At 59.6% G+C, this 56,222-nt stretch carries 54 protein-coding genes and 1 pseudogene (1 of these 55 running past the window's edge); 20 read left to right on the top strand and 35 right to left on the bottom strand.

From position 1 onward, the window contains the following. Positions 1–81: the beginning of a class I SAM-dependent rRNA methyltransferase gene (locus PMI22_RS16315; RefSeq protein ID WP_007945535.1), read on the bottom strand. The gene continues 1,116 nt to the left of window position 1, outside the view; the window shows 81 of its 1,197 coding nt (coding positions 1–81); its start codon is at positions 79–81; its stop codon lies beyond the left edge, outside the window. A 230-nt stretch (positions 82–311) separates the two neighbouring features. On the opposite strand from PMI22_RS16315, the gene PMI22_RS16320 reads away from it, so the two are divergent. Both PMI22_RS16320 and mutM read left to right on the top strand, forming a co-directional pair. Further along, the gene (locus PMI22_RS16320; RefSeq protein WP_177323427.1) at positions 312–1,127 is read left to right on the top strand and encodes an HDOD domain-containing protein; all 816 of its coding nucleotides are present in this window, start codon (positions 312–314) and stop codon (positions 1,125–1,127) included. A gap of 28 nt (positions 1,128–1,155) precedes the next feature. After that, positions 1,156–1,968, top strand: a complete 813-nt coding sequence (gene mutM, locus PMI22_RS16325; RefSeq protein WP_007945533.1) for a bifunctional DNA-formamidopyrimidine glycosylase/DNA-(apurinic or apyrimidinic site) lyase — start codon at positions 1,156–1,158, stop codon at positions 1,966–1,968. A 122-nt stretch (positions 1,969–2,090) separates the two neighbouring features. Here the strand turns inward: mutM and PMI22_RS16330 are convergent, their stop codons facing one another. The 5 genes from PMI22_RS16330 to PMI22_RS16350 all read right to left on the bottom strand — a co-directional run bounded on the left by PMI22_RS16330 (position 2,091) and on the right by PMI22_RS16350 (position 6,801). Then, positions 2,091–2,342, bottom strand: a complete 252-nt coding sequence (locus PMI22_RS16330) for a YfhL family 4Fe-4S dicluster ferredoxin (protein ID WP_007945532.1) — start codon at positions 2,340–2,342, stop codon at positions 2,091–2,093. 139 nt (positions 2,343–2,481) lie between these two features. After that, complete coding sequence (gene coaD / locus PMI22_RS16335) at positions 2,482–2,961, bottom strand: pantetheine-phosphate adenylyltransferase (RefSeq protein WP_007945531.1); 480 nt, start codon at positions 2,959–2,961, stop codon at positions 2,482–2,484. Between the two features lie 115 nt (positions 2,962–3,076). After that, on the bottom strand, positions 3,077–4,672 hold the full coding sequence (locus PMI22_RS16340) for a GMC family oxidoreductase (RefSeq protein WP_007945529.1): 1,596 nt from the start codon (positions 4,670–4,672) through the stop codon (positions 3,077–3,079). A 124-nt stretch (positions 4,673–4,796) separates the two neighbouring features. Then, the gene (locus tag PMI22_RS16345) at positions 4,797–5,342 is read right to left on the bottom strand and encodes a hypothetical protein (protein ID WP_007945528.1); all 546 of its coding nucleotides are present in this window, start codon (positions 5,340–5,342) and stop codon (positions 4,797–4,799) included. Positions 5,343–5,370: 28 nt separating this feature from the next. Continuing rightward, on the bottom strand, positions 5,371–6,801 hold the full coding sequence (locus tag PMI22_RS16350) for a coniferyl aldehyde dehydrogenase (RefSeq protein WP_007945527.1): 1,431 nt from the start codon (positions 6,799–6,801) through the stop codon (positions 5,371–5,373). A gap of 146 nt (positions 6,802–6,947) precedes the next feature. Here PMI22_RS16350 and PMI22_RS16355 point away from each other — a divergent pair, with 146 nt between their 5' ends. Both PMI22_RS16355 and PMI22_RS16360 read left to right on the top strand, forming a co-directional pair. After that, positions 6,948–7,619: a TetR/AcrR family transcriptional regulator gene (locus PMI22_RS16355; protein ID WP_007945526.1), complete on the top strand. Its 672-nt coding sequence runs from the start codon at positions 6,948–6,950 to the stop codon at positions 7,617–7,619. A 33-nt stretch (positions 7,620–7,652) separates the two neighbouring features. After that, positions 7,653–8,507 carry a sulfurtransferase gene (locus PMI22_RS16360; RefSeq protein ID WP_007945525.1) on the top strand — a complete coding sequence of 285 codons (855 nt, stop codon included), beginning with the start codon at positions 7,653–7,655 and terminating at the stop codon, positions 8,505–8,507. Positions 8,508–8,569: 62 nt separating this feature from the next. Here the strand turns inward: PMI22_RS16360 and PMI22_RS16365 are convergent, their stop codons facing one another. The 6 genes from PMI22_RS16365 to PMI22_RS16390 all read right to left on the bottom strand — a co-directional run bounded on the left by PMI22_RS16365 (position 8,570) and on the right by PMI22_RS16390 (position 16,025). Beyond that, positions 8,570–9,568, bottom strand: a complete 999-nt coding sequence (locus tag PMI22_RS16365; RefSeq protein WP_007945524.1) for a hydrolase — start codon at positions 9,566–9,568, stop codon at positions 8,570–8,572. Positions 9,569–9,642: 74 nt separating this feature from the next. Continuing rightward, positions 9,643–11,121 carry a M16 family metallopeptidase gene (locus PMI22_RS16370; protein ID WP_007945523.1) on the bottom strand — a complete coding sequence of 493 codons (1,479 nt, stop codon included), beginning with the start codon at positions 11,119–11,121 and terminating at the stop codon, positions 9,643–9,645. Continuing rightward, a complete protein-coding gene (locus tag PMI22_RS16375) occupies positions 11,114–12,454 on the bottom strand; it encodes a M16 family metallopeptidase (RefSeq protein ID WP_007945522.1) in 1,341 nt (446 codons plus the stop codon). The genes PMI22_RS16370 and PMI22_RS16375 overlap by 8 nt, the downstream gene beginning before the upstream one ends. Before the next feature lie 124 nt (positions 12,455–12,578). Then, positions 12,579–13,187, bottom strand: a complete 609-nt coding sequence (gene rsmD / locus PMI22_RS16380; protein ID WP_007945521.1) for a 16S rRNA (guanine(966)-N(2))-methyltransferase RsmD — start codon at positions 13,185–13,187, stop codon at positions 12,579–12,581. Continuing rightward, entirely contained in the window at positions 13,187–14,677 is a 1,491-nt protein-coding gene (locus PMI22_RS16385) for a M16 family metallopeptidase (protein WP_007945519.1), read from the bottom strand. Before PMI22_RS16385 ends, rsmD begins: the two co-directional genes overlap by 1 nt. Further along, positions 14,670–16,025, bottom strand: a complete 1,356-nt coding sequence (locus tag PMI22_RS16390) for a M16 family metallopeptidase (RefSeq protein ID WP_007945518.1) — start codon at positions 16,023–16,025, stop codon at positions 14,670–14,672. The genes PMI22_RS16385 and PMI22_RS16390 overlap by 8 nt, the downstream gene beginning before the upstream one ends. 343 nt (positions 16,026–16,368) lie before the next feature. Here PMI22_RS16390 and ftsY point away from each other — a divergent pair, with 343 nt between their 5' ends. The 4 genes from ftsY (at position 16,369) to rpoH (ending at position 20,698) form a co-directional block, all read left to right on the top strand. After that, positions 16,369–18,042 carry a signal recognition particle-docking protein FtsY gene (gene ftsY, locus PMI22_RS16395; protein ID WP_007945517.1) on the top strand — a complete coding sequence of 558 codons (1,674 nt, stop codon included), beginning with the start codon at positions 16,369–16,371 and terminating at the stop codon, positions 18,040–18,042. Then, positions 18,039–18,710 (top strand): cell division ATP-binding protein FtsE, encoded by a 672-nt coding sequence (gene ftsE, locus PMI22_RS16400; protein WP_007945516.1) that lies wholly within the window; start codon positions 18,039–18,041, stop codon positions 18,708–18,710. Before ftsY ends, ftsE begins: the two co-directional genes overlap by 4 nt. After that, a complete protein-coding gene (gene ftsX, locus PMI22_RS16405) occupies positions 18,707–19,729 on the top strand; it encodes a permease-like cell division protein FtsX (RefSeq protein ID WP_007945515.1) in 1,023 nt (340 codons plus the stop codon). The genes ftsE and ftsX overlap by 4 nt, the downstream gene beginning before the upstream one ends. A gap of 114 nt (positions 19,730–19,843) precedes the next feature. Beyond that, on the top strand, positions 19,844–20,698 hold the full coding sequence (rpoH, locus tag PMI22_RS16410; RefSeq protein ID WP_007897890.1) for an RNA polymerase sigma factor RpoH: 855 nt from the start codon (positions 19,844–19,846) through the stop codon (positions 20,696–20,698). 189 nt (positions 20,699–20,887) lie between these two features. Here the strand turns inward: rpoH and mtgA are convergent, their stop codons facing one another. After that, entirely contained in the window at positions 20,888–21,610 is a 723-nt protein-coding gene (gene mtgA / locus PMI22_RS16415) for a monofunctional biosynthetic peptidoglycan transglycosylase (RefSeq protein ID WP_007945514.1), read from the bottom strand. Positions 21,611–21,684: 74 nt separating this feature from the next. Between mtgA and PMI22_RS16420 the strand changes: the two genes are divergently transcribed. From PMI22_RS16420 to trmB, 4 genes are all read left to right on the top strand, one after another. After that, positions 21,685–22,065 carry a DUF423 domain-containing protein gene (locus PMI22_RS16420; RefSeq protein WP_007945513.1) on the top strand — a complete coding sequence of 127 codons (381 nt, stop codon included), beginning with the start codon at positions 21,685–21,687 and terminating at the stop codon, positions 22,063–22,065. Between the two features lie 71 nt (positions 22,066–22,136). Then, a complete protein-coding gene (gene thiS / locus PMI22_RS16425; protein ID WP_162131643.1) occupies positions 22,137–22,337 on the top strand; it encodes a sulfur carrier protein ThiS in 201 nt (66 codons plus the stop codon). Positions 22,338–22,397: 60 nt separating this feature from the next. Then, complete coding sequence (locus PMI22_RS16430; RefSeq protein WP_007945511.1) at positions 22,398–23,192, top strand: thiazole synthase; 795 nt, start codon at positions 22,398–22,400, stop codon at positions 23,190–23,192. Between the two features lie 9 nt (positions 23,193–23,201). Beyond that, positions 23,202–23,927 (top strand): tRNA (guanosine(46)-N7)-methyltransferase TrmB, encoded by a 726-nt coding sequence (trmB, locus tag PMI22_RS16435; protein WP_007945510.1) that lies wholly within the window; start codon positions 23,202–23,204, stop codon positions 23,925–23,927. Positions 23,928–24,051: 124 nt separating this feature from the next. Here trmB and PMI22_RS16440 read toward each other — a convergent pair whose 3' ends face one another. The 10 genes from PMI22_RS16440 to PMI22_RS16485 form a co-directional block, all read right to left on the bottom strand. Further along, complete coding sequence (locus tag PMI22_RS16440; protein WP_007945509.1) at positions 24,052–24,375, bottom strand: DUF3392 domain-containing protein; 324 nt, start codon at positions 24,373–24,375, stop codon at positions 24,052–24,054. A gap of 22 nt (positions 24,376–24,397) precedes the next feature. Continuing rightward, on the bottom strand, positions 24,398–25,603 hold the full coding sequence (gene hemW / locus PMI22_RS16445; RefSeq protein ID WP_007945508.1) for a radical SAM family heme chaperone HemW: 1,206 nt from the start codon (positions 25,601–25,603) through the stop codon (positions 24,398–24,400). Continuing rightward, positions 25,600–26,196: an RdgB/HAM1 family non-canonical purine NTP pyrophosphatase gene (rdgB, locus tag PMI22_RS16450; protein WP_007945506.1), complete on the bottom strand. Its 597-nt coding sequence runs from the start codon at positions 26,194–26,196 to the stop codon at positions 25,600–25,602. The genes hemW and rdgB overlap by 4 nt, the downstream gene beginning before the upstream one ends. Then, on the bottom strand, positions 26,193–26,627 hold the full coding sequence (locus tag PMI22_RS16455) for a DUF4426 domain-containing protein (protein ID WP_007945505.1): 435 nt from the start codon (positions 26,625–26,627) through the stop codon (positions 26,193–26,195). Before PMI22_RS16455 ends, rdgB begins: the two co-directional genes overlap by 4 nt. Positions 26,628–26,653: 26 nt before the next feature. Continuing rightward, positions 26,654–27,274, bottom strand: coding sequence for a methionine biosynthesis protein MetW (metW, locus tag PMI22_RS16460; protein WP_007945504.1), 621 nt, complete (start codon positions 27,272–27,274; stop codon positions 26,654–26,656). Between the two features lie 7 nt (positions 27,275–27,281). Next, positions 27,282–28,424, bottom strand: coding sequence for a homoserine O-succinyltransferase MetX (metX, locus tag PMI22_RS16465; protein WP_007945503.1), 1,143 nt, complete (start codon positions 28,422–28,424; stop codon positions 27,282–27,284). A 178-nt stretch (positions 28,425–28,602) separates the two neighbouring features. Next, positions 28,603–28,893 (bottom strand): DUF167 domain-containing protein, encoded by a 291-nt coding sequence (locus PMI22_RS16470; RefSeq protein WP_007945502.1) that lies wholly within the window; start codon positions 28,891–28,893, stop codon positions 28,603–28,605. Further along, entirely contained in the window at positions 28,893–29,480 is a 588-nt protein-coding gene (locus PMI22_RS16475) for a YggT family protein (protein ID WP_007945501.1), read from the bottom strand. The genes PMI22_RS16470 and PMI22_RS16475 overlap by 1 nt, the downstream gene beginning before the upstream one ends. A gap of 24 nt (positions 29,481–29,504) precedes the next feature. Beyond that, a complete protein-coding gene (proC, locus tag PMI22_RS16480) occupies positions 29,505–30,323 on the bottom strand; it encodes a pyrroline-5-carboxylate reductase (RefSeq protein WP_007945500.1) in 819 nt (272 codons plus the stop codon). A 24-nt stretch (positions 30,324–30,347) separates the two neighbouring features. Beyond that, positions 30,348–31,034, bottom strand: a complete 687-nt coding sequence (locus PMI22_RS16485; protein ID WP_007945499.1) for a YggS family pyridoxal phosphate-dependent enzyme — start codon at positions 31,032–31,034, stop codon at positions 30,348–30,350. A 57-nt stretch (positions 31,035–31,091) separates the two neighbouring features. Here PMI22_RS16485 and PMI22_RS16490 point away from each other — a divergent pair, with 57 nt between their 5' ends. After that, the gene (locus PMI22_RS16490) at positions 31,092–32,126 is read left to right on the top strand and encodes a type IV pilus twitching motility protein PilT (RefSeq protein WP_033049200.1); all 1,035 of its coding nucleotides are present in this window, start codon (positions 31,092–31,094) and stop codon (positions 32,124–32,126) included. 116 nt (positions 32,127–32,242) lie between these two features. On the opposite strand, the gene PMI22_RS16495 is transcribed toward PMI22_RS16490, so the two are convergent. Further along, positions 32,243–32,860 (bottom strand): C40 family peptidase, encoded by a 618-nt coding sequence (locus tag PMI22_RS16495; protein ID WP_007945497.1) that lies wholly within the window; start codon positions 32,858–32,860, stop codon positions 32,243–32,245. Positions 32,861–33,110: 250 nt separating this feature from the next. Here PMI22_RS16495 and PMI22_RS16500 point away from each other — a divergent pair, with 250 nt between their 5' ends. Next, on the top strand, positions 33,111–33,530 hold the full coding sequence (locus tag PMI22_RS16500) for an NINE protein (protein ID WP_007945496.1): 420 nt from the start codon (positions 33,111–33,113) through the stop codon (positions 33,528–33,530). A 117-nt stretch (positions 33,531–33,647) separates the two neighbouring features. Here the strand turns inward: PMI22_RS16500 and PMI22_RS16505 are convergent, their stop codons facing one another. From PMI22_RS16505 to gshB, 7 genes are all read right to left on the bottom strand, one after another. Next, positions 33,648–34,919 carry a dihydroorotase gene (locus PMI22_RS16505; protein ID WP_007945495.1) on the bottom strand — a complete coding sequence of 424 codons (1,272 nt, stop codon included), beginning with the start codon at positions 34,917–34,919 and terminating at the stop codon, positions 33,648–33,650. Further along, complete coding sequence (locus PMI22_RS16510) at positions 34,916–35,935, bottom strand: aspartate carbamoyltransferase catalytic subunit (RefSeq protein WP_007945494.1); 1,020 nt, start codon at positions 35,933–35,935, stop codon at positions 34,916–34,918. The genes PMI22_RS16505 and PMI22_RS16510 overlap by 4 nt, the downstream gene beginning before the upstream one ends. A 26-nt stretch (positions 35,936–35,961) precedes the next feature. Continuing rightward, positions 35,962–36,465, bottom strand: a complete 504-nt coding sequence (pyrR, locus tag PMI22_RS16515) for a bifunctional pyr operon transcriptional regulator/uracil phosphoribosyltransferase PyrR (protein ID WP_007945493.1) — start codon at positions 36,463–36,465, stop codon at positions 35,962–35,964. Positions 36,466–36,563: 98 nt separating this feature from the next. Beyond that, positions 36,564–37,001, bottom strand: a complete 438-nt coding sequence (gene ruvX / locus PMI22_RS16520; RefSeq protein ID WP_007945492.1) for a Holliday junction resolvase RuvX — start codon at positions 36,999–37,001, stop codon at positions 36,564–36,566. Continuing rightward, positions 37,001–37,573, bottom strand: coding sequence for a YqgE/AlgH family protein (locus tag PMI22_RS16525; protein ID WP_007945491.1), 573 nt, complete (start codon positions 37,571–37,573; stop codon positions 37,001–37,003). The genes ruvX and PMI22_RS16525 overlap by 1 nt, the downstream gene beginning before the upstream one ends. Positions 37,574–37,766: 193 nt before the next feature. Beyond that, positions 37,767–38,666, bottom strand: a complete 900-nt coding sequence (locus PMI22_RS16530) for an energy transducer TonB (protein ID WP_007945490.1) — start codon at positions 38,664–38,666, stop codon at positions 37,767–37,769. Between the two features lie 106 nt (positions 38,667–38,772). Beyond that, a complete protein-coding gene (gene gshB / locus PMI22_RS16535) occupies positions 38,773–39,723 on the bottom strand; it encodes a glutathione synthase (protein WP_007945489.1) in 951 nt (316 codons plus the stop codon). Positions 39,724–39,958: 235 nt separating this feature from the next. Between gshB and pilG the strand changes: the two genes are divergently transcribed. From pilG to PMI22_RS16565, 6 genes are all read left to right on the top strand, one after another. Next, positions 39,959–40,363: a twitching motility response regulator PilG gene (pilG, locus tag PMI22_RS16540; RefSeq protein WP_007945488.1), complete on the top strand. Its 405-nt coding sequence runs from the start codon at positions 39,959–39,961 to the stop codon at positions 40,361–40,363. Positions 40,364–40,420: 57 nt separating this feature from the next. Further along, entirely contained in the window at positions 40,421–40,786 is a 366-nt protein-coding gene (gene pilH, locus PMI22_RS16545; RefSeq protein WP_007945487.1) for a twitching motility response regulator PilH, read from the top strand. Between the two features lie 10 nt (positions 40,787–40,796). Further along, the gene (locus PMI22_RS16550; RefSeq protein ID WP_007945486.1) at positions 40,797–41,330 is read left to right on the top strand and encodes a chemotaxis protein CheW; all 534 of its coding nucleotides are present in this window, start codon (positions 40,797–40,799) and stop codon (positions 41,328–41,330) included. 147 nt (positions 41,331–41,477) lie between these two features. Further along, positions 41,478–43,535, top strand: coding sequence for a methyl-accepting chemotaxis protein (locus PMI22_RS16555; RefSeq protein ID WP_007945485.1), 2,058 nt, complete (start codon positions 41,478–41,480; stop codon positions 43,533–43,535). Between the two features lie 49 nt (positions 43,536–43,584). Next, positions 43,585–49,485 (top strand): Hpt domain-containing protein, encoded by a 5,901-nt coding sequence (locus PMI22_RS16560; protein WP_007945484.1) that lies wholly within the window; start codon positions 43,585–43,587, stop codon positions 49,483–49,485. Beyond that, on the top strand, positions 49,478–49,945 hold the full coding sequence (locus PMI22_RS16565) for a chemotaxis protein CheW (RefSeq protein ID WP_007945483.1): 468 nt from the start codon (positions 49,478–49,480) through the stop codon (positions 49,943–49,945). Before PMI22_RS16560 ends, PMI22_RS16565 begins: the two co-directional genes overlap by 8 nt. Positions 49,946–50,254: 309 nt before the next feature. On the opposite strand, the gene PMI22_RS16570 is transcribed toward PMI22_RS16565, so the two are convergent. From PMI22_RS16570 to PMI22_RS0129385, 4 genes and pseudogenes are all read right to left on the bottom strand, one after another. Then, positions 50,255–52,444 carry a lipase family protein gene (locus tag PMI22_RS16570; RefSeq protein ID WP_007945482.1) on the bottom strand — a complete coding sequence of 730 codons (2,190 nt, stop codon included), beginning with the start codon at positions 52,442–52,444 and terminating at the stop codon, positions 50,255–50,257. A 12-nt stretch (positions 52,445–52,456) separates the two neighbouring features. Continuing rightward, entirely contained in the window at positions 52,457–53,230 is a 774-nt protein-coding gene (locus tag PMI22_RS16575; protein ID WP_007945481.1) for a hypothetical protein, read from the bottom strand. Then, the gene (locus PMI22_RS16580) at positions 53,227–54,081 is read right to left on the bottom strand and encodes a DUF4123 domain-containing protein (RefSeq protein ID WP_007945480.1); all 855 of its coding nucleotides are present in this window, start codon (positions 54,079–54,081) and stop codon (positions 53,227–53,229) included. The genes PMI22_RS16575 and PMI22_RS16580 overlap by 4 nt, the downstream gene beginning before the upstream one ends. After that, positions 54,078–56,151, bottom strand: a pseudogene (locus PMI22_RS0129385) (type VI secretion system Vgr family protein). The gene PMI22_RS16580 and the pseudogene PMI22_RS0129385 overlap by 4 nt, the downstream one beginning before the upstream one ends. Between the last annotated feature and the right edge of the window lie 71 nt (positions 56,152–56,222).

Here is a 56,222-nt window from a genome sequence, read left to right as displayed (position 1 = left end):
TTCGTTGCTGTAGACCCACAAGTGGCCGTTTCGCAGGCGACGGTCGGCGTTGGCTTTAAGGCGCAGGCTAGGCAGGGACATGACGTCGCTCCGGAAAAAAGAGCGGGAGTATAGCGTGTTGCGCAAGGCCACGGTTTGGCGGATAGACATGCGGTGACAGCCGTGGGGATGGATGAAACTTCAGCAGATGTGTGGCCCAAGGTGTCGGATCCAACTTTTAGAAGCTAGAATCTGCGCCTGGCCCAGAGTGTGTACCTATGTCCCAAGAGCTGACGACCGAACAGATTCAACAGTCCCTGCAAGGCATCAGCGTGCCCGCCCAGCCGCAAATCATGGTGGATTTGCAGATGGAGCAGTACATGCCCGACCCGGACCTGGAAGTGATCGCGAAGCTGATCTCCCAAGACCCGGGCCTCTCTGGCGCGTTGCTGAAGATCGTCAACTCGCCGTATTACGGCTTGAGCAACAAGATCGCCTCGATCCAGCGTGCGGTGAATCTGCTGGGCAGCCGCTCAATCATCAACCTGATCAACGCGCAGTCGATCAAGGGCGAGATGAATGACGACACCATTGTCACTTTGAACCGTTTCTGGGACACGGCTCAAGACGTGGCGATGACCTGCCTGACCCTGGCCAAGCGCATTGGCGCTCAGGCCGGTGATGAAGCGTACGCCCTGGGGTTGTTCCACGATTGCGGTGTGCCGTTGATGCTTCAGCGTTTCCCCCAATACATGACGGTTCTGGAACAGGCGTATGCTAACGCCAGTGCCGAATGCCGGGTGGTGGACACCGAGAACCGGGCGTTCAATACCAACCATGCCGTGGTGGGATATTACACCGCCAAGTCCTGGCGCCTGCCGGATCATGTGACCGCCGCTATCGCCAATCACCATAACGCGTTGGCGATCTTCAGCGATGAGTCGTCGCGCAATGCCCAGCTCAAGAACCTGCTGGCGATTCTGAAGATGGCCGAACACATTTGTGCGTCCTATCGGGTATTGGGCAACCAGGCCGAAGATCACGAATGGAACAGCATCGGGCATCTGGTGCTCGATTATGTCGGCCTCTCGGACTATGACTTCGAGACGCTCAAGCAAACGATTCGTGACCTTGGCACTCATCGCTGAGCGTTGGATAGCCTGATTCGAGTGCCCCATGCCTGAACTGCCAGAAGTCGAAACCACCCGCCGCGGAATTGCGCCGCACCTGGAAGGCCAACGGGTCAGCCGGGTGATCGTACGGGACCGGCGCTTGCGCTGGCCGATTCCGGAAGACCTTGATGTGCGGCTTTCCGGACAGCGCATCGTGCTGGTGGAACGGCGTGCGAAGTACTTGTTGATCAATGCCGAAGTCGGCACGCTGATCAGCCATTTGGGCATGTCGGGGAATTTGCGGCTGGTGGAAGCCGGTCTGCCGGCGGCCAAGCATGAGCATGTAGACATCGAACTGGAGTCCGGCCTGGCGCTGCGCTACACCGACCCGCGTCGGTTTGGTGCGATGCTCTGGAGTCTCGACCCATATAACCACGAGTTGCTGATTCGCCTGGGACCGGAGCCGTTGACCGACCTGTTCGACGGCGAGCGCTTGTTCCAGCAGTCTCGCGGGCGCTCCATGGCGGTCAAGCCGTTCATCATGGATAACGCGGTGGTGGTGGGCGTCGGCAATATCTACGCGACCGAAGCGCTGTTCGCCGCCGGTATCGATCCGCGCCGCGAAGCCAGGAGCATTTCCCGGGCGCGTTATTTGAAACTGGCGATCGAGATCAAACGCATCCTGGCCGCCGCCATCGAGCGCGGTGGTACTACCTTGCGCGACTTTATCGGCGGTGACGGTCAGCCGGGTTACTTCCAGCAGGAACTGTTCGTGTACGGCCGAGGCCATCAGCCCTGCAAGGTCTGCGGCACAGACCTGCGGGATGTGAAACTCGGGCAGCGCGCCAGCGTTTTTTGCCCTCGCTGTCAGAGCTGAAGCGCGGTAACCAGTTAAATGTTCGGCGTGGCTGATGACGTCATCGCGAGCAGGCTCGCTCCCACATTGGGCTTGCGTCGTTCACAAATCCCCTGTGGGAGCTAAGACAGGCAGCAAAAATCTCAAGCCTTGCCGGTAATCTTCCGGTACTTCTCCATCAACTCGTCTTCAGTCTCTGGATGCGCTTCGTCCAGTGGAATGCAATCCACCGGGCACACTTGCTGGCACTGAGGTTCGTCGTAGTGGCCGACACACTGCGTGCACAGGTTCGGGTCGATCACGTAGATCTCTTCGCCTTGGGAAATGGCGGCGTTCGGGCACTCGGGTTCGCAGACGTCGCAGTTGATGCAATCGTCGGTGATGATCAGGGACATGCTAACTCCAGCCAGGGCGGCAGGCCCGGGCGTAATAAACCAATGCGCACAATTGTGCCGCATTGGCGCCCGCAGTGCACGCGGGCGCGACGTTTTGCGGATCGCAGGCTACGCCAGCTCCTACAGACGGTGCCCGGCTTTATTTCTTAAAACGTTCGGTGAGGGCGTCGGCCACCGCAGGGTGGACGAACTTGGTGATATCGCCGCCAAGCGCTGCGATTTCACGGACCAGCGTCGAGGAAATGAACGAATAACGCTCGGACGGTGTGAGAAAAAGGCTTTCCACATCCGGCGCCAGCTGGCGGTTCATGTTGGCCAGCTGGAATTCGTATTCGAAGTCCGACACCGCGCGCAAACCACGCAAGAACACGTTGGCATTCTTCTCTTTGGCGAAGTGGGCGAGCAGCGTCGAGAAACCGACAACTTCAACGTTCGGCAGATGTTTAGTGACCTCGCGGGCCAGCTCCACACGTTGTTCCAGAGGAAACAGCGGGTTTTTCTTGGGGCTGGCGGCAACGGCAATGATGACATGATCGAACAGGCGCGCGGCGCGTTCGACCAAGTCGCCATGGCCCTTGGTAATAGGGTCGAAGGTACCTGGGTACAACACTCGGTTCATCGCGTCGTCCTGGCGGGAGTCCGTTGGGGAGTCGGATGGTATCGCAGCCTTCCCGGTCGGCCAAGTCGCCTGTTGGGTAAGAAAGCACTATAGACGATAAGAATATTCTCCCTTTTCATGGGTTTTTCAAACGTTCGGCCAGGGAAGTGGCCAGTTGCGCCGTCAGCCCATAGATCGACAGTTGCGGGTTTGCGCCAATGCTGGTGGGAAACAGCGAGCCATCATGGACCGACAGATTGCTGAGCTGGTGATGACGGCCGAGGCTGTCGGTGACGGCGTTTTTCGGGTCTTCACCCATCGCACAACCGCCCATCACGTGGGCGCTGCCCAAGCGTGTGCGGTACAACTCAAGGCTCAAGCCATCGATCAGCGTGCGCGCTTCGGCCAGGGTTTTCACGTAGCGAGCATCGGCGTGCATCGGCATCACCGCTTTGGCGCCACCGGCGAACTGGATCTCGGCCATGCTGTGGAAAGCTCGGCGCAAGCCGTCCCAGACATAGGGCGAGACTTGATAGTCGAGCACTGGCGTATTGTCGCTGCGCAGTTCGACGCTGCCGCCGGGGCTGTCGGGATGGAACCCGTCGCGCAGCAACGCGAGCATGGCGTGGGTGTGGGGCAGGTGCTCCATGTGCTGGGCGTTTTCCTTGCCGAAACCGCCGAGCAGGGTTGTCGCCAGTGCCGGGTGCAGCGGCGGGACTTCGAGTTTGTAGGCCATCTTGCCGGTAGCGCCGTCCTGCCATTGGAAATGGTCGGAATAGATTGACTGCGGCGCGCCGTAGAACGGGTTGATCACCTCGTCGAACAGCCCGGCAGACATATTTACCAAATGCAGGAACGTGCGTTTGCCCAGGCGCTTGTGCGGATCCGGTGCATCAGAACGCAGGAGCAGCCCCGGGCTGTTGATCCCGCCGCCGGCCAGGACGTAATGGCGTGCCTTGACCGTGATCGTGCGGCCGGTCGGCGCGACGCAACGGTCGTCCATCGCCACGCAGTGCAAACCGGTGACTTTGCCGTCCTTGATCGACAGTTTTTCCGCGCGGGTCAGATACAACAGCTCGCCGCCTTTTTCCAGCGTTGCCGGAATGGTCGTGACCAGCATCGATTGCTTGGCGTTGGTCGGGCAGCCCATGCCGCAATAGCCGAGGTTCCAGCAACCGCGCACGTTGCGCGGGATGACGTGCCAGCTGTAGCCGAGTTTTTCACAGCCTTTGCGGATCACGTCGTTGTTGGCGTTGGGTGGCACCATCCACGGTGCGACGCCGAGACGTTGTTCCATTTTCTCGAACCACGGCGCCATTTCGGCTGGCGTGTGGCCTTTGACATCGTGCTCCTTGGCCCAGTGTTCGAGCGTCGGGGCTGGCGTGCGAAAGCTCGACGTCCAGTTGATCAGCGTGGTGCCGCCCACCGCCCGGCCCTGAAGGATGGTGATCGCGCCATCCTTGCTCATGCGCCCGATACCTTCCTGGTAGAGGCTGGAGTAGGCCTGGTCTTCGAGCATCTTGAAGTCGCTGCTGGTCTTGAGCGGGCCTTCTTCGATCAGCAGCACCTTGTAGCCGGCCGCGCTGAGGATTTCAGCCGTGGTGCCGCCGCCAGCGCCGCTGCCGATGATCGCCACGTCCGCTTCGAGGGTCAGGTCTTGGGTCAGTTGCGAGCCATTGTAGGTTTTCCAGCCACGGGACAGGCCTTCTCGGAACGGATCGGGTACAGGCATTCTCAGGTTCTCTAGTTGTTATTTTTGGAGTGTTCTTCCGGGCGCCATCGCGAGCAGGCTCGCTCCCACAGGGGGACGCGATCCCCTGTGGGAACGGGCTTACCCGCGATGGGTCGACTCGGTTTCAGACCGTAGGCGGTCCGGGATACCCGCAATGCACCCACGATTCGGCCCGGCTGTACCACGCCATCATCACCAGTTGCAGTAACGAGCTATGCCCCATGCGCAACAAGCTCAACGAGCTGTTTTCCCATCGATCAAGGAAGTGCCGGACTTCACTGGCGTTGGCGTTTTCCCAGCTACCCCAGATCCCGGTCAGCGGTCCGCGAGTCACGGCCATCCCCAGCACATCGAATAATTGCTGGGTCAGCTTGAGCATTTCCGGTGACAGGTGATTCAGGCTGTTATCCAGGCTGTGCAAGGTCTGGTCGACCGATGCCGGCATTTTCTCGGCCGCGACAGCGCCCTCGAGCATCACCGGGATCAGTGCGCGCAAAAACAGCAGGTCGCCGCTGCGCAGAATCGCGAAGCCGGTCGCCGGAGTGCTCGACGAGCAGCCGCTGAGGCTCGCGCCCAATCCGGCCGTGGCCAGAAATGCACTCGCGCCGAGGCTGAATTTCAGCAGGCCGCGCCGTGACAGCGCGGGTGTGTCGGTCAAGCTTGGGTTCATTATTGTTGTTACCCGGTGGTGATGATCGTTAGCGGATAAACAGCTTCTGGATCAGTTTCTGAATGGACTTTCCGTACGGCGGGTAGATCAGCTTCGATGCGTTAAAGCGCTGTTTGATCAACACACCTTTGGCCTTGCTGAAGGTCAGGAAGCCTTCGTGGCCGTGGTAATGGCCCATGCCCGAGGCGCCGATGCCACCAAACGGCATGTCGTCCTGAGCGACGTGCAGCAGGGTGTCATTGAGGCAGACACCCCCGGAGTGGGTTTCGTGGAGCACACGGTTTTGTTCGCGCTTGTCGTAGCCGAAGTAATACAGCGCCAGTGGGCGAGGGCGTTGGTTGATGTAGGCAAACGCCTCGTCCAGATTCTTGTACGGCACGATGGGCAGCAGGGGGCCGAAGATTTCGTCCTGCATCACCGTCATGTCGTCGGTGACATTGAGCAGCAGGCTGTGACTCATGCGACGACCCTGCCCCTGTTCGAACAGCGGAATCAACTGCGCACCTTTGCTGGTGGCATCGCTGATGTAGCCGTTGAGACGCGCCAGTTGCCGCTCGTTGATGATGGCGGTGTAGTCCGGGTTGTCAGTAAGTGTCGGATAAAAACCGCGAATCACCTGGCGATAAGCGTCGATGAAACCGTCCACACGGTCTTGCGGCACCAGTACGTAATCCGGGGCTACGCAGGTTTGCCCGGCGTTCAGGGTTTTGCCAAAGGCGATACGTTCGGCGGCGTCTTTGAGTGGCACATCCTGGGACACGATGGCCGGGGACTTGCCGCCGAGTTCGAGGGTCACCGGGGTGAGGTTCTCGGCCGCCGCACGCATCACGTGTTTGCCGATGCTGGTGGCACCGGTGAACAGCAGATGATCGAAAGGCAGGCGAGAGAACGCTACGCCGACATCGGCTTCTCCCAATACGACGCAGACCAGGTCTTGAGGGAAGACTCGCGCGAGCAGCTCCTTGAGCAGTAAACCGGTGGCCGGGGTTGATTCGCTGAGCTTGAGCATCACCCGATTACCGGCCGACAGCGCACCCACCAACGGGCCGATGGCCAGGTACAGCGGATAGTTCCAGGGCACGATCACGCCGACCACGCCCAACGGTTGGTAGACAACTTTGGCCGCCGCCGGCTGAAAAGCGATGCCCACCTTGCGCCGCGAGTCCTTCATCCAGCCTTTGAGGCGCTGGCTGGCGTAATGAATGCCGTGCAGGCTGGGCATTATTTCGGCGAGCAGGGTTTCATCGGCGCTGCGGTGGCTGAAATCCTGGCTGATCGCCTCGATCAACGCCTGACGTTCACTGTTCAACAGGTCGCGCAATGCTTTGAGCCATTGCTGGCGCTGGGCGGCCGGCGGCATCGGGTTGGCGGCGTAAGCGGCGCGTTGTGCGTCGAACAGCGTTTGCAGTTCTTCCAGAGGCTGATTCAGGTTCTGAAGGTAGGCGATGTCAGCAGTCATTGTCGGCTCCGGATTAGTTGTTATGAAGGCCTTTTTAGAGTCTATACTCTAGAAAGTCAAATGGCATCCTGTAACAGCGTTGTTTTATCCGCTCGTCGATAGGTCGTAAGATGCCCTTCATCGAACTCTGAATTTAAGCTCAAGCCATGGCCCCTCGGATCAAAACCAGCGAGCGCATCGTGCAGAACAGCCTGGAGCTGTTCAATCAGCAGGGTGAGCGCAGTATCAGCACCAACCACATTGCTGCCCATATGGAAATTTCCCCAGGCAACCTGTACTACCACTTCCCTAACAAGCAGGCGATCATCGCCGTGCTGTTCAGTGAGTACGAAAGCCTGGTGGACAGCTTCCTGCGCCCACCTCAGGGGCGTGCGTCCACGGTGGACGACAAGCGCTTCTACCTTCAGGAACTGCTGGCGGCCATGTGGCGCTACCGGTTTTTGCACCGTGATCTCGAACACTTGCTCGACAGCGATCCGGAACTCGCCGCCCGTTATCGGCGGTTTTCCCAGCGTTGCCTGATCCATGGCACGCACATCTACGCGGCTTTCGTCGAAGCCGGCATCCTGCAAATGGACAAGGTGCAGATTGAGTCCCTGACGCTCAACGCGTGGATCATCCTGACGTCCTGGGTGCGGTTTCTGTGCACCACGCGGGAAAACTCCAATCACCTGAGTGAACAAGCCATCAAACGGGGCGTGTATCAGGTGCTGGTGCTTGAGGCCGGTTTCGTGACGGATCAGTCTCGCGATGCAGTGAACGCGCTGTACGAAGAGTTTTACGTGCCGCTGGCCCAAGCCCTTGAAGAAGTGCAGTAGGATTAAAAACCGACTTAGTCACAGGAGCCCGCTATGCCCATTGCGCAACTGATCAGCCCGCAAGCACTGGACCTGAAAAAGGATGAGCCGGGATTGGTGATTCTGGATTGTCGTTTTGCCCTCGATGACCCGGATTATGGCCAGCGCAGCTATGCCGAAGGGCACATCGCCGGGTCGAAGTTTGCCGATCTTGAGCGTGATTTGAGTGGGCAGGTGGTCAAGGGCGTGACGGGGCGTCATCCGCTGCCTGACGCTGAAACGTTGATCGAACGCCTGCAAGCCTGGGGCATCAACGCTGATAGCGAGGTGGTTTTGTACGATGACGGCCCGGGTGCCTACCCGGCGCGGGCCTGGTGGTTGCTGGCGTGGCTGGGCAAGCGTGACGGCGTGTTTATTCTGGATGGCGGGCTCAAGGCCTGGCACGCGGCAGGTTTGCCGCTGAGTCTGGATGCGTGCGACAACAAACGCGGCACCTTCACCGGAACACCTGACAATGCGTTGATCTTGAGCGCCCAGCAGCTTCAGCAGCGTCTCGGCCAACCTGCGCTGACCTTGCTGGATGCCCGTGCCTTGCCGCGTTTCAAAGGTGAAGTGGAGCCGATCGATCCGATTGCCGGGCACATTCCGGGGGCGCAATGTGCGGCGTTTACCGACAACTTGGGGAGTGACGGGTGCTTCCTCCCGGCCGATCAGCTCAAGCAGCGATTTACCGCGAAACTCGGTGATCGTTCGCCGAGCGATCTGGTGGCGTATTGCGGTTCAGGTGTGACGGCTTGCCATAACCTGTTCGCTCTGTGCCTGGCGGGGTATCCGTTGGGTTCGTTGTATGCCGGGTCGTGGAGCGAGTGGATCAACGATCCTGCGCGTGGCATCGCCACCGGTGAGTAATTGCTAAACCCTGTGGGAGCTGGCTCGCTCCCACAGTCGTACCCATTTCTTGCCCTGATCGGCTACCTGTGCCCCACGGCGGCCAGCCACTGCGGGATGCGCCGTTCCAGGTAATAACCCGGTTGCCTGAACGAGCCATCGACGAAGCCGACATGCCCACCTTTGGTTTGTAACTCGAGTTGCGTGCAGGCAGACAGTTCGTCGGTTTGCGGCAGGCTGTGGGGGAAGACGAAGGGATCGTCCGCCGCCTGAATGATCAGGGTTGGTGTGCGAATCTCCCCCAGGAAATAACGGCTCGACGCGCGACGATAGTAATCCTCGGCATCGATAAAACCATTTAACGGTGCCGTGACCCGGCCATCGAAATCCCAGAAGGTGCGCATGTTTTCCAGCGAACCGAGCGCCGCCAACGCCGCCAGGCCCTCTTCGCGTCCGTCATGCTGGAACTGGCGTTGTTTGTTCTTGATGTAGGCGAGCATCTCTCGCATGAAATGCGCCTGGTAGACCCTGGAAAAACCCAGGCCGATACGATCGGCGCAGTGGTCGAGGCGAAACGGTACCGATACGGCCACCGCACCGGCCACGCCACTGTCACTGCCTGATTCGCCCAGGTGCTTGAGCAAAATATTGCCACCCAGGGAATAGCCCACCACGTACAGCGGCGCTAACGGGCGTTTGGCCCGCAGGTGCCTGATGGCTTCGGCGAGGTCTTCACTGGCACCGGAATGGTAGCTGCGTGCCAACAGGTTCGGCTCGCCCGAACAGCCGCGCCAGTTCAGCGCGACACTGGCCCAGCCTTGGGCGGCGAGTGCCTTTTGCACACCGGCCACATAAGGTGAATTCGACGACCCCGTCAGCCCGTGCAGCACCAGCACCAACGGTGCCGTCGCGCTGTGTGGGCCATGCCAGTCGAGGTCGAGAAAGTCGCCGTCATCGAGCCACAAGCGTTCACGCTCGCGTTCAATATGTGTGGTTTTGCGCCATAGCGGTCCCCACAAGGTTTGCAAGTGCGGGTTGCCCAGGCCAAAGGCCGGGGTGAAGCGTTCACTGGACTGGAGCACGATGTTTCTCTAAAGGGTAAAACTGTCGGTGACAGGGCTGATACGTTTGGCCCTGCCACCTGTTTCTAAAGAAACTAACTTGCCACAAACCCCGTCTCGGCGCGACACATGCTCTGTGGCACCTCACTGGCAGGCAGAGGCAAAGGCCGTTGCTCCACGGTCGGACCTACTGTCACGACCGACCATTGGTTCGCATCGAAGTGTTTGTTCAAGGCTCCTTTGATTTGTGCAACGGTCAACCCTTGGGCTTGCTCGACTGAGAAGTTCAGGTCAAGTGGCAAGTCGTTCTGGTTGATAGCGACCAGTCGGGAAAGAATCTGGGCGTTGCTGGCGCTGTTCAACGCGGTGCTGATGCGCAGCTGGCGCAGGGTGTCGTCGAGTTCCTGCTGGGTCGGACCCGTTTGCAAGTACTCGCGATACATTGACTGCACCAGCTTCACTGCGCCCTCGCTGAACTGTGGACTGGTTTTCAGGCTGATGACGGCAGCGCTGCCGCCCTTCCAAAAGGTCGACTGCAATTGCACGGCATAGGTCAGCCCGCGCTTCTCTCTGAGCTCCTTCATCAGTCGGGAAGATGGGTTTTGCCCACCGAAAATCATGTGGGCCACGGTCAATGCCAAGTAATCGGGATGCTGTCGTGTCACACCCGTCTGCCCCAGCTGGATGTGCGTCTGGCTCAGGGGGTGCTCGATATGACGTGACTTCGTGTCGCCCTGTCGACGCGAGATCGGCATCGCTCCTGCCATTTCGGAGCCGGCGGGCAGCGCGTTGAAAACTTGCAGACTCATCGCTTGGGCTTGTTCCAGTGTCAGGTCCCCGACCAATGTGATTAATACGTTGGACGCGGTATAGGCTTGTCGATGGAACGCCTGGATCTGTTCCCGGGAGAGTGCGGCCACACTTTTTTCCGTACCGTAAATCGGTTGGGCGTACGGGTTTCCCGGCATCAGCAGCTCATTCATGGCGTGGGTGATTTGTGATGCGGGATCCTGCTGCTGGGTCTTGAGGATATGGGTCAGTTCTTTTTTGACGCTGGACAACGATTCGTCGGTCAGCAGGGGCTGGCCAAGTATCTGGGTAAACAGCAACAGTGCCGGATCACGCTTTTCTGTGGCCGCCAGGGTACGTAGGGAAAATGAGGCCCGGTCCGGATCGATGCTCATACCGAGTTTTGCACCGAGGCTATCAAAGGTTTCCAGGATCGCTGGCAGGTCCTTGCCCGGCACGCCTTCATTGAGCAGGCTGAACGTTGCTGCCGCCAGGCCGGGATGCGCACCATCTTGCGTGCTGCCGGCAGGAAAACTCACATGCAGGTCGAGCATCGGCAGCTCAGGGGTGCGGATAAACAACACCTTACCGCCGAACAGCGATTTCCATCCGTTGATTTTCAGGGGGCGAGAGGTTTTTGCCTGCTCGTCCAGCTCTGCCAGGGATTGCAGGCGTGGGGGTTGAACAACAGAGGTTTGCTGCGGTTCGGCGTCGGCGAACGCCAGGCTGCCTTGGAGGCCGGCCAGTGCTAATAACCATAGTGTCACCCAGGTGAACTTATTCATGGGTTTTCTCCACGAGGACATGGGCGATGCTCAGGCGTTGGCGGGTCAGGTACGTCTGTGCGGCATGCTGAATGTCTGCCGGGGTCACCTGTTTCAGTTCATTGGCATCTTCGTCCACCAGTCGCCAGGACTGCCCGATACTCTCAAGCGCGCCGAGTTGATACCCCTGATTGGTGATGGAATCGCGGTCATAGATTTGCCGGGCGATCAGTCGGGTGCGGGCGCGTTCCAGTTCGACGCTGTCGGGCGGTGTGGCCTTGAGCTCGTCGAGCAGCGCCCAGATCCGCGCTTGTGCCTCATCAAGGCTGACGGTGCTTGGTGCGTTGAGTTGGGCGTTGAGGGTGAAAAGACTGTCGCCGCGATACAGCGGGTTGTAATTGGACGAAGTGCTGGAGAACAGCCTGTCGGTGAATTGCAGCTGTTTAGTCAGACGCCCGCTGTTCGAGCCGGCCAGCAAAGTGTCGAGTAGCCGCAACGCGTGCGCGGTGCGACGGTTTTCGGCGGTGGTCAGGCTCGGGACGTTGAACGACATTATCAATCGAGGCGCAGGTATCGCCTGGTGCAGGATGATTTTTCGCTCTCCGGGTTCAGCCAGTTCCAGCGACTTTCTTGTGGTGACAAAGGTCTTGGCGGGAAGTCCGCCGAAGTAACGCTCCGCGAGGGTCTTTACCTTTTCCAGTGTGACGTCACCGACAATGATGAGCGTGGCGTTTGCGGGTGCGTAGCGGGTCTGGTACCAATGATGCAGATCATCGACTTTGAGGCGCTGCAAGTCGTGCATCCAGCCGACGACCGGTGCGCCATAGCTGCTGGCAGGTAAGGCGATGCTCGTAAGACGTTCCTGTGCGGTCGCATTTGGCTCATCCTCGTACAACCTGCGCTCTTCCTGAATGACGGCCAGTTCCGGAATGAAATCCTCGGCGCGCAGGAGGGCGGTTGACATCATGTCGGCCATCAACTCGAAAGCGACGCCTAATTGATAGGGCTGTAAAGTCTGGTGATAGGTGGTCACATCCTTGTTGGTAAAGGCGTTTGCTGACGCGCCAAGTTTGTTCAGTATGGCCGAAGCTTCGCCAGCGCAAACCTTGCTGCTGCCTTTGTAGAGCATGTGTTCCAGAGCATGTGACAGTCCGGATTGCCCTGGCGGTTCATCGCTGGAGCCGACCTTGATCCAGAGTTGCGAGGTCACCACGGGCGCGCGATGGTCCTCGCGCACCACAACTTTCAGTCCGTTGTTCAACGTGAATTCGTGCGTCGGTTGTACGGGTTCGGCCAGTGCCGTGAAGGGCACTAACCAGGAAAAGAGCAGCAGCCTTCTGCGTGAGATATTCATCCGTGTCTATCCTCAGTGGTTTACGGGGATTGCGTAAACCACTGTGGAGATTTGGACGAGGCTGTTGGCGGTAACTATTTATCGCACTTGATTCGTTGTTTCAGACCATGGGGCTATGACGGTTTCAGCTCTCCAGCGGGTTGCGTTGCCACAACGCATAGTAAACCCGCCCGGATTTCTGCTCCCGGTGCAGCCGCCAGTTGCCTGGCAAACCGAGTGACGACGGCGCGTTTTCGCTTTCAGTGTAGATCCAGGCCTCGTCGGCCAGCCACTGACGCTCTTCCAGCAGGGTGCAGACGCTCGGCAACAGGTTCTGGTTGAACGGCGGGTCGAGGAACACCAGGTCGTAGGCAGTGGCTGTCTGGGTTTCCAGGTAGCGCAGGGCATCGGCGGTCTGGATCTGGCCGGTGGTGCAGCGCAGTGTGCCCAGATGTTCCTTGATGCTGGCGACCGCGATGTTGCTGGCGTCCAGCGCCTGGCCCATGGCGGCGCCACGGGACAGGGCTTCCAGAAACAGTGCGCCGCTGCCGGCGAACGGGTCCAGCACCTTGGCGCCCGCGACATAAGGCGCGAGCCAGTTGAACAGGGTTTCACGCACCCGGTCTGGTGTCGGGCGCAAGCCCGGGGCATCCGGGAAGCTCAGCTTTCGGCTGCCCCATTCGCCGCCAATGATGCGCAGTTGATTCACGCCGTTATGAACGTTGTGAACAGGTTTTTTTGGACGCGTGGCCATTAATGCTCCGGAACCCCGAGCGGCTGCTCGGCAGGTTTATCAGATGGGGCCGGTAACGGCTTTTGTGGCACGGTCGGGCCAGCGCTGACGATGACCATTTTATCCGTGCTCAGGTGTTTGTTCAGTGCGGTTTTGACTTGTTCGACGGTCAGGCTCTGGGACTGGCGCATGAAATCATCCAGATAGCTCAGCGGCAGGTTGTAGAAGCCCATGGCGCCCAACTGACCGACGATATCGGCGTTGCTGGCAGTGGATAGCGGGAAGCTGCCGGCCAGTTCACGCTTGGCGTCATCGAGTTCTTTTTGTGTCGGGCCGGTTTTAAGGTAGTCGGCCAGCACGTCCTGCACCAGTTTCAGCGTGCCTTCGCTCATTTCGGCGCGGGTCTGCAGGTTGATCATGAACGGGCCGCGCGCCTGCATCGGGGTGAAACCCGAGTACACGCCGTATGCCAGGCCACGTTTCTCGCGCACTTCGCTCATCAGGCGGGTGCCGAAACCACCGCCGCCGAGGATCTGGTTGCCCATGGACAGGGCGGCGTAGTCTGGATCGTCACGGTCGATGCCCAGTTGCGCGAGCATCAGGTTGGTTTGCTTGGACGGGAACTCGATATGGCCGACGCTGGCTTTGGGTTCTTGCGGCGGTGCGATCTTCGCCAGTGCCGGGCCTTTTGGCAGTGCGCTGGAGACCTGCGCGGCAATCGCCTCGGCCTCGGCGCGGGACAGGTCACCGACCAGTGCAATCACCACGTTGCCAGCTGCATAGGCTTTCTCGTGGAATGCCTTTAATTGAGCCTGGGTGATCGCCGGGACGGATTTCGCCGTACCGTCACTGGCATGCGCGTAAGGGTGATTGCCGTACAAACGGTTCATCAGCTCCAGGCTCGCCAGTTTGCCGGGGTTTTGCTTCTGGTATTCGAAACCGGCAAGCATCTGGTTCTTGATGCGTGCAAAGGAGTCGGCCGGGAAGGTTGGTTTGCCAATGACTTCAGAGAACAACTTCAGGGCCGGCTCACGCTTGTCCGCGGCGCTGAGGCTACGCAAGGAAACCAGCGCCATGTCTTTGAACGCACCGTTGCCAAAGTCAGCACCCAGGCCTTCGAAGCCTTCGGCGATGGCGCCGGCATCTTTGCCGGCCACCCCTTCGTTGAGCATCGCGTTGGTCAACATGGCAAGGCCCGCTGCCTCGCCATCCTGGCTGCTGCCGGCGGCGAAGATCAGGCGCATGTCGAACATCGGCAGTTCGCGGGCTTCGACGAACATCACCTTGGCGCCTTCGGCGGTGGTCCAGGTCTGTACGTCAAGGGCGCGGTGGCTCGGTGCCTTGCCGTCAAGTTCTGCCAGCGATTGCAGCTTCTGGCTGGACTTGGCTTTGTCCAGTGCTTCGCTGGCCTTGGAGTCACTGCTTCGGGACAGGTAGAAAGTCGCAGAGCCGATCAGTGCGACAGCGATCAAGCCGACCAAGGCCAGACGTGGTTTTTTACGCTCACTCATGAGTCGTCTCCAGTGGCAGTACATGGGCGACGCTGAGACGTTCGCGGGTGAAATACAGCTTGGCGGCATTCTGGATGTCTTGCGGCGTTACGCTTTGCAGGTCGGCAAGTTCAGTGTCCATCAGCTTCCACGACAGGCCGACCGTTTCCAGTTGGCCGATGGAAGTGGCCTGGCTGGTGATCGAGTCGCGCTGGAAGACCAGGCCGGCAATCACTTGAGCCCTCACGCGTTCCAGCTCTTCGGCGGACGGTGGGGTGGATTTCAGCTGTTCGAGTAGCTTCCACAGACCGGCTTCAGCCTGGGCCATGGTTTTGTTTTTCTGGGTGTTGGGTGAAGCCGACAAGGTGAACAGGCTGTCGCCGCGGGTGTAGGCGTCATAGCTCGACGAACCGCCAGACACCAGTTCTTCACCACGTTCCAGTTGCGTCGGGATGCGACCGCTGTAACCTCCGTCGAGCAGGGCCGAGATCAGGCGCAAGGCGTTTACCGAGCGTTTGTCTTCGGAGGTGGCGATGCTCGGCACGTTGAAGCCCAGCATCAGGCTCGGCAATTGGGTTTGCACATGCAGGGTGATGAGGCGTTCGCCAGGTTCGGCCAGTTCCAGCGGAATTTTCGCCGGGGGAACATCGCGTTTGGCGATGGGGCCGAAGTAACGCTGGGCCAAGGCTTTGACCTCGTCCGGGGTGACGTCACCGACCACCACCAGCGTGGCGTTGTTCGGCGCGTACCAGGATTGATACCAGTGGCGCAGCTCTTCGACTTTCATGCGGTCCAGGTCGACCATCCAGCCGATGGTCGGCGTGTGGTAACCACTGGCCGGGTATGCCATCGCCTTGAAGCGTTCGTAGGCCTTGGACATCGGCTTGTCGTCGGTGCGCAGGCGACGTTCTTCTTTAATGACTTCGATTTCGCGGGCGAACTCGTCAGCCGGCAAACGCAGGCTGGCCATGCGGTCTGCTTCCAGTTCGAAGGCCACACCCAGACGATCGCGGGCCAGCACCTGATAGTAAGCCGTGAAGTCGTCGCTGGTGAATGCGTTCTCTTCGGCGCCGAGATCGCGCAGGATCAGCGAGGCTTCACCGGGGCCGACTTTCTCGCTGCCTTTGAACATCATGTGTTCGAGGGCATGGGAAAGACCGGTCTGACCCGGTGTTTCGTAGCTGGAACCGACCTTGTACCAGACCTGGGAAACCACCACCGGCGCACGATGGTCTTCGCGCACGATAACCTTCAGGCCGTTATCGAGAGTGAATTCGTGGGTGGGTTGTGGGTCGGCAGCGAAGGCTGAAAATGGCAGACAAACTGTGCTGAGCAGCAGGCCTGCAGCGCGGCGGGCTAGAGCATTCATTCGTTTTTAAACCTGTTGGGCTGCCCGCTTGGTCTTAGCGTCAGCGGGCGAGAGGGTGCTAGGATAACGGTCCGTTTTACTGGCGGCCACGCCTATCAGGCCTTTGATCGGTCTGCAGGTTGTTTGGGTTTGCGGCGCACGCTTTGAGTTTGACAGCTAAACTCTGTGTTTTCGCCGACGATGCCGTTCCAGTCCTTCGAATTAGTCGACCTTTGAGTTGCGATTTGCACCTCGACAAAATGTTGCGCGTGAACAAGCTGGGTCAATCGCAGTCTGTTCTGCATCGAATATTTATTTGCCGGGGCGCCTTTGGCGCGTCGCTACCGTGAGATAGCCGTCCTCCATGTTTGGTTCCAACGACGACAAGAAAGCCCCAGCTGCGGCTGGCGAGAAGAAAAGCCTGTTCGGATGGCTGCGCAAAAAGCCGCAGGAACCCGTCGTCGAACAGCCACAGCCACTTCCTGAGCCCACGCCGGCGCCGGTTATAGATGAAGAGCTCGCGCCAATTGTGTTGCCCATCGCCGAGCCGGTGCTGCAACCCGTTGTCGAGCCTGATCCTGTCGCCGAAGTCGTTGCCAAGGCCTCACTGACACCGATTGCCGAACCTTGGTTGACGCTGCCGGTGGCCGAAGAGCCAGTGGCACTCGTTGAAGATGAATTGGCGCCGCACATTACGCCGCCGATTCCTGCTCCGGCCGCGTTTGTGCCTGAGCCCGTTCAGGTTCCTGTGGTTGAGCCGGTTGTAGCGCCAGTTGCAGTGGCTGCGCCTGAGCTGGTTGTAGCGCCAGTTGCAGTGGCTGCGCCTGAGCTGGTTGTAGCGCCAGTCGTGGTGGCTGCGCCTGAACCGGTTGTAGCGCCAGTCGTCGTGGCTGAGCTTGAGCCGGTTGCTGCGCCAGTCGTTGTGGCCGAGCCTAAACCGGTTGTTGCAGAACCTGTTGTTCCTGCTTTCATTGCTCCGGTTGCTCCGGTTGCTCCGGTTGCTCCGGTTGCTCCGGTTGCTCCGGTTGCTCCGGTTGTGCAAGCACCAGCACCTGTCGTCGCATCCGTCGAAACGCCCGTCGAACCGTCGCGTACAGAAGAATCCAAAGCCGGTTTCTTCGCCCGCCTCAAGCAAGGCCTGTCCAAGACCAGCGCCAGCATCGGTGAAGGCATGGCCAGCCTGTTTCTGGGCAGAAAGGCCATCGATGACGAACTGCTTGAAGACCTCGAAACCCGTCTGCTGACCGCCGACGTTGGTGTCGAAGCCACATCGGTGATCATCCAGCGCCTGACCCAAAAGGTCGCGCGCAAAGAGCTGGCCGATGCCGATGCGCTGTACAAATCCCTGCAAGCCGAACTGGCCGCCATGCTCAAGCCGGTCGAGCAACCGCTGAAAATCACCTCGCAGAATAAGCCCTTCGTGATTCTCGTGGTGGGCGTCAACGGCGCCGGCAAGACCACCACCATCGGCAAACTGGCGAAGAAGCTGCAACTCGAAGGCAAGAAAGTCATGCTCGCGGCCGGTGACACCTTCCGCGCAGCAGCGGTCGAGCAATTGCAGGTCTGGGGTGAGCGCAACAAGATCCCGGTCATCGCCCAGCACACCGGCGCCGACTCGGCATCGGTTATCTTTGACGCCGTTCAGGCGGCCAAGGCCCGTGGCATCGATGTACTGATTGCCGACACCGCCGGTCGTCTGCACACCAAAGACAACTTGATGGAAGAGCTGAAAAAAGTTCGCCGGGTCATCGGCAAGCTCGATGCCGACGCGCCGCACGAAGTGCTGTTGGTACTCGATGCCGGCACCGGCCAGAACGCCATCAACCAGGCCAAACAATTCAACCAGACCGTCGAACTGACTGGCCTGGCGCTGACCAAGCTCGACGGCACCGCCAAGGGTGGGGTGATTTTCGCCCTGGCCAAGCAGTTTGGCCTGCCGATTCGCTATATCGGCGTCGGTGAAGGCATCGACGATTTGCGTACTTTTGAAGCAGAACCCTTTGTCCAGGCATTGTTTGCCGAGCGGGAGCGTTCATGATTCGTTTCGAACAGGTCGGTAAACGCTACCCGAACGGTCACGTCGGCTTGCATGAGCTGAGCTTTCGAGTCCGTCGGGGCGAATTCTTGTTTGTAACCGGGCATTCCGGCGCAGGTAAAAGCACCTTGTTGCGACTGCTGCTGGCGATGGAGCGTCCAACCACTGGCAAATTGCTGTTGGCCGGCCAGGACCTCGCAACCATCAGCAGCGCGCAGATTCCTTATCTTCGCCGGCAGATCGGCGTGGTGTTCCAGAATCACCAGTTGTTGTTCGATCGCACGGTGTTCAACAACGTTGCGCTACCCTTGCAGATCCTTGGCCTGTCGAAGGCCGAGATCGTCAAACGCGTGGATTCGGCCCTTGAGCGCGTGGCGCTTTCGGACAAAACCGATTTGTACCCGGGTGACTTGTCCACCGGTCAGCAACAGCGCGTCGGCATCGCCCGCGCCATCGTTCATCGGCCGGCCTTGCTGCTGGCGGACGAACCGACCGGTAACCTCGACCCGCGTCTGGCCGCTGAAATCATGGGCGTGTTCGAAGACATCAATCGCCTGGGCACCAGTGTGCTGATCGCCAGTCACGACCTGGCGCTGATCGCCCGTATGCGTCACCGCATGCTGACGCTGCAACGTGGTCGATTGATTGGCGACGGGGAGGCTGCCGAATGAGCGCGACACGCAGCCCCAAAGTTTCCGAACGTGTAGCCCCGAAAGCTGCCGATCCGCAACCGCAGAAGAAAAAACACGACGATGACGACGGCCCTGACTTCGCCACGTTGTTCCGCGCCTGGGTTGAAAGCCACCGCGCAAGTCTGCTGGACAGCTTGCGTCGCCTAGGCAAGCAGCCCATCGGCAGTTTTTTCACCTGCATGGTGATGGCCGTTGCGCTGAGTTTGCCGATGGGCCTGTCACTTTTGCTGAGCAACGTCGAGCGGCTGGGCGGCTCCTGGCAGCGTGCGGCGCAAATTTCCCTGTACCTGCAATTGGAGGCCAGCCCTGCTGAAGGCGAGTCGCTGCGCGAGCAGATCAAAGGCATGCCAGGCGTCGCTGATGCGCAATATGTCGGTCGCGACCAGGCGCTGGAGGAGTTTCAGCAGCAGTCCGGTTTGGGCGATGCGCTCAAGGAATTGCCGGAAAACCCGTTGCCGGGCGTGGTTCTGGTGACCCCGAAGGAGGTCGACAAGCTCGCGCTTGAAGCATTAAGACAAAAACTTTCCGAGCTGCCGAAGGTACAACAGGCGCAACTTGATCTAGTCTGGGTCGAGCGTCTGGCCGCCATCCTCAAGCTGGGCGACCGTTTTGTCTTCGGTCTGACCGTGCTGCTGGTTTCTGCATTACTTTTGGTGATAGGCAATACCATTCGTCTTCATATTGAAAACCGCCGCACAGAGATAGAAGTGATTAAACTTGTCGGCGGCACTGACAGCTATGTGCGCAGGCCCTTTTTGTACATGGGCGCGCTTTATGGCTTTGGTGCGGGGATGCTGTCCTGGGGTGTATTGGCGTTTGGCTTGAACTGGCTGAACGACGCCGTGGTTGGACTGGCCGGTTTGTACGGCAGTGATTTTGCGCTGGCCGGAGTGCCAGTTGCCGACGGTCTGTCTCTCTTGCTTGGCGCGGTGCTGTTGGGGTATATCGGTGCATGGATTGCAGTCGCACGCCACCTGAGGGAGCTTGCGCCTAAGTAGCATCATTTTGCTCGTATTGACCTTTCAGCGTTTATGGGAACTTGTTTTTCGGTTTCCGGTCAATTTTCGCAGTGCTGAACTGCACGAGTTTGTAAAAGTGGGAGGTTTTTTCGTATGACCAATTCTTTGCAACCTGCATATGCTCTGGTCCCGGGTGCGAACCTGGAGGCCTATGTGCACACCGTGAACAGCATTCCATTGCTGACGCCGGAGCAGGAGCGTGAACTGGCCGAGAGTCTCTATTATGAGCAGGATTTGGGGGCGGCTCGGCAGATGGTGCTCGCCCACCTGCGTTTTGTCGTACATATCGCCCGTAGCTATTCCGGCTACGGTCTGGCTCAGGCTGACCTGATCCAGGAAGGCAACGTCGGCCTGATGAAGGCGGTCAAGCGCTTCAACCCGGAAATGGGTGTGCGTCTGGTTTCGTTCGCGGTGCACTGGATCAAGGCGGAAATCCACGAGTTCATCCTGCGCAACTGGCGCATCGTGAAAGTCGCGACCACCAAGGCCCAGCGCAAGTTGTTCTTCAACCTGCGCAGCCAGAAGAAGCGTCTGGCGTGGTTGAACAACGAGGAAGTCCACCGTGTGGCGGAAAGCCTCGGCGTAGAGCCGCGGGAAGTGCGAGAGATGGAAAGTCGCCTGACCGGCCATGACATGGCCTTCGACCCGGCCGCGGAAGCGGACGACGACAGTGCTTTCCAGTCGCCAGCCAACTATCTGGAAGACCACCGGTACGACCCGGCCCGTCAACTGGAAGATGCTGACTGGAGCGACAACTCCAACCACAACCTGCACGAAGCACTGGAAGTGCTGGACGACCGCAGCCGTGACATCCTTTATCAGCGCTGGTTGGCTGAAGAGAAAGCCACGCTGCACGACCTGGCGCAGAAGTACAACGTGTCGGCCGAGCGTATCCGTCAGCTTGAGAAGAGCGCGATGAACAAGCTCAAGTTGTCGATCGCGGCATAACCTGCGAACCGGCATAAAAAACGCCCCGATCATTGATCGGGGCGTTTTTGTTTGTGCCCGGTTTTCTGCAACACCACAAAACTAATGTGGGAGCGGGCTTGCTCGCGAAAGCGGTGTGTCATTCAGCATAAATGTTGACTGATACACCGCTTTCGCGAGCAGGCTCGCTCCCACAGGGGATTTGCGGTGTTACTGGGACCAAGGTGCCCGGCGCGAATCGTTGAGGCCAACCAGATAGCTTTCCCCACCCAACTGACTCATCTGCCGCCGAATCCACCCGGCCCGTCGTGCGACGTAGTTGGTCGGATGGCTCGCGCTCCACACTCGCGGGTTGGGCAAGACGGCGGCCAGCAAGCTCGATTGCTGACGGCTCAGACTTTTAGCACTCACACCGAAGTGATGCCGTGCCGCAGCCTCTGCCCCAAACACCCCGTCATCCCACTCAACGCTGTTGAGATACACCTCAAGAATCCGCTGCTTAGGCCAGATCACTTCGATCAGCGCGGTAAACCAGGCCTCCAGACCTTTGCGCAACCAACTGCGGCCAGACCACAGGAACAGATTCTTCGAGACTTGCTGGCTCAGTGTGCTGGCACCGCGAATCGATCCGCCCAGTTCGTTGTGAGCCAGTGCCGCCTGAATCGCGTGGAAGTCAAAACCCCAGTGCTCCGGGAATTTCTGATCTTCACCCGCAATCACAGCGAGTTTCAGGTCGTCGGAGATTTCATCCCACGGCTTCCAGGTGCGCTGCAGATCAATCGGCTCGCCGTCGAACCAGGATTCGATCTTGCGCTCGACCATCAACGCTGTTCCCGGCGGCGGCACAAAGCGAAAGATCAGCACCAGCAATACGCTGCCACCGGCGAACCAGAGCACGGCCTTTGTGAATCGACGCAAATATATACGCAGCATAGAGATGGCTTGGCCGAACCCGTTGAGCGGGCCATTATACAGACCCTGTTGATCGAGTCTGACTGGAGTTTTTCATGCTGCGTGGCTTTTTGATGCTGGCTGCTTTCTTCGGTTTCACCGGCGTTGCCCTCGGCGCGTTCGCCGCTCATGGCCTGAAAAACCGCCTGACCCCCGAGTACCTGGCGATTTTCCACACGGGCGTCACCTACCAACTGGTGCACACCCTGGCATTGTTGGGCGTGGCGCTGCTGGCTACGCAGATTCCAGGGCGTCTGGTCACGTGGGCAGGCGCCTCGTTTGCCATTGGTATCCTGCTGTTCTCCGGCAGCCTGTACTTGCTGACCCTGACCGGTGTCAGCAAACTCGGAATCGTCACACCTTTTGGTGGTTTGGCATTCCTGATCGGCTGGCTTTGCCTGGGCCTTGCCGCCTGGCGCTTGCCGCTTACCGCTTGACGCTTGTTGCTGACCTTTAGGTCATGATCGGGCTAGAATGCCAGCCCCTAAAAATGATGGCGGCATTCGGTATGCGCATTCAGTTGAACGGCGAATCCCTTGAACTGCCCAACGGTGAAACCGTTGCGGCCCTGCTGACCCGTCTGGAACTGACCGGACGCCGGGTGGCGGTTGAGCTCAATCTGGATATCGTCCCGCGCAGTCAGCATGCCGACACCACGCTGAACGACGGCGACACCGTCGAAGTCGTCCACGCCATCGGCGGCGGCTAGCCGTGCAGTCCGCAAGGGCACAGAATTCTGCAAGAACCTCACTCCTACAGAGGATTTCCCATGAGCATCGTTCGTAGCGACAAGCCTTTCGTCCTGGCCGGTCGTACTTACCAGTCGCGTTTGCTGGTAGGCACCGGCAAGTACCGTGACATGGAAGAAACCCGCCTGGCCATCGAAGCCTCGGGTGCCGAAATTGTCACCTTCGCCGTGCGCCGCACCAATCTGGGCCAGAACCAGGGCGAACCGAACCTGCTGGATTTCCTGTCGCCGGATCGCTACACCTTCCTGCCGAACACTGCCGGTTGCTACGACGCTATCGAAGCCGTGCGCACCTGTCGCCTGGCTCGTGAGCTGCTCGATGGTCACAACCTGGTGAAGCTGGAAGTGCTGGCGGACCAGAAAACCCTGTTCCCCAACGTGATCGAAACCCTCAAGGCCGCTGAATCGCTGGTCAAGGAAGGTTTTGATGTGATGGTCTACACCAGCGATGACCCGATCATTGCTCGCCAACTGGCGGAAATCGGCTGCATCGCGGTCATGCCGCTGGCGGGTCTGATCGGTTCGGGCCTGGGGATCTGCAACCCGTACAACCTGCAGATCATCCTCGAAGAAGCCAAGATCCCGGTGCTGGTGGATGCCGGTGTCGGTACCGCTTCCGACGCCACCATCGCCATGGAGCTGGGTTGTGACGCAGTGCTGATGAACTCGGCCATCGCCCACGCCCAGCAGCCGATCATGATGGCTGAAGCCATGAAGCACGCCATTGTCGCGGGCCGCCTGGCTTACCTCGCCGGCCGCATGCCGAAAAAACTCTATGCCAGCGCCTCCTCGCCGCTGGATGGTCTGATCAAGTAAGAGCCATTGATGACTGAATCAAACGACACGCCAATCCAGACGGAAGAAGGCGAAGAGCGCCAACACCGCCGCATCAAGAGTTTCGTGATGCGCGCCGGGCGCATGACTGAAGGCCAGCAAAAAGGCCTGGAGCAGGGCACGCCGCTGTTCGTGCTGCCGCTGGCCGATGCGCCGGTGGACTTCGATCAGGTGTTCGGCCGTTCGGCGCCGCGCTCGCTGGAAATCGGTTTCGGCATGGGCCATTCGCTGCTGGAAATGGCCGCGGCCTCGCCAGAACAGGATTTCATTGGCGTGGAAGTTCACCGTCCAGGTGTTGGCGCGCTGCTCAATGGCGTGCTGACTCAGGGCCTGACCAACCTGCGGGTCTACGATTGCGACGCGATTGAAGTGCTCAATCGCTGTATCGCTGACAACAGCCTTGATCGCCTGATGCTGTTTTTCCCTGATCCGTGGCACAAGAGCCGTCACCACAAGCGTCGTATCGTTCAGGCATCTTTCGCTGAACTGGTGCGCAGCAAGTTAAAGGTCGGCGGTGTATTGCACATGGCCACCGACTGGGAACCGTACGCCGAGTACATGCTGGAAGTGATGAACGTCGCCCCGGGCTATCGCAACCTCGCCGAAGACGGCAAGTGCGTCCCGCGTCCGACCGAGCGCCCGATCACCAAGTTCGAACGCCGCGGCGAACGACTTGGGCATGGCGTGTGGGATCTGAAGTTCGAAAAACAGTCCTAACCGGCCACTGATCGTTCCCACGCTACGCGTGGGAATGCCTCATTGGACGCCCTGCGTCCGCACTTGGGACGCGGAGCGTCCCTAACTGCATTCCCACGCGGAGCGCGGGAACGATCGCCAGCCCTCAGCGGCGGTCGGCGACGACGCCAATGAGCACCAGCACCACCAACAACACCGGCGCCAGGCTGTAGTTGTTGAACTGGCCCAGGCCTTTGACGATCCACGGTGTGGCGTAGATCAACGCGGCGCCACTGCCGATCAGGCACAGCAGGGCCATCAGCGGGACGCGCAAGGCGCCGGCAATGCTGCCCAGCCGCTGCTCGACCCAGCCTTTGAAATCCGAACCGAACAGCACCAGCAGACAGCCCACCAAGGCCAGGGCGATTTCCGATAAGTTGCTGCGGCTCCAGCGGGACACCGTGGCGAGCAGGTCGAGTATCAAATCCATTCGTTTTCCCTTAGGGCTGAAATCAGCTCAGAAATTTTTGCAGCAAGTCATTGAGAAACAACTGTCCGCGTTCGGTGGCCGCCAGACGTGACGGTTCGACCTGCAACAAGCCACTTTGTTCGGCGTCGCGGCGGTGTTCGGCGAGGCTTTCCAGGGGCATCCCGGTGCGCTCCGGATAAAGCCGCGATTCGACGCCATCGTTCAGGCGCAGCGCGTTCATCAGGAACTCGAACGGCATCTCATCGTTGGTCAGCGCTTTCTCGCCAGCCTTGAAGCTTTTCGCCGGGTTGAGGTAATCCTTGGGCAATCGGGTCTTCCAGGTGCGCACGATGCGCCCGTCAGGATGACTGAGCTTGCCGTGTGCACCGGCGCCAATGCCGATGAAGTCGCCGAAGCTCCAGTAATTGAGGTTATGCCGCGCCGGACGACCAGGCTGGGCGTAAGCCGAGACTTCATATTGCGCGTAACCGTGTTCGGCGAGCAGCGCCTGACCCGCTTCCTGAATGTCCCACAACGTGTCGTCTTCCGGCAGCGTTGGCGGCTGGTTCCAGAACACCGTGTTCGGCTCCAGCGTCAGCTGATACCAGGACAGGTGGGTCGGCTTCAAGGCGATGGCCTGGCGCAGGTCGCTCAGCGCATCGTCCAGCGACTGGTCGGGCAACCCATGCATCAAGTCCAGGTTGAAATTATCGAACCCGGCCCTGCGCGCCATGCCGGCGGCACGAACCGCTTCGTCACCGTTGTGAATCCGGCCCAATGCCTTGAGCTTCTCTTCCTGAAAACTCTGAATGCCGATCGACAGGCGATTGATGCCCAGGGCGCGGTAAGCGACAAACTTCTCTTGTTCGAACGTCCCCGGATTGGCTTCCAGGGTGATTTCGATGTCGCTGGCAAACGGAATGCGCTGTTCGACTCCTTTGAGCAAACGGCCCAAGGCTTCGGCACTGAACAGGCTTGGTGTGCCGCCACCAAAGAAAATCGAACTCAGCTCACGACCATATACCGCGTGCAGATCCTGATCGAGGTCTGCCAGCAGCGCGTCGACGTACTCTTCTTCCGGCAGCACCGGGCTGGCGGTGTGGGAGTTGAAGTCGCAATAAGGGCATTTGCGCACACACCACGGGATGTGGATGTACAGCGCCAGGGGTGGCAACACGGGCAGTGCCGCCCGTGGCGATTGGGCGTCGCCGCCGAATATCAGCGGTGACGCAGATGAGTCGTGGATCATTTCAGGCCCAGACGCTGGCGCAGCAGTTCCATTGCACGGGCGCGGTGACTGATGACGTTCTTGTCGCTCGGACTCAGCTCTGCGCTGGAGCAATCGCGCTCCGGTACCCAGAACAGCGGATCGTAACCAAACCCGTGCTCGCCACTGGCGGCCGGCAGGATACGCCCGTGCCACAGGCCTTCGCAGAGAATGGGTAATGGATCTTCAGCGTGACGCACCAGCGCCAGGACGCAGACGAACTGCGCGCCGCGCTCGGCTTCTGGCACGTCTTTCAACGCGTCGAGCAGCTTGGCGTTGTTCGCCGCATCACCCTGACCATCCGCATAACGAGCCGAATAGATGCCCGGCGCACCACCGAGGAAATCCACCGCCAGCCCTGAGTCGTCAGCCAGCGCCGGCAAGCCGGAAATGCGCGCGGCATTGCGGGCCTTGAGAATGGCGTTTTCGACAAACGACAGGCCGGTTTCTTCAGGCTCGACCTGACTGAACTCGCCGATCGAGCGCAGTTGCACCGAGTGGCCAAGCATCGCCTGGAGCTCTTTGAGTTTGCCGGCGTTGTGGCTGGCCAGTACGAGCTGTGTAAAGTTGATCATTCGCCGGGGAAAATCTCTTGGTTGAAATTGATGGTGTTGATTTTGTCGCCGATCTGCACCTTGATGTCGAAGGTGCGGATTTCCGTCTGGGGCACCGGATACTGAGCGATGTAATAGATAGCGCCCTTTTCGGTGATTTGTCTGAAGTTCAACGGCACGATTTGGCTGGTCAGATCCTTGACTGTGCCGCTGACCTGCGCCATCAGGGGTTTGCCGTCCTTGATCACCGAAACGTTGATCATACCCAGATTCTTGCTACGCGCCTGCTCGACGGATTTGGCGATGTCCGGTGTCAGGAACGTTGAGTTGAAGGTGTTGTAGTACACCGTCACATCACCAAATGTTTGCTCGCGCTTGGCATTGATCGTGTCAGCGGCAAAAGCGGTGACGCTCAGGCAGGCAGTGAGTAAAAACAGCGCTAGACGAACCATGATCGTTCTCCTCGGAGTGGGGCGGGTCAGACCGCGACCTTGTGGTCTGCAAGTCCTGGGCTGCTGACGCGATAAATACCGATCTCGCCTAACAGATTAGGCCATAGCTTGCTGGCCCACCCGTGCCGATGCTGTTGATCCACGGCCAGCCGATCAATGACCTTGGCCTCACGTTTGAGGCACAAGGCTTCAAAGTCCGCAAAAGTGCAGAAGTGGATGTTCGGCGTGTTGTACCAGGTGTACGGCAGGAACTCGGAAACCGGCATCCGGCCCTTGCTCGCCAGGTACCAGCGGCAGCGCCAGTGACCGAAGTTGGGAAAGGTGATGATGCACTGGCGGCCGACCCGCAGCATTTCATCGAGGATCTTGTCCGGGTAATGCACCGCTTGCAGCGCCTGGGTCATGACCACGACGTCGAAGCTGTTGCTGGCAAAATTGCCCAGGCCCTTGTCCAGGTCCTGCTCGATGACGTTGATGCCCTTGGCCACGCATTCGGCGATGTTGTCCGGGTCGTTTTCCAGGCCATAGCCAGTCACTTGCTTGTTGTCGCGCAGCCAGGTCAGCAGTTCGCCATCACCGCAGCCGAGGTCGAGCACGCGGCTGCCGGCGGGGATCCATTCCTGGATGATTTCCAGATCAGCTCTCATGGCTTTCTCACAACGTAATGCGGTTCATGTAACTGCTGAATGCCTGCAAGTAACGCGGGATCGGCATCAGGAAGGCATCGTGGCCTTGCGGAGCATCGATCTCGAGGTAGCAGACGTCTTTCTTGGCGGCCATCAACGCGTCCACCAGTTCCCGCGAACGGGCAGGGGAGAAGCGCCAGTCGGTGGTGAACGACATTACGCAGAACTTGGCTTTCACGTGGGTGAAGGTCTTTGCCAGGTCATCGTCGAAGTTGGCTGCCGGGTCGAAATAGTCCAGCGCCTTGGTCATCAGCAAATAAGTATTGGCGTCGAAGCGCAAGGAGAACTCTTCGCCCTGATAACGCAAGTAGCTTTCGACCTGAAATTCGACGCTGTGGAAGTCGTAGTTGAGCTTTTCCCTTTTGATGAGGCCTCGGCCGAATTTCTCGCCCATGGAGTCATCGGACAGGTAGGTGATGTGCCCGACCATCCGCGCCAGCATCAAGCCGCGCTTGGGGATTACACCCGCTTCCTGGAACGAACCGCTGTGGAACTCGGGGTCGGTGAGGATCGCCTGGCGTGCCACTTCGTTGAAGGCGATGTTTTGCGCTGACAACTTGGGGGCCGAGGCGATGGCCAGGCAGTGCCGGATGCGCTCCGGGTAGGTGATGCTCCATTGCATCGCTTGCATGCCACCAAGGCTGCCGCCAATCACGGCAGCCCATTGGCTGATGCCGATGCGGTCCGCCAGGCGCGCCTGGCTGTGCACCCAGTCTTCCACGGTCAGCACCGGGAAGTCGGCGCCGAACGGCTTGCCGGTGTCCGGGTTGGTGCTGCTCGGGCCCGTAGAGCCGTTGCAACCGCCGAGGTTGTTCAGGCTGACCACGAAGAACTTGTTGGTGTCGATCGGTTTGCCGGGGCCGATGCAACTGTCCCACCAACCCGGTTTGCGGTCGTCGGGGCTGTGGTAGCCGGCAGCGTGATGATGACCGGACAGTGCGTGGCAAATCAGCACGGCGTTGTTCGCCGTGGCGTTTAGCGTGCCGTAGGTTTCATAGATCAGGTCATACGCTGGAAGCGAACGCCCGCAGGCCAGGGCCAGGGGGTCGCTGAAGTGCGCCACTTGCGGCGTCACCAGACCAACAGAATCGGGGGGAAAGGCAGTTGGCATCGACCCTGCTCTCGTTGAAATGAGGCGTAAGTCTAAAGACCGCTGCCCCTAGCAGCAAGCGACTACCCATGATCGTTCCCACGCTCTGCGTGGGAATGCCTCATTTGACGCTCCGCGTCTGCTTCGGCAGTGACGCGGAGCGTCACAGGCTGCATTCCCACGCGGAGCGTGGGAACGATCAAGGTAGGGTCAATCCGGGTAATTCAGGCAGCTTCTTCGGCGAACAAATCCGCACCCGTTTCTGCCGGTTCAACTCGCCGCTGATCAAACTGACCTGGCTCTTGGATACCCCAAAGGCCTTGGCCAGAAACGCCATCAGATACGCATTGGCCTTGCCTTCAACCGGCGGCGCGGTCAGGCGGATCTTCAGGCGATCCCCGTGCAGCCCGCAGAAATCATCGCTGCGGGCTGCCGGTTGCAGGTGACACTCCAGAATCAGGTCGTCACCGTCCCAGCGAAAGTAACTCATCAGATCAGGCCGAGCAGCCCTTGCGGCATGAAGGCGAAGTGCGCAAGGCGCGGGATCAGCCAGCTCTGCAGCAACTGGATCACGATGAACGCGAAGATCGGCGAAATATCGAGACCGCCCAGGTTCGGGATGATCCGGCGGAACGGCGCGAGTACCGGTTCAGTAATCTGCCCGACCAGTTCGGCGCCCGGGTTGTGGCTGCCCGGGGCGACCCAGGACAGAATCACGCTGATGATCATTGCGTAGAACAGAATGTTCAAAAACAGCGAGAACAGCGCGATCAGAGCCCACGGCACCAACAGCAACCAATCGACCATGAAGCCCTTGAGCGCCAGGATCACGGCGATCAGCACCATCTGCACGATCAGCGCCAGCACCAGCGACGACATGTCCAGCCCGAACATGCTTGGGATGACCCGACGCAGGGGCTTGAGCAGTGGTTGTGTGGCTTTGACGATGAACTGGCAGAGCGGGTTGTAAAAATTCGCCCGAACCAGTTGCAGGATAAAACGCATCAGTACGATCAGCAGGTACAGGCTGCCAAGGGTTTTAATGATGAAAATGGCAGCGTCATTGAGTCCGAGCATCTTTGATTCCTTTGTAAGAGCTGATTAGCGACCGAGTTGCTCAGCCATCTCGGCCGAGCGATGCGCGGCGGCGCCGAGTGCTGTTTCGACCAGGGCTTCGAAGCCTCCGGCCTGGAACGACTTGATCGCGGCTTCCGTGGTGCCCGCAGGCGACGTTACACGACGACGCAGTTCGGCGGCATCGACGTCGCTGGCGACCGCCATGTGCGCGGCGCCCAACGCTGTTTGCAAGGTCAGTTGCGCGGCGATGTCCGCTGGCAGGCCGAGTTTCACGCCGGCGGCGGTCATGGCTTCAATCAGCAGGAAGAAATAGGCCGGGCCGCTGCCGGAAACGGCGGTGACCGCGTCCAGTTGCTGCTCTTCGTTCAGCCACAGTGCGAGACCCACGGCCGACAGCAGCTCTTGAGCTTGCTGGCGTTGATCAGCGGTCACTTGAGCTGTGGCGAACAGGCCGCTCACGCCCTGACGCAGCAGCGCCGGGGTGTTGGGCATGCAGCGCACAATCGGCTGGGCGCCGAGCCAGTTGTTCATGCTGGCGCAGGTAATGCCGGCGGCAATCGACACCACCAGTTGATGGGGTTTGAGGCTCGGGCGAATCGCTTCGCACACGGTTTTCATCGCCTGGGGTTTGACCGCCAATACGACGACGTCGGCGTCTTGAATGGCGTCGGCGTTGTCGGCGAAGACTTCGATGCCGTGTTCGGCAGCCACCTTGGTGCGGGTTTCAACACCCGGATCGCTGGCGCGGATTTGCGAAGCGTCCAGACCTTTGGCGCGCAGGCCGCCGATCAGGCTGGCGGCCATGTTGCCGGCACCGATAAAGGCAATACGAGTTTTGCTCATGTCAGGTCCTTAGAAAGAAAGTGGTCAAGGCTGTCCGTAATCACGGGCGCCAAACAAGGCCGTACCAATACGGACCCAAGTGGCGCCTTGGGCAATAGCCGACTCAAGGTCATGGCTCATGCCCATGGAAAGTGTGTCGAGCGGCAGGTTCAGGCTGGCTTGCAGGCTTTGCACGGCAGCAAATGCGGCATCCTGTTCGGCGCGGTCATCCGTCGGCTCGGGGATCGCCATCAACCCGCGCAACGTGAGGCGCGGCAATTCACTGATGGCATTGGCCAGCGCCGGCAGGTCGGCCGGGGTGCAGCCGGATTTGCTGGCTTCACCGCTGACATTGACCTGAATGCAGATGTTCAGTGGCGGCAAATCGGCTGGCCGTTGTTCGGACAGGCGTTGTGCGATTTTCAAACGATCCACGGAATGCACCCAAGCGAAGTGCTCGGCGATAGCGCGAGTCTTGTTCGATTGAATGGGGCCGATGAAGTGCCAGATCAAGGGCAGGTCGGCCAATTCGAGCTGTTTGCCCAAGGCCTCCTGCAGGTAGTTCTCGCCAAAGTCGCGCAAGCCGGCGGCGTACGCTTCACGCAGGGCCTTGGCGGGTTTTGTCTTGCTCACGGCCAGCAACTGAACGCTGTGCTCATCGCGCCGGGCTGCCAGGGCGGCGGCACGGATGCGTGAACTTACCTGAGCAATGTTGTCTGCTATCGTGGACATTCAATGTGCGCCAGCGGTCTGAAGGTTGGCGGCATTCTACTGGAATTGAGGGGCGCTATGGATATCACTGAGCTGCTGGCATTCAGCGCTAAACAGGGCGCATCCGACCTGCACTTGTCCGCCGGGCTGCCCCCGATGATCCGCGTCGACGGCGATGTGCGACGCATCAACGTGCCGGCCCTGGACCACAAACAGGTGCAAGCGCTGATCTACGACATCATGAACGACACCCAGCGGGTGGACTTCGAGAAACACCTGGAAACCGACTTCTCATTTGAAGTGCCCGGTGTGGCGCGATTCAGGGTTAACGCCTTTAACCAGAATCGTGGCGCAGGCGCCGTGTTCCGCACCATTCCATCGAAGGTCCTGAGCATGGAGGACCTCGGCATGGGCGAGGTGTTTCGCAAGATGACCGACGCGCCACGCGGGCTGGTGCTGGTGACCGGCCCGACCGGTTCCGGCAAGTCCACCACCCTGGCGGCAATGATCGATTACCTGAACAACCATCGCCATCACCACATCCTCACCATCGAAGACCCGATCGAGTTCGTCCACGAATCGCGCAAATGCCTGATCAACCAGCGCGAAGTGCATCGCGATACGCGCAGCTTTGCGACCGCCTTGCGCTCGGCGCTGCGCGAAGACCCGGACGTGATCCTGGTGGGGGAGATGCGTGACCTGGAGACCATTCGCCTGGCGCTGACCGCCGCCGAGACCGGGCACCTGGTGTTTGGCACGCTGCACACAACCTCTGCTGCAAAAACCATCGACCGGGTGGTGGATGTGTTTCCGGGGGATGAGAAGTCGATGGTGCGGTCGATGCTGTCCGAGTCGTTACTGGCGGTGGTGTCGCAGACTTTGGTGAAGAAGATCGGAGGAGGGCGGATTGCGGCGCACGAGATCATGCTCGGAACATCGGCGATTCGTAACCTGATCCGTGAAGACAAGGTTGCGCAGATGTACTCGTCGATTCAGACCGGTGGGAGTCTGGGGATGCAGACGCTGGATATGTGCTTGAAGGAGCTGGTGACCAAGGGCTTGATCAGTCGCGAGCATGCGCGGGAGAAGGCGCGGTCGCCGGATAACTTCTGAGGATTGGAATTCAGGCCTGTCGATCGTTCCCACGCGCTGCGTGAAAATGCCTCAATGGACGCTCTGCGTCCGCTGTTGGGACGCGGAGTGTCCCGGGTCAGGCCCGGGATTTCAAATCAGCGCTGAACGACGCGCATCTGATTCTGTTCTTTAGGCAGAACCCGCTTGGCAACCACGTAGTGTTTTTCCCAGTACGGCTTTTTCAGCGTATCGATGCTCACCGACTTGCCACGGCGTGGTGCGTGGATGAAGCGGTCGTTGCCCAGGTAGATGGCAACATGATTGACTCGACGGCTCTTGAGCTTGAAGAAAATCAGGTCGCCCGGCTTCAGGTCCTCGCGATCCACTTCTTCGCCATGACCTTTGGCCATGGCGTTGGAGGTGCGCGGCAGGTCAAACGTAGCGTCGTTGAACGCATATTTCACCAGGCCACTGCAGTCGAACCCTTTACTTGGGCTGCTGCCACCCCAACGATACGGAGTACCGAGGACGTTGACGGCTCGACTCAGCACGTTGCTGCTTTCCTTGCTCGCCATTGGCGGAACAAGTTTGCTGTTGTCGCTCAGCTGGATCGATTTTTTAGCAGTTTGTTTGTTTTTGCTCGAAGGAGCAGAAACATGGGATTTTGGGGTGTAACCATTAACGTTTGGAAGACGTTGCTCACGATTGGTGGCGTGGGCGGCCAGTGGCATCAAAAGGCAAATGGTTAGCCATGTCTTGAAAAATGGACGCATTAGGCAGGGCTCGTATGTATGAACGCGCAACTTTATAACAGCTTTTTTTGCCCTTCCGAGGCCGTTGGTCGATTCAACATGGGGGGTAATGGAACCAATCAAGCGGCAGATTGACGCAATTGTCGGACAGAAGTCAGGTGCTATAAGGCTTTGGCAGGAGTCACACAAGCATTTGCCATACGTCGGCAACCGGTAAAAAAGTCACAAAGATTTAAAGAATATTTATCTATCGTGTGAGTCGAGGTCCTTAATGAACAGCTATCAGCAGTCCGCCACGCATCAAGATACGCACAGCAAAGTGATTGGTTATCTGCTGTGGATTTTCGGATTTACCGGCGCTCACCGCTTCTATTACGGCAAGCCGGTGACGGGGACGATCTGGTTCTTCACCTTCGGTTTGCTGGGGATTGGCTGGCTGATCGACCTGTTTCTGATCCCGGCAATGGACCGCGAAGCTGACTTTCGGTTCACCGCAGGGCCTATCGAGTACAACGTGGCGTGGATTCTGCTGACGTTTCTCGGGGTGTTCGGCGTCCACCGGATGTATCAGGGGAAGTGGATCAGCGGGTTGCTGTACCTGGTGACGGGCGGGTTGTTCTTTGTCGGGGTGCTGTATGACTTCTGGACGCTGAATGACCAGGTTTCGCTGCGTAACGCCCAGAGTCGTTGATGATCGTTCCCACGCTCTGCGTGGGAATGCCTCTGCGGACGCTCCGCGTCCGCTTTCGGGACGCAGAGCGTCCCTTTCTGCATTCCCACGCAGAGCGTGGGAACGATCGGTGCAGGGTTACGCCTGGTGGCTAATCCGCCCATCCACCAAGGTGTAACGCACTACACCCGGCAGGGTATGCCCAATAAACGGACAGTTCTCACCCTTGGATCGCCAGTTCTCACCGGCCACGGTTGACGTCGCCGGGTCGAACAGCACGATGTCCGCCGGTCCACCCACCGCCAGCTTGCCGGCCGGCAAACGCAGCGCCTCGGCAGGCCCGGCACTCAAACGCGCCAGCAACGTCGGCAGGTCCAGCAAGCCGTCCTCCACCAGTGTCATCGCCAGCGGCAGCAGCAATTCAACGCTGCTGATGCCGGGCTCCGTAGCGCCGAACGGTGCCAGTTTGGCGTCGCGCTCGTGCGGTTGGTGATGGCTGGAAATGGCCGAGACCACGCCCGATTTCACCGCTTCCCGCAGGCCGTCGCGGTCGGCGCGGGTGCGCAATGGCGGCTGTACGTGATAGAGGCTGCTGAAGTCGATCAGGGCTTCATCGGTCAGGATCAACTGGTACAGGGCGACATCGGCGGTCACCGGCAGCCCGCGCGCTTGTGCCTGAGCGATCAGGGCCACGCCGCGAGCACTGGTGAGTTGGCTGAAGTGCGCACGCACGCCGCTCTGCTCGACCAGCAGCAGGTCCCGGGCCAGGGCCACGGTTTCAGCGGTTTCCGGAATGCCCGGCAAGCCGAGGAAACTGGCGGTCGGGCCTTCATGGGCCAGGCCACCTTCGGCCAGGTCGTGGTCTTGCGAGTTGAAAATCACTGTCAGGTCGAACGTCGCCGCGTATTCCAGCGCCCGGCACAAGGTGCGGGTGTTGCGGAAGCTCTCCAGACCGTTGCCGAAGGCCACGCAGCCAGCGTCGCGCAAGGCAACAAGCTCTGCAAGCTGTTCGCCGTCCAGGCCTTTGCTCAAGGCGCCAATCGGGAAGACTTTGGTGTTGCCGGCTTCGCGAGCGCGGTCGAGGATCAGTTCGGCCACGGCCGAGGTGTCCAGCACCGGTTTGGTTTTCGGTGGGCAGCACAAGCTGGTCACGCCACCGGCCGCCGCCGCGCGGGTTTCGCTATTGATCGAGCCTTTGCGGCTGTAGCCCGGCTCGCGCAGGGCGACATTGAGGTCAACCAGGCCGGGGGCCGCCACCAGGCCTTTGGCGTCGATGGTGTCTACTGCAACGAAACCGGCCGGAGCGGCGCCAAGGGCGATGATCTTGCAGGCTTCAATATGGATGTCAGTTACTTTATCCAGACCAGTGGCTGGATCAATCACGCGGGCGCCGAGGATACTGAGCTTCACTGGGCGTTCTCCTGCTCGAATTGGCCTTGCTCGAATTGACGTTGCGCAGTCTGCCCGCTCATGGCCATGGACAGCACGGCCATACGAATCGCAATACCGTAGGTGACCTGGTTGAGGATCACCGAATGCGGGCCGTCGGCCACCGCCGACTCAATCTCCACCCCGCGGTTGATCGGCCCCGGGTGCATGACGATGCAATCCGGCTTGGCCCCGGCCAGGCGGGCGGTGGTCAGGCCGAACAGGCGGTAGAACTCGCCTTCGCTCGGCAGCAGGCCGCCGGCCATGCGTTCGCGTTGCAGGCGCAGCATGATCACCACGTCCACATCTTTCAGGCCTTCGGCCATGTCGGTGTAGACCTTCACGCCGTATTGCTCGATGCCGATGGGCAGCAGGGTTTTCGGCGCGATCACGCGGATGTCCGGGCAACCGAGGGTTTTCAGCGCCAGCATGTTCGAGCGTGCCACCCGCGAGTGCAGGATGTCGCCGACGATGGCCACCGAGAGGTTTTCGAAACCGCCCTTGTGTCGACGGATGGTGAGCATGTCGAGCATACCCTGCGTCGGGTGCGCGTGACGGCCGTCGCCGCCGTTGATGATTGCCACTTGCGGGCAGACATGTTCGGCGATGAAGTGTGCGGCACCGGAGTCACCGTGGCGCACGACGAACATGTCGGCAGCCATGGCTTCGAGGTTGCGCAGGGTGTCGAGCAGGGTTTCGCCCTTGCTCGCCGACGAGGTCGACACGTTCAGGGTGATCACGTCCGCCGACAGCCGCTGGGCCGCCAGTTCGAAGGTGGTGCGGGTGCGGGTGGAGTTTTCGAAGAACACGTTGCACACGGTCTTGCCGCGCAACAACGGGACTTTTTTCACGGCCCGGGCGCCGACTTCGAGGAACGAGTCGGCAGTGTCGAGGATTTCCGTCAGCAACTCGCGGCGCAAACCGTCGAGCGAGAGGAAGTGGCGCAGCTGGCCCTGATCATTGAGCTGCAGCGGGCGCTTGGTTTCTAGAGGCGTCATCGCGAGGGGACTCTCAATAGGGCGGATTAAAGGGCGAGGTCTTGCAACTCAAGCTTGAGCTCGGGACCGGACAGTTTCACCCGCTCGTGGGCGGCCAGCGACAGCGTCGCGCCCACCACGTTCGGGCGAATCGGCAGCTCGCCGGCGTCCAGGTCCAGCAGGCAGACCAGCGTTACGCTGGCCGGGCGGCCGTAGTCGAAAAGTTCGTTCAGCGCCGCGCGGATGGTCCGGCCGCTCATGAGCACGTCGTCGATCAGCACCAGGTGCTGGCCTTCGATTTCGAACGGCAGTGCAGACGGGCGAACCTGTGGGTGCAAACCGCTCTGGCTGAAATCGTCGCGATAGAAGGACACGTCCAGGGTGCCGAGCGGCGAGTCGCTGCCCATTTCATCGAGCAAGGCCTGGGCGACCCAGACACCGCCGGTACGAATACCGATGTAACGCGGTTCGCTGATGCCTCGTTTGGCCAGGTGGGCGTCAAGCCGGATCGCCATCTGGCTGATCAGTTCGGCGGGATTGGGCAGGCTCATGGTAGCTCCTTCTTGGGCCCGAGCCGATGTTGCTTGTGTGTTGGCTCGGGTTGTCGCTATAAAGAGTCGCTTGCAGCGGCTCTTGAGGATTCGTTGTTTCAGGACTCGAACAGTGCGCTGTTTTCGTCGAGCCAGCCTTGCAGCAGCAGGGCGGCGGCGATGGCGTCCACCGGGTTGTCGCGGTAACTGCCTTTTTGCCCGCCCCGATCACGTCGCTCGCCCTTGGCTTCAAACGTGGTCAGGCGTTCATCGTGGGTATAGAAGGGCAGGTTGTAGCGGCCGTTCAGGCGGCGGGCGAACTTTTCCGCGCGCAGGCACATGTCGCTCGGGGTGCCGTCCATGTTCAAGGGCAGGCCGACCACCACCGCATCGGGTTTCCACTCTTTAATCAGGGCTTCGACCTGATTCCAGTCGGGAACACCGTTCTGAGCCTTCAAAGTGCACAGCTCGCGGGCCTGGCCGGTAATCACCTGCCCGACCGCTACGCCGATCTGCTTGGTGCCATAGTCAAAACCCAAAATCAGGCGCAGGGCCATCAGGCGTGCCCCGCCTGGCTGGTGAGCAGGCTGAGGTTGACGCCCAAATGTTTGGCCGCCGCTTCCAGGCGCAGTTCGCTGCTGGTGTTGAACAGGATGTCGGCGTCGTACGGGCAGGTCAGCCAGGCGTTCTGGGCCAGTTCGGCATCCAGCTGCCCGGCTTCCCAGCCAGCGTAACCCAAGGCGATCAGGCTTTTCGCCGGACCCACGCCGTCGGCGATGGCGAACAGCACGTCTTGAGAAGTGGACAAGGACAGTTCGCCTTCCAGATCAGCGGTCGCCTGATAAGTCTGACCTGTTGGGTGCAGGACAAAGCCACGATCCGTCTGCACCGGGCCGCCCATGAAAATCGGCACATGCTGGCACAGCGCCGGCGGCTCGATGTCCGGGCGCAGTTGCTCAAGAATGTCGGCCAGACTCAGGTCTTGCGGGCGGTTGATCACCAGCCCCATGGCACCATTGGCCGTGTGCTCGACGATGTAGGTCAAGGTGTGCGCAAAGTTCGGGTCGGCCATATGAGGCATGGCGATCAGGAAGTGATGCTTGAGGTAGCTGGGGCTGACGTTTTTCATGAGCGATAGTGTGGCGTTGGAGGGGCGAACTGACAAGCTGGGGATGCACAGGAAATGCCTCAAATGCCAGCAACAATACAGATTAACTGTGGGAGCGAGCCTGCTCGCGATTGCGGTCTGTCAGACACTTCGATGCTGGATGTGATGCCGCATTCGCGAGCAGGCTCGCTCCCACAGGGGATTATTGGTGGTGTCAGTTGCTGGAGAGTCTGTCCCCACGGGCAAACTTCCACGTGCGGATGATTTCCAGGCGGTCGATGTCCGAAAGATCGCCGGTAAACGGCGCAAAGGGTGCCGCGAGCCTGACGATCCGCTGCGCCGCCTGATCCAGCAGCGGTTGCCCGGACGACTCCAGCACCAGCACTTCATACAGCGAGCCGTCGCGGTTGATCGAAACCATTAGCCGCAAATTGCCGTAGATCTGTTGGCGTCGGGCTTCGTCGGGGTAGTTGAGGTTACCAATGCGCTCGACCTTCTTGCGCCATTCGTCCTTATACCAGGCACCTTTGTCGCGCATGGTCGAGGCCGCGCTCAAGCGGTGGATACGCGGGCGTTTGGCGTACAGCTGTTGTTCATTGGCCAGTTCCGCTTCGAGGCTGGCGATGTCGCTGGACAACTGGGAGCTGTCGAACGTCGGTGCAGCGACCGCAGGTTTGGTTTGCGGTTTGACCTCTTCGTTCTTGGCAGGGGCTTTTTTCGGTTTGGGTGCGACGGTGGTCACGGCAGCCTTGGGCGCCGCTTCCTGCACTTCAGGCTTGGCAGCGGGCGGCGGCGTGACTTTTTGCACCTTGTTGTCCTGGAACGGCGCGACCTCGGTGGTCTTGGGGATCGCCTTTTTATCCAGGGTGCCGCTGCCCTGCTGATTTTCCTGGGCAAGGAAGTCGGCTTTTTCGGGCTTCTTTTCGCTTTTGAAGGTGGCGAGGGTGATTTCCAGGGTTTTGCTGATTTGTTGGGGTTCGACCATCGTAAAACCGACGCCCAACAGCAAGGCTAAATGGATCAACGCCGCCAGAAACAGGGTAAAACCGAGACGATCAGCCGGGCGCACGCCACGATGGGCGAGTTCAGCGGGCAGATCGGACGGGAGAGTCATGGCAGAAAAACCAACATCGCGTTTTTATGGGCTCGGCATGATAGCGCAATGTTGGTTTTTAGCTTCAAGCCGCAAGCTTCAAGCGACAAGCTGTAGAGACGCAGCTTCAAGCTTGCAGCTTCTTCTCAATGACCTCCATCAGCAGGCCGCCAATATCGGTGCCAAAGGCATTGTCGATTTCGCGAATGCAGGTCGGGCTGGTGACGTTGATTTCGGTCAGGTGTTCGCCGATCACGTCCAGGCCCACGAACAACAGGCCTTTCTCACGCAGGGTCGGGCCGACTTGAGCGGCAATCCAGCGATCCTTGTCGGTCAGTGGGCGGGCTTCGCCACGGCCGCCGGCCGCGAGGTTGCCACGGGTTTCACCGGCGGCGGGAATGCGCGCCAGGCAGTAATCCACCGGCTCACCATCGATCATCAGGATGCGCTTGTCGCCATCCTTGATCGCCGGCAGGTACGCCTGGCCCATGATCTGCTGGGCGCCCAGCGCGGTCAGGGTTTCCAGAATCACCGACAGGTTCGGGTCGCCAGCACGGTGACGGAAGATCGAAGTGCCGCCCATGCCGTCCAGTGGCTTGAGGATGACGTCGCCGTGTTTGGCGGCGAATTCACGCAGCACATCGGCGCGACGGCTGACCACGGTCGGCGGCGTGCACTGCGGGAACAGCGTGGCGAACAGCTTTTCGTTGCAGTCACGCAGGCTTTGCGGCTTGTTGACCACCAGCACGCCGGCGCGCTCGGCTTGCTCCAACAGGTAGGTGGAGTAAACGAATTCCATGTCGAACGGCGGATCCTTGCGCATCAGGATCACGTCCAGATCGCTCAACAGCGCATCGCTTTCATCGCCCAGCTCGAACCATTTTTCCGGGTTGGCGAACACCTTCAGCGGCCGCATCCGCGCCCGTGCTTCACCTTCGCCCTGATACAAATCGCGCTGTTCCATATAGAACAGTTCCCAGCCGCGCTTCTGCGCAGCCAGCAGCATGGCCAGCGAGCTATCCTTTTTATAGGAAATATTGGCAATAGGATCCATGACAATCCCGACGCGAACGCTCATGGGTTTTTCCTCGAAAATGGCTGGTCCGAAAGGACATGAAAAAGTGGCGTCAGAGTGGCGCTCAGTGTGTTCCCGGTCAAGGAAAAACCACCGCAAAGACCGGCCGATAGATTGCATTTGGAGACTGTGCTAAAAAGGCTGCCATGCCGTGCCGGCCCTTGATCGTAAAGGGTTTCGAGCCAGCGATTACCCTTAAACGGACAATTTGTTTCGCAAAGGCGACGGTAGAGCATTTATGGATCAGCATTCCAGCGCCTTGAAGGTCATGGTGATCGACGATTCGAAGACGATTCGTCGCACCGCCGAAACGCTGTTGAAGAATGTGGGTTGTGAAGTCATTACGGCCATCGACGGTTTCGATGCGCTGGCCAAGATTGCCGATAACCATCCCGGCATCATCTTTGTCGACATCATGATGCCGCGTCTGGATGGCTATCAGACCTGCGCTTTAATCAAGAACAACAGTGCGTTCAAGTCCACGCCAGTGATTATGCTGTCGTCCAAGGACGGGCTGTTCGACAAGGCCAAGGGGCGCATCGTTGGTTCCGACCAGTTTTTGACCAAGCCTTTCAGCAAGGAAGAGCTGCTGAACGCGATCCAGGCCCACATTCCGGGCTTCGCCGCCGTTTTGCCGCAGTAGGACACGCAAAGTGACGCTCGGCCAGCGGGCCCGGCGTCGACAAGAATGGGGAAGACCATGGCACGTATTCTGATCGTCGATGATTCGCCGACTGAAATGTACAAACTGACCGGCATGCTGGAAAAGCACGGTCACGAAGTGTTGAAAGCCGAAAACGGCGCCGACGGCGTGGCCCTGGCCCGTCAGGAAAAACCCGACGCGGTGCTGATGGACATCGTCATGCCCGGTCTCAACGGCTTTCAGGCGACTCGCCAGCTGACCAAAGACCCGGACACCGGGCACATCCCGGTGATTATCATCACCACCAAGGATCAGGATACCGACAAGGTCTGGGGCACCCGCCAGGGCGCCAAGGACTACCTGACCAAGCCGGTCGATGAAGAAACCCTGATCAAAACCCTGAACAACGTGTTGGCCGGTTGATCGCCCGGCCATGAGCGAGTCGTTGACGGCTTTTGAACTGCTGCTGCAAATCGACCAGCGCTGTCGCTTGCTGGCGGCGGATCTGCCGTCGCAGCCGACGCGGCAGGACAGCTGGAGCGGTATCGGTTTTCGCTTGGGCGAGGATTGGTACGTCGCGCCGATGGGCGAAGTCAGCGAAGTCCTGCATGAACCGCGTTTTACCCAATTGCCGGGCGTCAAACCCTGGGTCAAAGGGGTGGCCAACTTGCGTGGGCGATTGCTGCCGATCATGGACTTGTACGGTTTTTTTGGCCACGAAGTCTCGGCGGCGCGCAAGCAGCGGCGGGTGTTGGTGGTGGAGCATGACGAGGTGTTTGCCGGGTTGCTGGTCGACGAAGTCTTCGGTTTGCAGCACTTTGCCCAGGATAGCCTGGAACCGGTAGATCATTGGACCGGGCCAATGTCGGCGTTCGTCAAGGGCCGGTTCCAGCGTGAGCAGACCTGGCAAGTGTTCAGCCCGTTTGCGTTGGCGCAGTCGCAAAGCTTTATGCATGTCGCGCTATAAACCCGGACCCTTGTGGGAGCGAGCCTGCTCGCGATTGAACGATAACGCGGTGTTGCTGAGACACCGCGGCGCCTGAATCGCGAGCAGGCTCGCTCCCACAGGGTTTTCGGCAAGCATCAAAGGGTGTTGGTTAACAGGCGAGGACCGATGATAAAAATAAAAACAGGCAAGCCAGAAGGATCGCGCAGCCGCTCGCAGATCGTCGCGCTTTTTATCGCGCTGATCGTGTTCATCATGCTGCTGTTCGCCAATTTCGCTTACCTCAACACCCAGGCCACGTACGACAAACAGTACATCGGCCATGCCGGTGAACTGCGCGTGCTGTCCCAGCGCATCGCCAAAAATGCCACCGAAGCCGCCGCCGGCAAAGCGGCTGCGTTCAAATTGCTCAGCGATGCGCGCAATGACTTTGCGCTGCGTTGGGGTTACCTGAAGAAGGGTGATCCGGCCACTGGCCTGCCGCCAGCGCCGTCCACCGTACGCCCGGAAATGCGCGCCGTGCAGCTCGATTGGGAGCGCTTGCTGAAAAACACCGACGCGATCCTCACCAGCGAGCAGACCGTGCTGTCGCTGCATCAAGTCGCCGCGACCCTGGCCGAAACCGTGCCGCAGTTGCAGGTCGAGTACGAAAAAGTCGTCGAAATCCTTCTGCAACGTGGGGCTCCGGCTGCTCAGGTTGCGGTGGCCCAGCGTCAATCGCTGCTGGCCGAGCGCATTTTGGGCGCGGTGAATATGGTGCTGTCCGGCGACGAAAACTCGCAGCAGGCCGCCGATGCTTTCGGTCGTGACGCCGCGCGTTTTGGCCTGGTTCTCAACGGCATGCTTCAGGGTAACGTGGCGCTGAGGATCAGCCAGGTCGAAGACCGGGATGCCCGCGCCCGGTTGAGCGAGATTTCCGAACTGTTCGAATTCGTCTCCGGCTCGGTGGATGAAATCCTCGAAACCTCGCCCGAACTGTTCAAGGTCCGTGAGTCAGCCACCAACATTTTCACCCTGTCGCAAACCCTGCTCGACGAAGCCTCGCACCTGGCCATCGGTTTCGAAAACCTCGCCGACGGGCGCAATGTCGACACCATCGGCGGTTACGTGCTGGGTCTGCTGGCACTGATGTCGATCATCCTGATCGGCCTGGTGATGGTTCGCGAAACCAACCGCCAGCTGCAGGAAACCGCCGAGAAGAATGAACGTAACCAGAACGCGATCATGCGGCTTCTGGACGAAATCGAAGACCTGGCCGACGGCGACTTGACCGTCACGGCTTCGGTGACCGAAGACTTCACCGGCACCATTGCCGACTCGATCAACTACTCCGTGGACCAATTGCGCGACCTGGTGGCGACCATCAACCTGACCGCCGGCCAGGTGGCTGCCGCCGTGCAGGAAACCCAGGCCACCGCCATGCATCTTGCGCAGGCTTCAGAACATCAGGCACAGCAGATTTCCGAAGCCTCCACGGCCATTAACGACATGGCCCAGTCCATCGATCAGGTCTCGGCCAATGCCGCTGAATCTTCGGCGGTGGCGGAGCGCTCGGTGGAAATTGCCAACAAGGGCAACGAGGTGGTGCACAACACCATCCACGGCATGGACAACATTCGCGAGCAGATTCAGGACACGGCCAAGCGCATCAAGCGTCTGGGTGAGTCCTCGCAAGAAATCGGCGATATTGTCAGCCTGATCGATGACATCGCCGATCAGACCAACATTCTCGCGCTCAACGCCGCCATCCAGGCGTCGATGGCCGGTGATGCCGGGCGCGGTTTTGCGGTGGTGGCCGATGAAGTCCAGCGCCTGGCCGAGCGTTCGTCCGCCGCGACCCGGCAAATCGAAACCCTGGTGCGAGCGATCCAGACCGACACCAACGAAGCGGTGATTTCCATGGAACAGACCACCACCGAAGTGGTGCGTGGTGCGCGGCTGGCGCAGGATGCCGGTGTGGCCCTGGAAGAAATCGAAGGTGTATCGAAGACCCTCGCCGCGTTGATCCAGAGTATCTCCAACGCAGCGCAGCAACAGACCTCTTCGGCCGGACAGATTTCCCTGACGATGAATGTGATTCAACAGATCACCTCGCAGACCTCGTCCGGCTCCACCGCCACCGCCGAGAGCATCGGCAACCTGGCGAAAATGGCCAGTCAGCTGCGGCGTTCGGTGTCCGGCTTCACCTTGCCGGCCGCCAAGGTACAGGCGGCGGATAAAGCGTGAACCGTCCACAGGCATATGATTTTTGATTGGTGTAGGGACTGGAGTGGTTATGGGTGATCGGCACGACTATGTGGCCCTCGAATGGGTCAAAGGCGAGATTGCCGAAACGCTGAAGCAGGCCCATCAAGCAATCGAAACCCTGCTTGATGACCCGCAGGCGTTGTACGCCCTGAGCGATTGCCTGGCCTACATCCATCAGGTGCACGGCAGTTTGCAGATGGTCGAATTCTACGGTGCGGCCCTGCTCGCCGAAGAGATGGAACAACTGGCGAGCGCCTTGCAGCACAACCGCGTCAGCCATCGTGACGAGGCGCTGCACCTGTTGATGCAAGCCCTCGGACAACTGCCGATTTATCTCGACCGGGTGCAAGGTGCGCGCCGTGACCTGCCCTTGGTGGTGTTGCCGCTGCTCAACGACTTGCGCAGTGCACGGGGGGACACCCTGCTCTCGGAAACCAGCCTGTTCAGTCCGCAACTGGTGGAGCTGCCGCCGTTGGACGACGCATCGCTGGCCCTGCTGGAGCCTGCGGATTTTGCCAATGTGCTGCGCAGATTGCGGCAGATGCTGCAAATGGCGCTGGTCGGGTTGCTGCGGGAACAGGATGACGACACCCATTTTAATTATCTGGCCAAGGTTTTTTCACGCCTTGAAGGGTTATGCGCTGATGCGCCCCTGAGCCCGCTGTGGCAAGTCGCCTCGGCACTGGTCGAAGGCATGCGCACAGACGTGATCGCCAACAGCCCGGCGCTGCGCAGCCTGTTCAAGGACGCCGACAAAGAACTCAAGCGTTTGCTCGAACAAGGCATCCACGCAATCAATCAACCGGCACCGCCGGAGCTGCTCAAGAGTTTGCTGTTCTACATTGCCAAGGCCGACCATCCCACCGGGCAGATGCTGACCATGAAAGATCGCTACTCACTGGACGATGCGTTGCCCGACAGCGCGATGGTCGATGAAGAACGGGCACGGCTGGCCGGTCCCGACCGCGATGCCATGCGCTCGGTGCTGGCTGCGCTCTGTGAAGAGCTGGTGCGGGTCAAGGAACGCCTGGACCTGTTCGTGCGCAGCGACCGTCAGCACACCTCGGACCTCGAAAGCCTGTTGGCGCCGCTGCGGCAAATCGCCGACACCCTGGCGGTGCTGGGGTTTGGTCAGCCGCGCAAAGTCATCATCGATCAACTGGCGGTGGTGCTGAGCCTGGCTCAGGGCCAGCGCGAACCCAACGACGCGATCCTCATGGACGTCGCGGGCGCCTTGCTCTACGTCGAAGCCAATCTGTCCGGCATGATGGGCACGGTAGAGCCCGAGAGCCAGGAAGAAAGCCGCCTGCCGACCACCGATCTGACGCAGATCCACCAGATCGTCATTCGCGAAGCGCGTATCTGCCTGCAACAAGCCAAGGACATGATCGTCGACTACATCGATGCCGACTGGGATCGCCAGCATTTGCAGGCATTGCCGGCCTTGCTGACCCAGGTGCGCGGTGCCTTGTCGATGATCCCGTTGAGCCGTGCGGCGAGCCTGATCGAAACCTGCAATCACTTCATCCGCGAGCATTTGCTGGTGGAGCCGGACCAGCCCGACTGGCAGGAGCTGGACAGCCTGGCCGACGTCGTGACCAGCATCGAGTATTACCTGGAGCGCCTTGGCGATGATCCTGAAGCACCGGGCGAACAACTGCTCGATGTCGCCGAAAAGAGTTTGGCCTCGCTCGGTTTTTTCCCCAGCGAATTGCAAGTGCCGATGCTCGACGATGTGCTCAGCCCGAGTGAAGCCCGGGTGATGCAGGAGATGCAGGAACTCGATGACCCCGAGATCGCACAGTCGCTGGCCGATGTGCTGGCCAACCCCGTGTCGTCCGTCAACCCGCCCGCCCTGAACACCCCGGGCAGTCTGTTGCCGCCGCCCGCCGGTGAAGAGCCGGTTGACGATGAGCTGCGCGAAGTCTTTCTCGAAGAGACCGATGAAGTTCTGGATATTCTCCAGGAATACTTGCCGCGCTGGGCGGTCAACCCGGATGACAAGTCGGCCTTGAGTGAGGTACGCCGAGCCTTCCACACGTTGAAAGGCAGTGGCCGGATGGTCCGGGCGCTGGTGCTGGGCGAGCTGGCCTGGGCGGTGGAGAACCTGCTCAACCGTGTGCTGGAGGACAGCATCGCGCCTGGGGCCGCCGTGCAACAACTGCTTACCGAAGCACTGAATCTGCTGCCGGAGCTGGTAGCCGAATACGCCGGCAATGCCCAGCGTCAGCGAAATGATGTCGACCAATTGGCCGCGCGCGCACATGCACTTGCCAAGGGCGATGCGCCGGCCAGCGATGAAGATACCCAGGACGTCGCGGCCCTTGACCCGCTGTTGCTGGAGATCTTCCGCAAAGAAGCTGAAACCCATCTGGCCAGCCTCAACCGCTTTCTCGATCAGGCCGCCGAGCATGTGCCGCTTCAGGCCAGCGATGAGTTGCAGCGGGCGTTGCACACGCTCAAGGGCAGTGCCTCGATGGCCGGCGTCTTGCCGATTGCCGAACTGGCAACGGCACTGGATCAACTGGCCCGCGAGTACAAGGCGCACCAGATTGCACTGGATCTGGACGAAGTCGAACTATTGCTGGAAGCCGAAGGGTTGTTCCGGCTCGGGTTGCGACAACTCAAGACGGATCCATTGGCGCAGATACGCGGCGCCGGCCCATTGATCGAACAAACCCGGGCGTTGCTCGCTGAACATTTGCAAAAGCAGTCGAGCACGCCCAATACCGCGCCGCGAACCAAGCGCGATCCGCAGCTAATCAACAACTTTCTGTCCCAGGGCATGGACATCCTGCTGGACGCCGAAAGCCTGTTGCAGCGCTGGCAACAGCATCCTGGTGAGCGTCAGGAGCTGACCGCGCTGCTCGATGAGCTGACCACCCTCGGCGAAGGCGCGCACCTCGCTGACCTGCATCCGGTGGACGCACTCTGCGAAGCCTTGCTCGACCTGTATGGCGCGGTGGAAGAGAGCAGCCTGGCGGTCAGTGAGCGGTTTTTTCATGAGGCGCAACAGGCTCACGAAGCGCTGATCAACATGCTGGATGAACTGGCCGCTGGCCAGGAAATCAGCCCGCAGCCGGAACGTATCCGGGCCTTGCGCGGTTTGCTCGACGAAAGTCTGGATCCGTCCGCCATGGGCCTGATTCGCAGCGATGGCAGCCGTACCCTGAGCATCCGCGAGCTGGGCAGCGCCACCGCTGAACTGGAGCAAGCGGCGACCCAGGTGGATCTGGATGACGAAATCGTTTCGATCTTCCTTGAAGAAGCGATGGATATCCTCGAAAGCGCCGGCCAGGCGCTGCAGCGCTGGTTGAGCGACCCGGACAACGCCGCGCCGCTGTTGTCCTTGCAGCGGGATTTGCACACCCTCAAGGGTGGGGCGCGGATGGCCGAAGTCCAGCCGGTCGGCGACCTCGCCCATGAACTGGAAAGCCTTTACGAAGGCTTGGTGGACCGCCGTTACAACCACAGTGAAACCCTGGCGCAGTTGCTGCAACAGAGCCATGACCGGCTCGCGGTGTTTCTTGAGCAGTTGCAGAATCAGCAATCGCTGGGGAACCCGGGCGAGCTGATCGAGGCGATTCGCGAGTTTCGTCAGGGCAACGCCAACGCCGCCGAAGTTGCGGAGTCTGCGTCGGTCAAGGATTCGCCGGGGCAAGATCCCGAGTTGCTGGAGATCTTCCTGGAGGAAGGTTTCGACATCATAGAAAACTCGGGTGCCGCGCTCGTGCGCTGGCAGGCCGAACCGTCGAGCCGGCAGGAAATTGAAACCCTGCTGCGTGACCTGCACACGCTCAAGGGCGGCGCGCGAATGGTCGAAATCGCGCCGATTGGCGACCTTGCCCATGAGCTTGAATTTCTTTACGAAAGCCTCTCGGCGGGCGCGCTGCAACCGAGCGCGGCGTTGTTCATGTTGGTGCAAAGCAGTCACGACCGGTTGGCGCAGATGCTCGATGCGACCCGCGCCGGGCAACCATTGCCGCCCGCCGACCGCTTGATCGACGCGATCAAGAACTTCAGTCACCCGGCGGTGCTGCAACCGGCCATTGTGGCGCCCGTTGCCGTCAAACCCGAGACGCCCGTGCCGCAAGCCGAAGCGGGCGCCGACATGGTCAAGGTCTCGGCGGAACTGCTCGACGACCTGGTCAACCTGGCCGGTGAGACGTCAATCTTCCGGGGCCGTATCGAGCAGCAGGTCAACGATGCACAGGTCACCCTGAGCGAGATGGAAACCACCATCGAGCGGATGCGCGACCAATTGCGCCGGCTTGATACCGAAACCCAGGGGCGCATTCTCAGCCGCCAGCAAGTCGACGCCGAACGCCAGGGCTACGAAGAATTCGACCCGCTGGAAATGGACCGCCACTCGCAATTGCAGCAACTGTCGCGTGCGCTGTTCGAGTCGGCCTCTGACTTGCTGGACCTGAAGGAAACCCTCGACCGGCGCAACCAGGACGCGGAAAACCTTCTGCAACAGCAGGGCCGCATCAATACCGAATTGCAGGAAGGCCTGATGCGCACGCGCATGGTGCCGTTCGAGCGGATGCTGCCGCGTTTGAAGCGCATCGTTCGTCAGGTCTCCAGCGAACTGGGCAAGGACGTGGAATTCATCGTCGGCAACGCTGAAGGCGAGATGGACCGCAACGTGCTCGAACGCATGGCGCCGCCGCTGGAACACATGCTGCGCAACGCTGTGGACCACGGTCTGGAATCGGCGGAGGTGCGAGTCGCGGCCGGAAAACCGGCCAAGGGGCGGATCACACTCGACTTGTCCCGCGAGGGCGGTGACATGATTTTCGACATCCGCGACGACGGTGCCGGCGTACCGCTGGATGCAGTGCGACGCAAGGCGATCAAGCGCGGCTTGCTGGCGGCCGATGCCGAGATCAGTGATCGCGACGTCTTGCAGTTCATCCTGCAACCGGGGTTTTCCACGGCCGAGAAGATCACCCAGATTTCCGGGCGTGGCGTCGGCATGGACGTGGTCCATGAAGAAGTTCGCCAGCTCGGTGGCTCGATGATCATCGACTCTGTACCCGGGAAGGGTGTGCATTTCCGTATTCGCCTGCCGTTCACCGTGTCGGTCAACCGCGCGCTGATGGTGCAGTGCTTTGAAGATCAATATGCGATCCCGCTGAATACCATCGACGGCATCGTCCGTGTGCTGCCCAATGAACTGGAAGGGCATTACCGACTCGATCCTCCCCGGTACAACTACGCCGGGCAGGACTACGAACTGTGCTACCTCGGCGAGCTTCTGAAAACCAGCACCCGCCCGAAACTGCTGGGGCAAAGCCTGCCGTTGCCGGTATTGCTGGTGCAATGCAACGAGCGGCAAATTGCTGTTCAAGTCGATTCCATGGCCGGCACCCGCGAGATCGTGGTGAAAAGCCTCGGCCCGCAGTTTGCGGCGGTGCAGGGCTTGTCCGGCGCGACGATTCTGGGCGATGGCCGTGTGGTGCTCATTCTTGATTTGCTGGCGCCGATCCGCGCCATGCAGGCACCTGTGCCGCAGCAGGTGTTGACCCAGGACAGCGAAGTCGAACCTCACAAACCCTTGCTGGTGATGGTGGTCGATGACTCGGTGACGGTGCGCAAGGTCACCAGTCGTTTGCTCGAACGCCATGGCATGAACGTGCTGACCGCCAAGGACGGGGTCGACGCCATGTTGCTGCTCGAAGAACACCTGCCGGACCTGATGCTGCTGGACATCGAGATGCCACGCATGGACGGCTTCGAAGTCGCGACCCAGGTGCGCGCCGACGAGCGTTTGCAGCACCTGCCGATCATCATGATCACGTCGCGCACCGGGCAGAAACACCGCGACCGCGCGATGGCCATCGGCGTCAACGATTACCTCGGCAAGCCGTACCAGGAATCGGTGCTGCTGGAAAGCATCGCCCTGTGGAGCAAGTCCCATGCTTGATGACCATTTTTACCAGCGCACCAACAACCTCACCGGCCTGCTACTGCCCTTGGCCGACCGCAACCTGATCGTGCCCAACGTCGCGGTGGCGGAGCTGATCGACTATCAGCCGGGGGCGTTCGATCTGGATACGCCGCCGTGGTATCTGGGGCTGGTGACGTGGCGCGACCGGCAAATTCCGTTGCTGAGTTTTGAATCGGCATGCGGTAATAAAGTCGTGATCGGCGAGCGGGCGCGGATCGTGATTCTCAATGCGCTGGGCGGGCGGACAGAGTTGAAGTTCATTGCGTTGCTGGTGCAGGGGATTCCGCGGTCGTACAAGCTCGATAGCCAGTTGAGTTATGTCGACGTGCCGTTGTGCCCGCTGGAGCAAGCGGCGGTGCAGGTGGGGGAGCAAGTGGCCAAAGTGCCTGACTTGCTGGCGCTGGAGGAGTTACTGGTAAGTGCCGGGTTGGTCTGACCGGCCCCATCGCGAGCAAGCTCACTCCCACAGGTTTTGTGTTCGCCGCCGATCCAATGTGAGAGCGAGCCTGCTCGCGAAGGCGACCTTCAATTCACCAAAAATCTAACGGCTAAACCTTGGCCTGAGCGCGCATCTGCATCTGCAACGCCTCGTAATGGTCCAACGCCCGCTCCACCAACAAATGCACGCCATCCGCCAAAGCGGCTTACGAAACTGGGCCCCGCTTCAAATCTGGCGGGTAACCGCTCAACTTTGAGGGTGTGGGGACCGCAGGAAACCAAGCATTCGTCGACCGTTGCATTTTTTTCAAACGATCGAATCTATATCGAGGGTATGCGGCGCCCCGATGGTATGTCCGTAGATCGATGCCAATAGCGCCTCATCATTTCCGGTGCTTGGCGCCATGGCCATCTGTTCAGCGACTCGATTTTCTGCGTGGGCAAGCCAGCGTGGCAGATTTTCTGCCAACCACTCAGGTTGAGCTGATAGCGAGCCGTAAACATCCTTTTCGCTTATGCGCTGGTGCCAAAGGGGCTCCAGTCGAGCGCGAGTAGCTTGTATTTTTCCGACCTCATGATTGAGGGCATCGATCGCCTTTTCGTGAGTGCGTACGTAGGCGTCGGGACGCGCCCGCAGGTCGCGACGCTTATCGCGCAACTGCTGGAAGATTCGCATCAGAGCGTTTTCTATCCATTCAAACTCCCGGTCAGTAACGATGGAACGTTTCGACGTTTGCGCTTCCTGCCAGCGCCGTAGCGTTGCCCAGCACACAGGGATATAGCTGCCGACCATCGAGTGGTTTGCGCCATTGAAGAGTTGAGTCAGCAACGAAGGGCGATCAGGGAGGCCGTTTTGTTGCTGGATGGCCACCGAGCAGGCGGCGTGCTGGGTAATGGTGTCGCAACCGGGCTCCCACAGGATCATGGATATTTCCTTGCGGCTGAACTGCACCGGCATCGCGTGACGCAAGGTGCCGTGGTGGTCGTAAGGTTCGCCTGTCCAGTTAGTGATGCCGGCTACAAATACGGAAAGGCCGGCGGGCACATTGACGAAGGTCAGCGCTACCCCAGTCCCGAAAACACCAGACTTGGTGTTCATCCAGGTGCCGGGCACGCTTGGCACCGGGTCGTTGTGGGCGACCATGCGGTAATGCACTAGACCCTTGGCATCGGTAACGAAATTGGCATCGCCGGCGCGAGGGGCGCCGTAGGTGTAGAGCTGGATGTTGTAGTTGAAGCCTGCTCGTCGGCGCAGCATTTCGGAGAGCAGTAATGCCACTGCGCCCCCCAGGCTGTGGCCGCAGATTAGTAGCTTTTGCCCGGTATAAAACCTGTCCAGATATTCGGTGGCAAAAACAGCCGCTTTCTTTGCCGCCTTATAGAACCCTCGATGCACATGTCCCAGTCCTTCCTCAAATGGCACTTGAAGCGCATCGGCATCGCGCAAGCCGTCCGCGATAATTTCATAGGTGCCACGCAGCGAAATCAGAATCAGTTCGTCGTGGTGGGTAATGAAGGCCTGTGTATCAGTCGATTCCGCGCCCAGCTTCCTATCGTCGAGGAAATGGATCTTGGCGGGGTGTTCCTGATCTTCACCCAGTTCCGGGTCGTTTGCCGTATAGAGATTGGTGTCGAAGGGCACTAGCTCCAGTCGCTTGGAGTACGGCACGTCTTCGTACAGCGGGTAGTAAGCGATTTTTTGCGTCGAATCGACTTTCCCGAGTTCTTCAAACTTGGCCAGAGCGTCCCCGAACCAGTTGCCCACGCTGGGTTGCAGAGGAAAACTCACTGTGGCGGTTTCAACGGGTTGCGTATCGGGGTTTTGGCCAAAGGGGCAATAGCTCAAGGTGGCCATCAGCGCCAGTTGATACAGGTTGAGCGCGCAGAACTCGGGGTCGGTCGATAGCATGGGGCGCAAGGCCCGCAACGGCCGCACTTCCAGCACGGTGTGCTGCAGCGGCAATAGCGCCACGCCCAGCGCGCCATGTGTGCCCATGATTTTCGCCGGCCCGGTACTGTGCGGGTAATGGCGATAAACCTCAGGGGGCAAATGCGAAACATGCCTGACCAGATGACGCACCTCGACCTGAAAATATTGATCCGCGCAGGCTTGTGCGGGGTTGTCTCGGGTGCGGGTCGAATTTTGATTCAGAAAGCGGGTTTGCTCGGCGCGTACCTGGAGTTCGGTGATTTCTAGGGGGTAATGGGGCCTTGTTCGTAAGTCTTTATATAGCTCTTCTGACCCTTGGTACTTTTGATCAACGATGAGAGCAATCGGTCCAGCAAAGTGATTAGTAACCTTGCCTGTGCCGGTAACATCCAGGCTGCCGCTGTAGGTTTTCCCTTCTGAATCGGTTACCACGTAGGCCAACCCTGCGTAGGGTTCGCCAGAGCCGAATTCGTCGACCAGTTGAAAACTGCTCCATCGACCCTGTGCGGGGCATGCCAATACGCGGCTGCTCAGTGGCGATCTAAGATCTTTTTCCAATGACGTCATGTCGTGAATTCCTTATTCAGTGCAGCCAGGGTAAATGGTGCATTGCCGTCCGTCGGGCATCAGAAAGCCGCTGAAGTCTTTGTAATTACCGTTGCAGTAAGCACGTTGATCTTCATAGCCTTTGCCCATGCAGCGTTTCCAGCCATTCGGAACTTTGACCCAAGTGTCTCCCCAGCCAGGCCTTTCCTCGTCGGCCAACTTGATGTGCATTTTCACGATTTTCCCCGGCAGCTGATCGAGGGTGTACGCCGAAAACGGACGACCCCGCCCCGGTTCGCCCAGCGCATCGGTTTTTTTGCAATCAAGGAGTTTTACAATGCGTCGGTTTGTCCCTACGGTGCGGAACAGCCATTGGCATTGGCCGTAGAAGACACTTTCGCCAACTTCGCTGAAGGTGCCTTTGTAGCGATCCTCCAACTGATCGCGAATGGCAATTCCGGCTGTGTCTCCGCTTTGATCGCCCCAGTCCTTGCCATAAGCCGATTTGATATCCAGCTTGATTCGGCTAATGATCAGCGGGCACCCACTGACCGTTCGACGCAGGGCAATCTCAGCGTTTGGCTGGTAGTTCTCACGCCATTTCATGTTGAACCCGACTTCGGTATTGCGCCCACCGGGCACGGTGCAGGTTTCGCCTTTGGCTGGCACATACACGGCAATGGCCTGATACGCGAAGTCGGGAGGTAAATCGGCGGTAAAGGTGAAGGTGTTCGGCTGACTGGTGACGCAGCCTGCGGTGAAGGCGAGGCAACAGCCCAGACTTGCGGTTAGTAATGCACGTTTCATAGCGGGGCTTCTCCTTGCCAAAATGCCGTTGCCTGATGCACCCGTTCGAAGTGCTCGGGCGGGGTTTCATCAGGCCGCACCTGCCAGTGCGGCGCCAGTGTATAGGCTGGCGCCTGCAAGCTCTGGGTCAGCAGAAACTCCAATTGCTCCGGCGCCAGCCAACCCCATGCCGCTGCTTGCGCCAGTCTGTCGCGCAGCCACGCATCGGGGTCATGTTGCTCGGCAAGTTGGGCGTAGGCCCGGACATGTTCCGCCAGCAGGTAACGATGGGCATTGGTCATGCGAGTCTGATCAGACTGCTCATTGGTTGAAGGGACTTGGTGCCAGAGCGGCTGATCCGGCACCGGGTAAGTGCCGGGGGCTGGATTATCGGTACTTTCCCAACGCGCCCCCTGCCAATGGCACACGCTGATCGCCGGCCCGAGATAGGCCGGATAGGCGTCGACAGGTAGATGCGCAAGTGCTCGGCCCAATACCCGATTATCGTGAAAGCGATACAGCGATTGATTAGGGCCTACGCCGACAATCAGACGCTCCTGCCAATGCTTGACCAGTGCGGGCAGGTCGCCCTGTTGAATGCTGGCGAACCAGCCCCAGTTACGCTCCGGATGCGTGAGCAATTCGTCGATGTGTCTGTCGTCGGCATGATCGAACGTGAAGATGAACGGTCCGGCGTCGGCCAGCTCAGCGACCGGCGTCTTGCCGTATACACTCAGGAATTGGTCGAATTGGCAGCTCTTCAAAAGGGACTGGCGGATGTCGCGCTCGTTCTCCGAATCCAAAACGATACACAGGGCATGGCCATTGCGTCGTTGCTCGGTTATCCATTGACGCAGTAATGAGTCAGTCATGCGGCGACTCCTTGCGTCAGGCAGACGCCGTCGCGGCAAGCCTCGCAAATCGGACAGAAATCCGAACCCATCGCGCTGCTGGCTGCCATTAGCGCACGTTGGCTTGGCGCGATCATCGGGGGCAGTTCCGGTGGCGTCAGCAAGGTGTCAATTGACCCTGGCAGGGATATCGAGGCGGCTGAGCTTACGATTGGAGCACCGCCGACCTGATATTCGCTACTGCCGAAAATCCCGCCGTGGCCGACCACGAAATGCTCGCCACCTGCACGCAGGCTGATGCTTGCCCCTGCATCCAGGACAATATGCGCACCGGCCTTGATGTGGACTTGCTGGCCTGCTTCGATCACCAGCGTTTGATCCACTTTGGTATGACTGTTGCGGGCGACATGCAGGAAGTCATTGGCCTTTAACTGGACTCTGCGGTCGGCGGTGATGGTTCGATGCTCCTCGGCCTCGAGTACGCTGATGCTGTTGCCTTTGATGGTTTCCCTACGCTCGTTGCCGACCTCCAAGCGGCTGTCGTTTTCGATCTTCTGCTCCATGTCGCGTTGGGTGCGCAGGTAGATCAACTCCCGGCCGGTGCGGTCTTCCAGGTGCAATTCGTTGAATCCGCTGCTGTGCGGCGAACTGCGTGAGCGAAACACGCTACGGGTTTTGTGTTCGGGCAGTTTGTAAGGCACCGGGTTGGCGCTGTTGGCCAGACACGCACTTATCAGCGGTTGATCGGGGTCACCTTCGAGGAAACTGACCAGCACTTCCATACCCACTCTCGGGATGGTGATGCTGCCATGGGTGTTGTCCAGCCCAATTGGAGGCCACCCGTAGCCAGCAACTACTTTTACCGTCGTGGTGACCTTCGCGGTCCCAGAAAAACTGGACCTTGACCCGACCATATTGGTCGCAGTGGATTTCTTCGCCTTTGGGGCCGGTGACCATGGCGGTCTGATTGCCCTGCATTCGCGGCTTTTCGTAATCGTGTGGCGGACGGTAGAAAACATCCCACGGCGCGGCGACAAACTGGTTTCGATAACCTTGAACAAGTTCATTCTCATGGCCTGAAGCGCCGCTGGTGGTGTTTTCTTCAAGCACCTGCGGTTGTTTACATTCGTGGCGAACTTCTGTCAGCAGCCAAAGATCGTTCCACTCAGTGCATGGATGTTCCGACATTTGCAGAAAGTGGCCCGACACCAACATTGGCTGATCGCTATTGCCCTCCACTAGCAGGTAGTCGGAACGATGGCGCTCCAGCGCGCGCTTACTCAGCAGTTTTCCCCGCTCTCGCAAGATAAAACGGCCAGGGTAGTCGTAGTCTTCCAGGTCTGGCTGTGCGAGATGGGCGTCAGGTTGGTAGTCAGACTCCAGCAGAATGCGGGACTTTTCAAAATCGTAGTCACGGCGGGTGGTACGACTGGGCCGTGCTTCGAGCCGGTCTTGAAAATGCTTGATCACCGGCCCCTCGGCCACCATGCCGCTGTCCTGCTTGTAGGGCGTTGGCCGGTCAAGTTTGGGGAACACTGTTTGGTCATCGCCAAAGACCATCAAGTGTTTTTCGCGACTGTGCCTGAAGTGGTAATGAATACCCTCCTCTTGGCAGAGGCGTTGAATGAGGTGCAAATCTGACTCGTTGTACTGCACGCAGTATTCACGTTTCGGGTAGGTGGTACCCAACTGAAACAGGTGAAGATCACGATTGATGCCGTGCTCCTCCAGCACCTGCGCAATGATCTGCGGGACGGTCAATTGCTGAAAAATACGTTGATTGATGCGATGAACCAGATAAGCCACCCGAGGAACGAGTGTCACGCTGTAACGAGTCAGACGCTTACCGGCATCGCCTTTGGCAACGCGATGTATTTGACCGTGAATGCCGTTGCCAGCGCTGAAGGAAAGAAACGCTTGTTTATGCAGCAGGCTTTCTCGATCAATGTTCGGCCTCTCGCTGACCAGAACCACTTCGAAGGCATAGGGTGTGCTGATCGCTTCCTTGCCTTTGAACTGTAGGACTTGAAGGTCGTGCTCCATATCCTGAATGGTCAGATTGAAGCGTGCGACATGGCTGTGGTTAAACATCCTTTGTTCCTTCGACGGCCGCTGAGGTGTTCACATCCTCATTTGTGAGGCGGATGCGAGTGACCGGAAAA

This window comes from Pseudomonas sp. GM21 (assembly GCF_000282215.1).
Lineage (GTDB): Bacteria > Pseudomonadota > Gammaproteobacteria > Pseudomonadales > Pseudomonadaceae > Aquipseudomonas.
This window is presented reverse-complemented; position numbering and strand designations above follow the sequence as displayed.

Excerpts from the sequence above, each read along its gene's own strand:
- mutM (WP_007945533.1), top strand. The coding sequence starts at position 1,156 with ATGCCTGAACTGCCAGAAGTCGAAACCACCCGCCGCGGAATTGCGCCG.
- PMI22_RS16330 (WP_007945532.1), bottom strand. The coding sequence starts at position 2,342 with ATGTCCCTGATCATCACCGACGATTGCATCAACTGCGACGTCTGCGAA.
- coaD (WP_007945531.1), bottom strand. The coding sequence starts at position 2,961 with ATGAACCGAGTGTTGTACCCAGGTACCTTCGACCCTATTACCAAGGGC.
- PMI22_RS16340 (WP_007945529.1), bottom strand. The coding sequence starts at position 4,672 with ATGCCTGTACCCGATCCGTTCCGAGAAGGCCTGTCCCGTGGCTGGAAA.
- PMI22_RS16345 (WP_007945528.1), bottom strand. The coding sequence starts at position 5,342 with ATGAACCCAAGCTTGACCGACACACCCGCGCTGTCACGGCGCGGCCTG.
- PMI22_RS16350 (WP_007945527.1), bottom strand. The coding sequence starts at position 6,801 with ATGACTGCTGACATCGCCTACCTTCAGAACCTGAATCAGCCTCTGGAA.
- PMI22_RS16355 (WP_007945526.1), top strand. The coding sequence starts at position 6,948 with ATGGCCCCTCGGATCAAAACCAGCGAGCGCATCGTGCAGAACAGCCTG.
- PMI22_RS16360 (WP_007945525.1), top strand. The coding sequence starts at position 7,653 with ATGCCCATTGCGCAACTGATCAGCCCGCAAGCACTGGACCTGAAAAAG.
- PMI22_RS16370 (WP_007945523.1), bottom strand. The coding sequence starts at position 11,121 with ATGAATAAGTTCACCTGGGTGACACTATGGTTATTAGCACTGGCCGGC.
- PMI22_RS16375 (WP_007945522.1), bottom strand. The coding sequence starts at position 12,454 with ATGAATATCTCACGCAGAAGGCTGCTGCTCTTTTCCTGGTTAGTGCCC.
- rsmD (WP_007945521.1), bottom strand. The coding sequence starts at position 13,187 with ATGGCCACGCGTCCAAAAAAACCTGTTCACAACGTTCATAACGGCGTG.
- PMI22_RS16385 (WP_007945519.1), bottom strand. The coding sequence starts at position 14,677 with ATGAGTGAGCGTAAAAAACCACGTCTGGCCTTGGTCGGCTTGATCGCT.
- PMI22_RS16390 (WP_007945518.1), bottom strand. The coding sequence starts at position 16,025 with ATGAATGCTCTAGCCCGCCGCGCTGCAGGCCTGCTGCTCAGCACAGTT.
- ftsY (WP_007945517.1), top strand. The coding sequence starts at position 16,369 with ATGTTTGGTTCCAACGACGACAAGAAAGCCCCAGCTGCGGCTGGCGAG.
- ftsE (WP_007945516.1), top strand. The coding sequence starts at position 18,039 with ATGATTCGTTTCGAACAGGTCGGTAAACGCTACCCGAACGGTCACGTC.
- ftsX (WP_007945515.1), top strand. The coding sequence starts at position 18,707 with ATGAGCGCGACACGCAGCCCCAAAGTTTCCGAACGTGTAGCCCCGAAA.
- rpoH (WP_007897890.1), top strand. The coding sequence starts at position 19,844 with ATGACCAATTCTTTGCAACCTGCATATGCTCTGGTCCCGGGTGCGAAC.
- mtgA (WP_007945514.1), bottom strand. The coding sequence starts at position 21,610 with ATGCTGCGTATATATTTGCGTCGATTCACAAAGGCCGTGCTCTGGTTC.
- PMI22_RS16420 (WP_007945513.1), top strand. The coding sequence starts at position 21,685 with ATGCTGCGTGGCTTTTTGATGCTGGCTGCTTTCTTCGGTTTCACCGGC.
- thiS (WP_162131643.1), top strand. The coding sequence starts at position 22,137 with ATGCGCATTCAGTTGAACGGCGAATCCCTTGAACTGCCCAACGGTGAA.
- PMI22_RS16430 (WP_007945511.1), top strand. The coding sequence starts at position 22,398 with ATGAGCATCGTTCGTAGCGACAAGCCTTTCGTCCTGGCCGGTCGTACT.
- trmB (WP_007945510.1), top strand. The coding sequence starts at position 23,202 with ATGACTGAATCAAACGACACGCCAATCCAGACGGAAGAAGGCGAAGAG.
- PMI22_RS16440 (WP_007945509.1), bottom strand. The coding sequence starts at position 24,375 with ATGGATTTGATACTCGACCTGCTCGCCACGGTGTCCCGCTGGAGCCGC.
- hemW (WP_007945508.1), bottom strand. The coding sequence starts at position 25,603 with ATGATCCACGACTCATCTGCGTCACCGCTGATATTCGGCGGCGACGCC.
- rdgB (WP_007945506.1), bottom strand. The coding sequence starts at position 26,196 with ATGATCAACTTTACACAGCTCGTACTGGCCAGCCACAACGCCGGCAAA.
- PMI22_RS16455 (WP_007945505.1), bottom strand. The coding sequence starts at position 26,627 with ATGGTTCGTCTAGCGCTGTTTTTACTCACTGCCTGCCTGAGCGTCACC.
- metW (WP_007945504.1), bottom strand. The coding sequence starts at position 27,274 with ATGAGAGCTGATCTGGAAATCATCCAGGAATGGATCCCCGCCGGCAGC.
- metX (WP_007945503.1), bottom strand. The coding sequence starts at position 28,424 with ATGCCAACTGCCTTTCCCCCCGATTCTGTTGGTCTGGTGACGCCGCAA.
- PMI22_RS16470 (WP_007945502.1), bottom strand. The coding sequence starts at position 28,893 with ATGAGTTACTTTCGCTGGGACGGTGACGACCTGATTCTGGAGTGTCAC.
- PMI22_RS16475 (WP_007945501.1), bottom strand. The coding sequence starts at position 29,480 with ATGCTCGGACTCAATGACGCTGCCATTTTCATCATTAAAACCCTTGGC.
- proC (WP_007945500.1), bottom strand. The coding sequence starts at position 30,323 with ATGAGCAAAACTCGTATTGCCTTTATCGGTGCCGGCAACATGGCCGCC.
- PMI22_RS16485 (WP_007945499.1), bottom strand. The coding sequence starts at position 31,034 with ATGTCCACGATAGCAGACAACATTGCTCAGGTAAGTTCACGCATCCGT.
- PMI22_RS16490 (WP_033049200.1), top strand. The coding sequence starts at position 31,092 with ATGGATATCACTGAGCTGCTGGCATTCAGCGCTAAACAGGGCGCATCC.
- PMI22_RS16495 (WP_007945497.1), bottom strand. The coding sequence starts at position 32,860 with ATGCGTCCATTTTTCAAGACATGGCTAACCATTTGCCTTTTGATGCCA.
- PMI22_RS16500 (WP_007945496.1), top strand. The coding sequence starts at position 33,111 with ATGAACAGCTATCAGCAGTCCGCCACGCATCAAGATACGCACAGCAAA.
- PMI22_RS16510 (WP_007945494.1), bottom strand. The coding sequence starts at position 35,935 with ATGACGCCTCTAGAAACCAAGCGCCCGCTGCAGCTCAATGATCAGGGC.
- pyrR (WP_007945493.1), bottom strand. The coding sequence starts at position 36,465 with ATGAGCCTGCCCAATCCCGCCGAACTGATCAGCCAGATGGCGATCCGG.
- ruvX (WP_007945492.1), bottom strand. The coding sequence starts at position 37,001 with ATGGCCCTGCGCCTGATTTTGGGTTTTGACTATGGCACCAAGCAGATC.
- PMI22_RS16525 (WP_007945491.1), bottom strand. The coding sequence starts at position 37,573 with ATGAAAAACGTCAGCCCCAGCTACCTCAAGCATCACTTCCTGATCGCC.
- PMI22_RS16530 (WP_007945490.1), bottom strand. The coding sequence starts at position 38,666 with ATGACTCTCCCGTCCGATCTGCCCGCTGAACTCGCCCATCGTGGCGTG.
- gshB (WP_007945489.1), bottom strand. The coding sequence starts at position 39,723 with ATGAGCGTTCGCGTCGGGATTGTCATGGATCCTATTGCCAATATTTCC.
- pilG (WP_007945488.1), top strand. The coding sequence starts at position 39,959 with ATGGATCAGCATTCCAGCGCCTTGAAGGTCATGGTGATCGACGATTCG.
- pilH (WP_007945487.1), top strand. The coding sequence starts at position 40,421 with ATGGCACGTATTCTGATCGTCGATGATTCGCCGACTGAAATGTACAAA.
- PMI22_RS16550 (WP_007945486.1), top strand. The coding sequence starts at position 40,797 with ATGAGCGAGTCGTTGACGGCTTTTGAACTGCTGCTGCAAATCGACCAG.
- PMI22_RS16555 (WP_007945485.1), top strand. The coding sequence starts at position 41,478 with ATGATAAAAATAAAAACAGGCAAGCCAGAAGGATCGCGCAGCCGCTCG.
- PMI22_RS16560 (WP_007945484.1), top strand. The coding sequence starts at position 43,585 with ATGGGTGATCGGCACGACTATGTGGCCCTCGAATGGGTCAAAGGCGAG.
- PMI22_RS16565 (WP_007945483.1), top strand. The coding sequence starts at position 49,478 with ATGCTTGATGACCATTTTTACCAGCGCACCAACAACCTCACCGGCCTG.
- PMI22_RS16570 (WP_007945482.1), bottom strand. The coding sequence starts at position 52,444 with ATGACGTCATTGGAAAAAGATCTTAGATCGCCACTGAGCAGCCGCGTA.
- PMI22_RS16575 (WP_007945481.1), bottom strand. The coding sequence starts at position 53,230 with ATGAAACGTGCATTACTAACCGCAAGTCTGGGCTGTTGCCTCGCCTTC.
- PMI22_RS16580 (WP_007945480.1), bottom strand. The coding sequence starts at position 54,081 with ATGACTGACTCATTACTGCGTCAATGGATAACCGAGCAACGACGCAAT.